The 55,335-nt window shown below is 66.0% G+C and carries 56 protein-coding genes (1 of these 56 only partly in view); 29 read left to right on the top strand and 27 right to left on the bottom strand.

All coding sequences use genetic code 11. The features are described 5' to 3' along the window. A protein-coding gene (locus AC1ROX_RS20930) for an FAD-dependent oxidoreductase (RefSeq protein ID WP_493128703.1) crosses the window boundary here: on the top strand, positions 1-724 show its end. 2,780 nt of this gene lie to the left of the window's left edge; 724 of the gene's 3,504 nt are visible here — the last part of the coding sequence; the start codon falls outside the window, past its left edge; it ends in the stop codon at positions 722-724. On the opposite strand, the gene AC1ROX_RS20925 is transcribed toward AC1ROX_RS20930, so the two are convergent. From AC1ROX_RS20925 to AC1ROX_RS20910, 4 genes are all read right to left on the bottom strand, one after another. Next, the gene (locus AC1ROX_RS20925) at positions 721-1,134 is read right to left on the bottom strand and encodes an MAPEG family protein (protein WP_493128701.1); all 414 of its coding nucleotides are present in this window, start codon (positions 1,132-1,134) and stop codon (positions 721-723) included. The two genes, AC1ROX_RS20930 and AC1ROX_RS20925, sit on opposite strands and share 4 nt — an antisense overlap. A gap of 55 nt (positions 1,135-1,189) precedes the next feature. Next, positions 1,190-2,005, bottom strand: a complete 816-nt coding sequence (locus AC1ROX_RS20920; protein WP_493128699.1) for a hypothetical protein — start codon at positions 2,003-2,005, stop codon at positions 1,190-1,192. A gap of 65 nt (positions 2,006-2,070) precedes the next feature. Continuing rightward, positions 2,071-2,754 (bottom strand): class I SAM-dependent methyltransferase, encoded by a 684-nt coding sequence (locus tag AC1ROX_RS20915; RefSeq protein WP_493128698.1) that lies wholly within the window; start codon positions 2,752-2,754, stop codon positions 2,071-2,073. 41 nt (positions 2,755-2,795) lie between these two features. Further along, complete coding sequence (locus AC1ROX_RS20910; protein ID WP_493128696.1) at positions 2,796-4,151, bottom strand: MATE family efflux transporter; 1,356 nt, start codon at positions 4,149-4,151, stop codon at positions 2,796-2,798. Between the two features lie 78 nt (positions 4,152-4,229). Here AC1ROX_RS20910 and AC1ROX_RS20905 point away from each other — a divergent pair, with 78 nt between their 5' ends. From AC1ROX_RS20905 to AC1ROX_RS20880, 6 genes are all read left to right on the top strand, one after another. Then, complete coding sequence (locus tag AC1ROX_RS20905) at positions 4,230-4,526, top strand: cupin domain-containing protein (protein WP_439613461.1); 297 nt, start codon at positions 4,230-4,232, stop codon at positions 4,524-4,526. Positions 4,527-4,677: 151 nt separating this feature from the next. Further along, positions 4,678-6,258 carry a DEAD/DEAH box helicase gene (locus AC1ROX_RS20900; protein ID WP_493128694.1) on the top strand — a complete coding sequence of 527 codons (1,581 nt, stop codon included), beginning with the start codon at positions 4,678-4,680 and terminating at the stop codon, positions 6,256-6,258. A 26-nt stretch (positions 6,259-6,284) separates the two neighbouring features. After that, a complete protein-coding gene (locus tag AC1ROX_RS20895; protein WP_493128692.1) occupies positions 6,285-6,524 on the top strand; it encodes an Lrp/AsnC family transcriptional regulator in 240 nt (79 codons plus the stop codon). Between the two features lie 110 nt (positions 6,525-6,634). Continuing rightward, positions 6,635-7,681 carry a serine hydrolase domain-containing protein gene (locus tag AC1ROX_RS20890; protein WP_493128690.1) on the top strand — a complete coding sequence of 349 codons (1,047 nt, stop codon included), beginning with the start codon at positions 6,635-6,637 and terminating at the stop codon, positions 7,679-7,681. Between the two features lies 1 nt (position 7,682). After that, positions 7,683-8,216, top strand: coding sequence for a TIGR00645 family protein (locus tag AC1ROX_RS20885; RefSeq protein WP_493128688.1), 534 nt, complete (start codon positions 7,683-7,685; stop codon positions 8,214-8,216). A 14-nt stretch (positions 8,217-8,230) separates the two neighbouring features. Then, complete coding sequence (locus tag AC1ROX_RS20880) at positions 8,231-8,845, top strand: hypothetical protein (RefSeq protein WP_493128686.1); 615 nt, start codon at positions 8,231-8,233, stop codon at positions 8,843-8,845. Here AC1ROX_RS20880 and AC1ROX_RS20875 read toward each other — a convergent pair. Beyond that, positions 8,842-9,984, bottom strand: coding sequence for an amidohydrolase family protein (locus tag AC1ROX_RS20875; protein WP_493128684.1), 1,143 nt, complete (start codon positions 9,982-9,984; stop codon positions 8,842-8,844). The genes AC1ROX_RS20880 and AC1ROX_RS20875 overlap by 4 nt on opposite strands. Positions 9,985-10,090: 106 nt before the next feature. Here AC1ROX_RS20875 and AC1ROX_RS20870 point away from each other — a divergent pair, with 106 nt between their 5' ends. Then, on the top strand, positions 10,091-11,722 hold the full coding sequence (locus tag AC1ROX_RS20870; RefSeq protein ID WP_493128682.1) for a GMC family oxidoreductase: 1,632 nt from the start codon (positions 10,091-10,093) through the stop codon (positions 11,720-11,722). Positions 11,723-11,732: 10 nt separating this feature from the next. After that, on the top strand, positions 11,733-13,301 hold the full coding sequence (locus AC1ROX_RS20865; RefSeq protein WP_493128680.1) for an ABC transporter substrate-binding protein: 1,569 nt from the start codon (positions 11,733-11,735) through the stop codon (positions 13,299-13,301). Positions 13,302-13,324: 23 nt separating this feature from the next. Here the strand turns inward: AC1ROX_RS20865 and AC1ROX_RS20860 are convergent, their stop codons facing one another. Next, positions 13,325-14,173: a TauD/TfdA dioxygenase family protein gene (locus tag AC1ROX_RS20860; RefSeq protein ID WP_493128678.1), complete on the bottom strand. Its 849-nt coding sequence runs from the start codon at positions 14,171-14,173 to the stop codon at positions 13,325-13,327. Between the two features lie 126 nt (positions 14,174-14,299). Here AC1ROX_RS20860 and AC1ROX_RS20855 point away from each other — a divergent pair, with 126 nt between their 5' ends. The 3 genes from AC1ROX_RS20855 (at position 14,300) to AC1ROX_RS20845 (ending at position 16,238) form a co-directional block, all read left to right on the top strand. Beyond that, on the top strand, positions 14,300-14,518 hold the full coding sequence (locus AC1ROX_RS20855; RefSeq protein ID WP_493128676.1) for a hypothetical protein: 219 nt from the start codon (positions 14,300-14,302) through the stop codon (positions 14,516-14,518). A gap of 147 nt (positions 14,519-14,665) precedes the next feature. Beyond that, positions 14,666-15,610: an OmpA family protein gene (locus tag AC1ROX_RS20850; RefSeq protein ID WP_493128674.1), complete on the top strand. Its 945-nt coding sequence runs from the start codon at positions 14,666-14,668 to the stop codon at positions 15,608-15,610. Positions 15,611-16,007: 397 nt separating this feature from the next. After that, positions 16,008-16,238: a YMGG-like glycine zipper-containing protein gene (locus AC1ROX_RS20845; RefSeq protein ID WP_493128672.1), complete on the top strand. Its 231-nt coding sequence runs from the start codon at positions 16,008-16,010 to the stop codon at positions 16,236-16,238. Positions 16,239-16,295: 57 nt separating this feature from the next. Here the strand turns inward: AC1ROX_RS20845 and AC1ROX_RS20840 are convergent, their stop codons facing one another. Then, on the bottom strand, positions 16,296-17,591 hold the full coding sequence (locus AC1ROX_RS20840; protein ID WP_493128670.1) for an amidohydrolase/deacetylase family metallohydrolase: 1,296 nt from the start codon (positions 17,589-17,591) through the stop codon (positions 16,296-16,298). Positions 17,592-17,656: 65 nt separating this feature from the next. Between AC1ROX_RS20840 and AC1ROX_RS20835 the strand changes: the two genes are divergently transcribed. Next, positions 17,657-17,965, top strand: coding sequence for an RNHCP domain-containing protein (locus tag AC1ROX_RS20835; RefSeq protein ID WP_493128668.1), 309 nt, complete (start codon positions 17,657-17,659; stop codon positions 17,963-17,965). Beyond that, entirely contained in the window at positions 17,962-19,023 is a 1,062-nt protein-coding gene (locus AC1ROX_RS20830; RefSeq protein WP_493128666.1) for a serine hydrolase domain-containing protein, read from the top strand. Before AC1ROX_RS20835 ends, AC1ROX_RS20830 begins: the two co-directional genes overlap by 4 nt. A 16-nt stretch (positions 19,024-19,039) precedes the next feature. Here AC1ROX_RS20830 and AC1ROX_RS20825 read toward each other — a convergent pair whose 3' ends face one another. The 3 genes from AC1ROX_RS20825 to AC1ROX_RS20815 are packed head-to-tail and all read right to left on the bottom strand — an operon-like array spanning position 19,040 to position 23,685. Beyond that, positions 19,040-20,224: an MFS transporter gene (locus AC1ROX_RS20825; protein ID WP_493128664.1), complete on the bottom strand. Its 1,185-nt coding sequence runs from the start codon at positions 20,222-20,224 to the stop codon at positions 19,040-19,042. Further along, positions 20,221-21,336, bottom strand: a complete 1,116-nt coding sequence (gene mtnA, locus AC1ROX_RS20820; RefSeq protein WP_493128662.1) for an S-methyl-5-thioribose-1-phosphate isomerase — start codon at positions 21,334-21,336, stop codon at positions 20,221-20,223. The genes AC1ROX_RS20825 and mtnA overlap by 4 nt, the downstream gene beginning before the upstream one ends. Before the next feature lie 9 nt (positions 21,337-21,345). Then, entirely contained in the window at positions 21,346-23,685 is a 2,340-nt protein-coding gene (locus AC1ROX_RS20815; protein ID WP_493128660.1) for a thiamine pyrophosphate-binding protein, read from the bottom strand. A 99-nt stretch (positions 23,686-23,784) separates the two neighbouring features. On the opposite strand from AC1ROX_RS20815, the gene AC1ROX_RS20810 reads away from it, so the two are divergent. Then, the gene (locus tag AC1ROX_RS20810; protein ID WP_493128658.1) at positions 23,785-24,279 is read left to right on the top strand and encodes an Lrp/AsnC family transcriptional regulator; all 495 of its coding nucleotides are present in this window, start codon (positions 23,785-23,787) and stop codon (positions 24,277-24,279) included. Between the two features lie 70 nt (positions 24,280-24,349). Here AC1ROX_RS20810 and AC1ROX_RS20805 read toward each other — a convergent pair whose 3' ends face one another. After that, a complete protein-coding gene (locus AC1ROX_RS20805) occupies positions 24,350-25,261 on the bottom strand; it encodes a PhzF family phenazine biosynthesis protein (RefSeq protein ID WP_493128656.1) in 912 nt (303 codons plus the stop codon). Between the two features lie 36 nt (positions 25,262-25,297). Between AC1ROX_RS20805 and AC1ROX_RS20800 the strand changes: the two genes are divergently transcribed. Together AC1ROX_RS20800 and AC1ROX_RS20795 are read left to right on the top strand one after the other, a co-directional pair. Continuing rightward, positions 25,298-26,971, top strand: coding sequence for an AMP-binding protein (locus AC1ROX_RS20800; RefSeq protein ID WP_493128654.1), 1,674 nt, complete (start codon positions 25,298-25,300; stop codon positions 26,969-26,971). Between the two features lie 129 nt (positions 26,972-27,100). Further along, entirely contained in the window at positions 27,101-28,312 is a 1,212-nt protein-coding gene (locus tag AC1ROX_RS20795; RefSeq protein WP_493128652.1) for an acyltransferase family protein, read from the top strand. 10 nt (positions 28,313-28,322) lie between these two features. On the opposite strand, the gene AC1ROX_RS20790 is transcribed toward AC1ROX_RS20795, so the two are convergent. Both AC1ROX_RS20790 and AC1ROX_RS20785 read right to left on the bottom strand, forming a co-directional pair. Further along, positions 28,323-29,069: an alpha/beta fold hydrolase gene (locus AC1ROX_RS20790; protein ID WP_493128650.1), complete on the bottom strand. Its 747-nt coding sequence runs from the start codon at positions 29,067-29,069 to the stop codon at positions 28,323-28,325. Positions 29,070-29,108: 39 nt separating this feature from the next. Then, positions 29,109-29,591 carry a PaaI family thioesterase gene (locus AC1ROX_RS20785; protein WP_493128648.1) on the bottom strand — a complete coding sequence of 161 codons (483 nt, stop codon included), beginning with the start codon at positions 29,589-29,591 and terminating at the stop codon, positions 29,109-29,111. Positions 29,592-29,786: 195 nt separating this feature from the next. On the opposite strand from AC1ROX_RS20785, the gene AC1ROX_RS20780 reads away from it, so the two are divergent. Together AC1ROX_RS20780 and AC1ROX_RS20775 are read left to right on the top strand one after the other, a co-directional pair. Further along, positions 29,787-30,317, top strand: coding sequence for a hypothetical protein (locus AC1ROX_RS20780; protein ID WP_493128646.1), 531 nt, complete (start codon positions 29,787-29,789; stop codon positions 30,315-30,317). Then, on the top strand, positions 30,314-30,844 hold the full coding sequence (locus tag AC1ROX_RS20775) for a hypothetical protein (RefSeq protein ID WP_493128645.1): 531 nt from the start codon (positions 30,314-30,316) through the stop codon (positions 30,842-30,844). Before AC1ROX_RS20780 ends, AC1ROX_RS20775 begins: the two co-directional genes overlap by 4 nt. Here the strand turns inward: AC1ROX_RS20775 and AC1ROX_RS20770 are convergent. Then, positions 30,841-31,995, bottom strand: a complete 1,155-nt coding sequence (locus AC1ROX_RS20770; RefSeq protein WP_493128643.1) for a M20 family metallopeptidase — start codon at positions 31,993-31,995, stop codon at positions 30,841-30,843. The two genes, AC1ROX_RS20775 and AC1ROX_RS20770, sit on opposite strands and share 4 nt — an antisense overlap. Positions 31,996-32,095: 100 nt before the next feature. Beyond that, positions 32,096-33,337 (bottom strand): Zn-dependent hydrolase, encoded by a 1,242-nt coding sequence (locus AC1ROX_RS20765; RefSeq protein ID WP_493128641.1) that lies wholly within the window; start codon positions 33,335-33,337, stop codon positions 32,096-32,098. Between the two features lie 93 nt (positions 33,338-33,430). Between AC1ROX_RS20765 and puuE the strand changes: the two genes are divergently transcribed. Continuing rightward, positions 33,431-34,342: an allantoinase PuuE gene (gene puuE / locus AC1ROX_RS20760; RefSeq protein WP_493128639.1), complete on the top strand. Its 912-nt coding sequence runs from the start codon at positions 33,431-33,433 to the stop codon at positions 34,340-34,342. Positions 34,343-34,353: 11 nt separating this feature from the next. On the opposite strand, the gene AC1ROX_RS20755 is transcribed toward puuE, so the two are convergent. Beyond that, entirely contained in the window at positions 34,354-35,535 is a 1,182-nt protein-coding gene (locus AC1ROX_RS20755; protein WP_493128636.1) for an MFS transporter, read from the bottom strand. A 260-nt stretch (positions 35,536-35,795) separates the two neighbouring features. Here AC1ROX_RS20755 and AC1ROX_RS20750 point away from each other — a divergent pair, with 260 nt between their 5' ends. Next, positions 35,796-36,248 carry a hypothetical protein gene (locus tag AC1ROX_RS20750; RefSeq protein ID WP_493128634.1) on the top strand — a complete coding sequence of 151 codons (453 nt, stop codon included), beginning with the start codon at positions 35,796-35,798 and terminating at the stop codon, positions 36,246-36,248. 84 nt (positions 36,249-36,332) lie between these two features. Here the strand turns inward: AC1ROX_RS20750 and AC1ROX_RS20745 are convergent, their stop codons facing one another. The 4 genes from AC1ROX_RS20745 to AC1ROX_RS20730 are packed head-to-tail and all read right to left on the bottom strand — an operon-like array spanning position 36,333 to position 40,588. Continuing rightward, the gene (locus AC1ROX_RS20745) at positions 36,333-37,535 is read right to left on the bottom strand and encodes a pyridoxal phosphate-dependent aminotransferase (protein WP_493128632.1); all 1,203 of its coding nucleotides are present in this window, start codon (positions 37,533-37,535) and stop codon (positions 36,333-36,335) included. A gap of 14 nt (positions 37,536-37,549) precedes the next feature. Continuing rightward, positions 37,550-38,389 carry a DMT family transporter gene (locus tag AC1ROX_RS20740; RefSeq protein WP_493128629.1) on the bottom strand — a complete coding sequence of 280 codons (840 nt, stop codon included), beginning with the start codon at positions 38,387-38,389 and terminating at the stop codon, positions 37,550-37,552. 5 nt (positions 38,390-38,394) lie between these two features. Next, positions 38,395-39,441 (bottom strand): Ldh family oxidoreductase, encoded by a 1,047-nt coding sequence (locus AC1ROX_RS20735; protein WP_493128627.1) that lies wholly within the window; start codon positions 39,439-39,441, stop codon positions 38,395-38,397. Positions 39,442-39,448: 7 nt separating this feature from the next. Next, a complete protein-coding gene (locus tag AC1ROX_RS20730) occupies positions 39,449-40,588 on the bottom strand; it encodes an amidohydrolase family protein (RefSeq protein WP_493128625.1) in 1,140 nt (379 codons plus the stop codon). Positions 40,589-40,674: 86 nt separating this feature from the next. Between AC1ROX_RS20730 and AC1ROX_RS20725 the strand changes: the two genes are divergently transcribed. Further along, positions 40,675-42,420, top strand: a complete 1,746-nt coding sequence (locus tag AC1ROX_RS20725) for an FAD-dependent oxidoreductase (RefSeq protein ID WP_493128623.1) — start codon at positions 40,675-40,677, stop codon at positions 42,418-42,420. 46 nt (positions 42,421-42,466) lie between these two features. Further along, positions 42,467-42,931, top strand: coding sequence for a CHRD domain-containing protein (locus AC1ROX_RS20720; RefSeq protein WP_493128621.1), 465 nt, complete (start codon positions 42,467-42,469; stop codon positions 42,929-42,931). A gap of 333 nt (positions 42,932-43,264) precedes the next feature. Here AC1ROX_RS20720 and AC1ROX_RS20715 read toward each other — a convergent pair whose 3' ends face one another. Further along, positions 43,265-44,092: an amidohydrolase family protein gene (locus AC1ROX_RS20715; RefSeq protein WP_493128619.1), complete on the bottom strand. Its 828-nt coding sequence runs from the start codon at positions 44,090-44,092 to the stop codon at positions 43,265-43,267. 10 nt (positions 44,093-44,102) lie between these two features. Beyond that, positions 44,103-45,131 carry an aldo/keto reductase gene (locus AC1ROX_RS20710; protein ID WP_493128617.1) on the bottom strand — a complete coding sequence of 343 codons (1,029 nt, stop codon included), beginning with the start codon at positions 45,129-45,131 and terminating at the stop codon, positions 44,103-44,105. Between the two features lie 64 nt (positions 45,132-45,195). Between AC1ROX_RS20710 and AC1ROX_RS20705 the strand changes: the two genes are divergently transcribed. From AC1ROX_RS20705 to AC1ROX_RS20695, 3 genes are read left to right on the top strand one after another with little or no spacing between them, the layout of a single operon-like run. Then, complete coding sequence (locus AC1ROX_RS20705; RefSeq protein ID WP_493128615.1) at positions 45,196-45,849, top strand: glutathione S-transferase family protein; 654 nt, start codon at positions 45,196-45,198, stop codon at positions 45,847-45,849. A 7-nt stretch (positions 45,850-45,856) separates the two neighbouring features. Continuing rightward, complete coding sequence (locus AC1ROX_RS20700; RefSeq protein WP_493128613.1) at positions 45,857-46,558, top strand: lysozyme inhibitor LprI family protein; 702 nt, start codon at positions 45,857-45,859, stop codon at positions 46,556-46,558. An 8-nt stretch (positions 46,559-46,566) separates the two neighbouring features. Next, complete coding sequence (locus AC1ROX_RS20695; RefSeq protein ID WP_493128610.1) at positions 46,567-46,893, top strand: hypothetical protein; 327 nt, start codon at positions 46,567-46,569, stop codon at positions 46,891-46,893. Positions 46,894-47,095: 202 nt separating this feature from the next. Here the strand turns inward: AC1ROX_RS20695 and AC1ROX_RS20690 are convergent, their stop codons facing one another. The 5 genes from AC1ROX_RS20690 to gpt all read right to left on the bottom strand — a co-directional run bounded on the left by AC1ROX_RS20690 (position 47,096) and on the right by gpt (position 52,709). Then, positions 47,096-47,992, bottom strand: coding sequence for a TauD/TfdA dioxygenase family protein (locus AC1ROX_RS20690; protein WP_493128608.1), 897 nt, complete (start codon positions 47,990-47,992; stop codon positions 47,096-47,098). Positions 47,993-48,017: 25 nt separating this feature from the next. Then, complete coding sequence (locus AC1ROX_RS20685; RefSeq protein ID WP_493128606.1) at positions 48,018-50,054, bottom strand: bifunctional aldolase/short-chain dehydrogenase; 2,037 nt, start codon at positions 50,052-50,054, stop codon at positions 48,018-48,020. Between the two features lie 8 nt (positions 50,055-50,062). Then, the gene (locus AC1ROX_RS20680) at positions 50,063-51,037 is read right to left on the bottom strand and encodes a Bug family tripartite tricarboxylate transporter substrate binding protein (RefSeq protein WP_493128604.1); all 975 of its coding nucleotides are present in this window, start codon (positions 51,035-51,037) and stop codon (positions 50,063-50,065) included. 15 nt (positions 51,038-51,052) lie between these two features. Then, a complete protein-coding gene (locus AC1ROX_RS20675) occupies positions 51,053-52,066 on the bottom strand; it encodes a zinc-dependent alcohol dehydrogenase family protein (RefSeq protein WP_493128601.1) in 1,014 nt (337 codons plus the stop codon). 139 nt (positions 52,067-52,205) lie between these two features. After that, complete coding sequence (gpt, locus tag AC1ROX_RS20670) at positions 52,206-52,709, bottom strand: xanthine phosphoribosyltransferase (protein ID WP_493128599.1); 504 nt, start codon at positions 52,707-52,709, stop codon at positions 52,206-52,208. 133 nt (positions 52,710-52,842) lie between these two features. Here gpt and AC1ROX_RS20665 point away from each other — a divergent pair, with 133 nt between their 5' ends. The 3 genes from AC1ROX_RS20665 (at position 52,843) to AC1ROX_RS20655 (ending at position 55,246) form a co-directional block, all read left to right on the top strand. Continuing rightward, positions 52,843-53,571 carry a TerC family protein gene (locus AC1ROX_RS20665; protein WP_493128597.1) on the top strand — a complete coding sequence of 243 codons (729 nt, stop codon included), beginning with the start codon at positions 52,843-52,845 and terminating at the stop codon, positions 53,569-53,571. A 5-nt stretch (positions 53,572-53,576) separates the two neighbouring features. Then, on the top strand, positions 53,577-54,008 hold the full coding sequence (locus tag AC1ROX_RS20660; RefSeq protein WP_493128595.1) for a universal stress protein: 432 nt from the start codon (positions 53,577-53,579) through the stop codon (positions 54,006-54,008). Between the two features lie 62 nt (positions 54,009-54,070). Beyond that, complete coding sequence (locus tag AC1ROX_RS20655; RefSeq protein WP_493128767.1) at positions 54,071-55,246, top strand: deoxyguanosinetriphosphate triphosphohydrolase; 1,176 nt, start codon at positions 54,071-54,073, stop codon at positions 55,244-55,246. Positions 55,247-55,335 lie beyond the last annotated feature (89 nt).

Raw genomic sequence — 55,335 nt, 5'->3', positions numbered from 1 at the left:
CCTCTGCGCGATGCTGAAACCCGGCGAGCCGGTGATCGTCATGGGGCCCACAGGTGCGCCGACCGAGATCGAACCCGGCGAGACCGTCGTGCTGGTGGGCGGCGGCCTCGGCAACGCGGTGCTCTTCTCGATCGGCCAGGCCTTCCGTCGGGCCGGCAGCAAGGTGCTCTACTTCGCGGGCTACAAGAAGATGATCGACCGCTACAAGGTCGAGGAGATCGAGGCCGCGGCCGACGTCGTCGTCTGGTGCTGCGACGAGGCGCCTGGTTTTGCGCCGGGCCGGCCGCAGGACAAGTCGGTCGTCACCAACATCGTCGAGGCGATGCGCCAATATGCGTCGGGCGAGCTGGGCGACCAGCCGATCCTCTACAGCGCCGCCGACCGCATCGTGGCCATCGGCTCCGACGGCATGATGAATGCCGTGCGCCTGGCGCGGCATGCGGCGCTGAAGTCGTACCTTAAGCCGGAACACGTGGCCTTCGGCTCCATCAACTCCCCCATGCAATGCATGATGAAGGAGATCTGCGCCCAGTGCCTGCAGCTCCACAGGGACCCTGAGACCGGCAAGGAGACGGTGGTCTTCTCCTGCTTCAACCAGGACCAGCGACTCGACCTGGTCGACTTCGCCAACCTGCGCCAGCGTCTGCGCCAGAACTCCGTCCAGGAAAAGATCGGCGCCCTCTGGATCGACAGATCGCTGCGTCAGCTCGGCGTGCGCGGCTAGACGAAGATCTTCCGCGCGACGATCACCAGCAGCGCGACCGACGTCACGAGAATGACGATAAGCGTCAGGAGGGAGCCGGCGGCCCGGCCGGGGTTGGCGTTCGCCGAGGTCGAGAGTCCGAAGGCATGGGCGATGCGACCGATGACGAAGGCGGCGCCCAGCACATGCACCAGGAGCCGCGAGCCGTGGCAGATTTCGAGCAGGGCCAGCAGGACCAGCACCAGCGCGGCATATTCGGCGAAGTTGCCGAAGGCGCGGGCGATGCGGCCCAACTCGGCGTCGCCGCCGTCGCCGATGCTGACGCGCTTGCTCCGGCGCTGAAGACTGACCCGCAGCGACAGCACCACGCAGAGAAGGCCGATCAGCGCGGCGTAGAAGGCGGTGACGAACGGCAGGGCCGGCATTGCCATGAAGATGTCTCCCAGGGAGGCAGGCTGCTTCAGTCGAAGTTAGCCCAATGAGATTCTATGTACCATCGGTCAAACATTCCCGCCGCAGTTGATGCTCCAGTGTGGCAATGAATTGGTCGCTGTGAGTTATGGCGTCCTGAGCGTTGGATATTTGGACAAAGTCATGCTGAACCCGAAGAGCACATTGGAAAAGCCGACGCACTTCCGGAAAGGCATCCGCGCTTTGTTCGTCTCCATATTTGCGGACGACATGAGTCCACAGTGGATTTCCGACGTGCTTGAGAAGGCCTGCCGCGAAGCAACCGATCGAGCGGGACTTGCGTGCTGCATCGACCAGAACAAAATCGAGAGGAGGCGCGTTTTCTCTCGGCAAGGTTGCCCAGTGGCAGATTGTGGGGCGCCCCTCTTCATCGTTCCATGGCAGTCCCCATCGCGTTATGGTCGTACCGGTGCGAGGAGGGGGCTGCCACAGCTGCCAGTGCTTGGCGCCAAAGATGTTGGATGGCCACGTGTTCCACATCCAGGCAACGAGCGTCGGTGGCGCTGTTGCCGATCGAGCAAAGGCGACGGGACTTGTGCTGCTGGCTTGCAGAGCTTCGATCAACTCCCAAGTCTCTCTCATGTCAGGTGTGTCTTTGCTTTCTTCGTCACTCCAGACTGGAAGAACCACGTAAGCAGTGTCGGCGGATTGCCGGCGTAAACCAAGGATACGCCTGGCCTGCTCGGCTGTATCGAACACCGGGCCCTCGTCGGAAAGTTGCGAATCATCGACGAAAGGCAATTGCTCGCGACGAACCTGTGCAACAGACAATTGGCATGCCAGCGCTACGAGCAAGAGCGGAGCAATGGCAAATCGTAAGCCGTAGTCCATGAGCTGAGAAGGGCCTGGTTTGCGGCGGTGGGAAGTAAGCTATTGGCCTTCAGAAGGTCATGAGACTAGGGAGCGCGGACGAAGCGGAACAGGACCTTGTCCTGACTGTAGTAGCGCAACTGGTCGACGATCTTGGGAAAATATTCGCTGCCCACCGTCACCGGCATGAAGGCGTCGAGGTCGAGCGGACGAACACCGACATGGAAGCCCGCGTCGCTGAACGCCTTGGCGACACCGTCGAGCGAATGGTCGTAGAGCGGGATCGACGAGGTCTCGGCCAGCACCTTGCGCCAGCGCGGCCAGACGGCGCTGTCCTTGTGGCAGCCCATGGCGGCGACATAGGTGCCGCCCGGCTTCAGCGCCGCCTTGATGTCGTCCGCATGCGCGGCGAGGTCGGGCAGGAGATAGAGCACCTCGTGGCTGAACGCGAGATCGAACGTTCGGCCGAGCGCCGCCGCACTGTCGCCCACTCGGTACTCGATGGGGCGGTAGCCCTTCAGCAGATCGGCGCGTGCCACCGACTCGCGCGCGATGTCGATGCCGACCGCCGCATGGAAGGGATGGCGATCGTGCAGCATGCGCAGGAAGCCGCCCTGGTTGCAGCCATAGTCGAGCACGGTCGACTGGCGCAGGTCCTCGTGGACCCCGACGTCGATCATGCGCCGCCAGATCGGCGCATGGGCGGCGCCCATCGCCTCCTCGTCGGCGGCGTTGCGGTTCCAGGTGCGGATGGTGGACGGTCGTTGCATCGCTTCCTCCGTCGGGAGGAAGCGAGCCTATCACGCCCGTGTTACGCCCGCGCGCGCCAGGGATGGACGAGCAGCGGTCCCGCGATCAGGCTGCCGAAGGTGACGATGCCGACGGCGATGGCTGTGAAGACGCCCGGCAGGCCCCAGCCGAGATGCTCGATCGCGAACCAGCCGCCCGTCGAGGCCACGAACAGGCGCGTCAGGCCGGCCGCGAAGGGCGCCTTCATGCGGCCCGCGCCCTGGCTGGCGAAGGACAGCGTCATGCCGATGCCGAACACGAAATAGAACGGCGCCACGCGCGTGACATAGGCCACGGTCGCCGCCACGACGTCGGGATCGTCGGTGAACAGCCGCGCCCAGCCTTCGGGGAACAGCGCCACGACCCAGCCGAAGGTGCCGATGCCCAAGCCGGCGACCAGGCTGCCGATCCAGGCGGCATGGACGGCACGGCGCCAGTCGTTGGCGCCGGCCGCGACGCCCACGATGGTCGTGAGGCCCGAGCCGATGCCGAAGGCCAGCGGTACCAGCATGAACTCAAGCCGCACGCCGATGCCGTAACCCGCCAGCGCGGCGATGCCGAAGCGACCGACCAGGCCGGTGACCAACATGGCGGTGAGGTTGGCCGTGAAGGCCGAGAAGGAGGCGATCAGGCCGACCCTCAGGATCTCCCAGAACAAGCGCCCCTGCAGCGGGATGCCGGTCGCCGCCGGCACGAAGCCCAATTTGCCGCTCCACAGGGCGCGCGCCTGCAGCGCCGCCGAGACCGCCGCGGTCAACAGCGCGGAGATCGCCGGCCCCGCCATGCCGATGCCCGGCCAGCCGCCGATGCCCAGCGCCAGTACGTAGGAGAGCGGCACTTGCGCGATCGAGGAGACCAGCATGTAGCGGCCGGGCGTCGCCGCATCGCCGCCGCCGCGCAGCAGGGCCGACAGGAAGAAGTTGGCCCAGATGAAGATCGAGCCGGTGAACAGGACGTGGGAATAGGTGAGCGCCTTGGCGAGCGCCGCCCCGTCGCCGCCCAGCAGCCGATACAGCGAGGGCGCGGCGGTCCAGGCGAGCAGGGTGAAGAGCAGCGCCAGCCCCGCACCGAGGACCAGCGCGTGCAGCACCAGCTTGCGGGCGTCCTCGGTGCGGCCGGCGCCCAGGGTTCGGGCCATGGCGGCCGCCACGCCGCCGCCCATGCCGCCCGCCGCCATCATGGTCATCATCATCATGAGCGGGAAGACGAGCGCGAAGCCCGCCAGCGCCTCGGTGCCCAGTCTGCCGAAGATGAAGGTCTCGGCGATGGCGACAAAGGTCTGGACGATCATCACGGCGGTCGTGGGCGCCGACAGCTTCCACAGGCTCTTGCCGATGGGCGCGGTGAGAAGGGGGTGGGCCAGGACGATCAACTCCAATTACGTGCATATGCACATTATCAGGGCGCGCCGTCCTGTCACCTTACAATGCCTGCGGTCCCCCATTAGCTTTTGCCCATGACAGACAAGGAACGCCCGCTCGCCAAGCCCTCGGTGCAGATCGACAACGATCGCGTCATCGTCACGGAATGGCGTTTCCCGCCGGGCAGCCACACCGGCTGGCACCGTCACAATCACGACTATGTCGTGGTCCCGGTCACGACCGGCGAATTGCACATTTTTGACGGCAAGGCGACGGTTCCGGCTCCGCTCCGGGCCGGGGTTTCCTATGCCCGCCAGACCGGGGTCGAGCACGACGTCATCAACCCGAACGATTTCGAGTTCGTGTTCGTGGAAATCGAGGTCAAGGCCTGACGAAGCCGCCGGGCAGCCCCGCGCCCGGTCGCATTGACTTGCACACCCGTAAGGATCATATGAGGTCCGCCCAGCGGTCCGGCCCGATCCACGAGCCTTATGAGACTGCTCCAAGTCCAGCGGAAAGAATGGACTAAACCACGGAAATTAAATGAGTTTTGAGAGTTTGGGGCTGAGCGCCCCGGTACTGCAGGCGGTGGCCGAGAAGGGCTACACGACGCCGACCCTCATCCAGGAAAAGGCCATCCCCATCTGCCTGATGGGTCGCGATGTCCTCGGATGCGCCCAGACGGGCACCGGAAAGACCGCCTCCTTCGTCCTCCCGATGATCGATATTCTGTCGGAAGGCCGCTCCAAGGCGCGCATGCCGCGCTCGCTGATCCTGGAGCCGACCCGCGAACTGGCCGCCCAGGTGGCCGAGAACTTCGAAATCTACGGCAAGTACCACAAGCTCAACATGGCGCTGCTGATCGGCGGCGTGAGCTTCCCCGACCAGGAACGCGCCCTCGAACGCGGCGCCGATGTCCTGATCGCCACGCCGGGCCGGCTGCTCGACCATTTCGAGCGCGGCGGCATCCTGCTGAACGACGTCAAGATCCTGGTGATCGACGAAGCCGATCGCATGCTCGACATGGGCTTCATCCCCGACGTCGAGCGCATCGTCGCCACCCTGCCGCCGCTGCGCCAGACCCTGTTCTTCTCCGCGACCATGCCGCCGGAGATCAAGCGCCTGGCCGACCGCTTCCTGAGCAATCCGAAGGAAGTCACGGTCTCGGCGCCGGCATCGGCCTCCAAGAACATCGTGCAGGGCCTTGTGGTCGTGCGGGAAGACGACAAGCGTGAGGCGCTGCGGGCCCTGATCAAGGAACAGGACATCAAGAACGCCATCGTGTTCTGCAATCGCAAGAAGGACGTGGCGATCCTGCAGGGCTCGCTGAAGAAGCACGGCTTCAATGCCGGCGCGCTGCATGGCGATATGAGCCAGCCCGCGCGCATGGAGACGCTGGAGAAGTTCAAGCAGGGCGAGATCCAGATCCTCGTCGCCTCGGACGTCGCCGCCCGCGGTCTCGACATCGTGGCGATGAGCCATGTGTTCAATTTCGACGTGCCGTTCTCGCCCGAGGACTATGTCCACCGTATCGGTCGTACCGGCCGCGCCGGCCTGACCGGCCATTCCTTCACCCTGGCTTCGCCCGACGAGGGCGCCCTGGTCGAGGCGATCGAGAAGCTGATCGGCACCACCATTCCGCGCGTCGAAGTAGCGGGCATGGAAGTGCTGGCTTTCGAGCCGTCCGACGGACGTCGTCGCGGTCGTGGCCGTGGACGTGGCGGTTCGAGCAGCAACAGCAGCAGCAGTCGTGGCCGCAGCGGCAGCAGCTCCGGCGGTCGTCCGCCGCGCGAGCCGCGTCCTGAGTCTGCGCCCCGTGTCGAACGGGAGCCGCGGCCGGAAATGGAAGCTCGTCCCGAGAGCGCGGCGCGTCCGCCGCGTGAAGCGCGTCCCGAGCGCGAAGCCCGTCCGCCGCGTGAGCCGCGGGCCGAGCGTCAGCCTCGTGAGGCACGTCCCGAGCGTGAGCAGCGTTCCGACCGTGACTCGCGGTCGTCGTCCTCCTCCTCCTCCTCGCGCAGCCGGTCCGACCGCCCGCGCAACGACCGTCGCGATCGCGACGATTCGCCGGCGCCGATGGGCCTCGGCGATCACGTCCCGGCTTTCCTCGCCCGTCCGACGCGCTAGAGTGCGCGCCGCGACGGAGGGAGTGCATGCAGACCATATTCGTCATGGTGAAGTGCGAGCTCGGCAAGGCCTATGAGGTCGCCGACGATGCCGTCGCCGTAGAGCAGGTCTCGGAGGTCTACTCGACCTCCGGCCAGTACGATCTTCTGATGAAGTGCTATCTCGACGAAAAGACCGACATCGGCCATTTCGTGACGAGCCGGATCCAGACGCTGCCGGGCGTGAAGGACACCTTCACCCTGATCACCTTCAAGGCGTTTTCCTGAGCACGGCCCTTCCGCAGAGGCATCTGCCAAGGGGCGAGGACTTCCTGCTCCTCCCGCCGTCCATCCAGCCCTACGCCTACCGCAACGTCGACAGGCTGTTCGCCCATCGCGTGATCGCCAGGGGGCCGAGCCCGCGCGAGCTGCCGCGCGGCACGGAGATCGCGCCGGTCTATTCGGCCGCCGGCCGCGAGCACGACGTCGCATCCTTCATGGATCGCAACGTGATCGTGGGCATCCTGGTGATCCATCGCGGCTTTGTCGTGCTGGAGCGCTACGGACTTGGCCTGCAGGAGCACGACCGCTGGTCGACCATGTCGACCGTCAAGTCGATGACCGCGATGCTTGTCGGTGCCGCCGTGCACGACGGCGCCATCGGGTCGATCGACGATCCGCTGACGGACTACCTGCCGGCGCTGCGCCAGTCCGCCTACGAAGGCGTGACCCTGCGCCATGTGATGACCATGTCGTCGGGCGTGCGCTGGACCGAGGTCTATCCCGACCGCAATTCCGACGTGAACCGCTACTCGAAGTCGCTGGCCGACAAGGTGCCCGACGGCGTGCTGAAGCTGATGGCCTCGCTGCCGCGTGCGCATCCGCCGGGCAGCACCTTCCTCTACAATTCCGGCGACACGTTCCTGCTGGGCGCCGCGCTCACGCGCGCGACCGGCAAGCCGCTGGCCGACTACATGTCGGAGAAGGTCTGGCAGCCGGCCGGCATGGAGTGCGACGCCTTCTACACGCTGGAGAGCGAGGGCGGGCAGGAGATCGGCGGCAGCCGCGCGGGCATGGTCCTGCGCGACTTCGGGCGTTTTGCCGAGTTCGTCCGCAATGACGGCGTCATCGACGGCACGCACGTGCTGTCCGAGGGCTGGGTCGAGGCAGCGGCGACGCCCGCCTTCAAGGTGCCGGCGCCGGTCGTCCCCGACATCACGCATTACGGCTACAGTTGGTGGCTGGGCGACGGGGTGATGGCCGCGATCGGCCATGCCGGCCAGCGCATCGACATCTACCGTAACGAAGATCTGTCAGTGGTGACGCTCGCGGCCCTGCCGCAACCGCCTTACGTGCCGCCGACCGATCACGATCGCCGTGCGGAGATCGTCACCTTCACGCAGGCCGTGAGGGCGGCCTGTTCGACAGCCAACGGGGAGAGCTGAGATGCCGACGACGCCCGCCAAGAAGCTCGAAGTCTTCGTCGAGCGCATCGTCATGGGCAGCCGCTGGCTGCAGGCGCCGCTCTATGTCGGCCTGGTGGTCGTGCTGGGTGTCGTGGTGGTCAAGTTCCCTTTCAAGATCTGGGACCTGATGAGCAAGGCGCTCACGGCGGAGGAGGCCGACCTCGTGCTGGCCGTGCTCTCGCTGGTCGACCTGATCATGGTCGCCAATCTCGTCGTGATGGTGATCATCTCCGGCTACGAGAATTTCGTCAGCCATATCGACGTGGACGAGACGCGCGACAGGCTGGCCTGGTTCGGCAAGCTCGACGCCGGCTCGCTCAAGATCAAGCTGGCCAGCTCGATCGTGGCGATCTCCTCGATCCACCTGCTGCAGCGCTTCCTCGAGGCCGGCGACTACGACAACGGCAAGCTCTACGCGCTGGTCGTCATGCACATGGCCTTCGTGGTATCGGCCCTTATGCTGACCTACATCGACAAGATCGGTTCCGACAAGAAAGCGGCCGGCGGCCATTGAGCCCGGATTCATTGATGAGAGGCGGCAAGGCAGCCCTCGCCATCTGGGTCGACATCGATCCGGCCGACCAGGCGTTCTTCGAGCACTGGCACAGCCGCGAGCATCTGGGGGAACGCGTCTCCTGCCCCGGCTGGCTGCGCGGCAGCCGCTTCAAGGGCGTCGCCCAACCCAACCGCTACCTGCTCTTCTACGACGCCGAGACCGCGGCCGCCTTCGAAAGCGAGACCTACTATGCCCGCCTGCGGGCGCCGAGCGAGATGAGCCGCGCCATCTTTCCGAAGTTCCGCGATACGTCCCGCACCGTCTGCGCGGTCGAGCAACGCTGGGGCGAGGGCATCGGTGCCGCGGTGCTCACCTTGCGCATGAAGGCGAGCAACGTGGCGCCCTTCGACAAGCTCGCCTCGCCGGAAACGGCGCGCGTCGACCTGCTGACCGGCCGCGCCAATATCGGCCAGGCGCAGACAGCCGAGAAGGACCTGCGCGGCGCACCCGATCGGCAGATCGAGCGCGCGCTGGTGGCGTTCTTCTGGTCGGTGGAAGCCGCCCAGGCGGCGCGTGCGCGTCACGCGCCGGAGGGCGAAGTCTTCGCTCTCCGACACACCGTGTCGAAGAGCGATCTCGTCGGTTAGTTGATCAGCCCGTAGAACTTTCCGGCGTTCGTGCAGGTGATCATCTTCACCTGGTCGGCCGGGACCTCGGCGAACTGTTCCTTGATGTACTTGTCGGAGTGCGGCCACACGCCGTCGCCGTGCGGGTAGTCGGAGCCCCACATCAGGCTCTCCGCGCCCATGTCGTCGATCAGCTTGGCGCCGATGCGGTCGAACTGGAACGTGGCCTTGCACTGGCGGCGCCAGTAGTCCGAGGGCTTCATCTTGAGGCCGAGGTCGGTGAAGCGGTCCTCCCACTCGAAGTCCATGCGGTCGAGCGCGTAGGGAATCCAGCCGCAGCCCGATTCGCCGAAGGCGATGCGGATGTTGGGGAAACGCTCCAGCACGTTGGCACCCATGATCGCGGCCAGGATGTTCACCAGGTTCATCTGGAAGCCCGAGACCACGGTGAAGAACACCGAGCGACCGACCCGGCCGCCATGCTTCTCGATGGTGCCCGGCGGGACGTTGGGGAAGGTATGGAAATGCAGCGGCAGCTGCACGTCGTTCACCGCCTTCCACAGCGGATCCCACATCGGGTGCCACATCGGCTCCATGTCCCACGAGCAGGAAAGCTCGAGGCCCTTGATGCCCATCTTGGCGACGCGATGGATCTCCTTCACCGCGGCGTCGATGTCGCCGTAGGGCAGGCAGGCCAGGCCGATGTGACGGTCGGGATAGTGGCTGCAGAAATCCTTCAGCCAGTCGTTGTAGATGCGCAGCATCTCGTTGCCGGCCTCGCGGTCGTTGAGGCGGCTGGCGGCGCCCAGGATGCCGTAGATCACCTCGGCGTCGACGCCATCGCGATCCAGGTCCTTGATGCGCAAATGCGGGTCTGAAATCCGGCGGATGTCCTTGGCGCCGTCGGCATAGAGGCCGGTCTCGGCCATGATGTCGACCCGGTGATGCTTGCCGGGGACGAACTTGGAGCCGGCCGGGCCGACGCCATTCTTGAAGCCGAACGAGGCGCCGTTCTTCGCGACCCACTTGGGCCCGTCGTCGGTGTCGGTGACGTAGGGCATGCGCTCCTTGAGATCGCGCGGGGCCATCGAGGTGAAGAGATCGGGCGGCATCCAGGGCAGGTCGAGGTGGCTATCGGCCGAGATGCGTTTGTACTGCATGGCGTTTGCTCCCTTGTATATCCTGGGCAAATTATGCGCGTCGTTCTGCAGCCTCTGCAATGCCCCTACTATTTCGCGGGTCGGCTTGTGTGCTAGGCATCGAAGGATGACTGACACAGCCGCATCCCGTCTCGACGGAGACTTCGACTACATCATCGTGGGCGCCGGCTCGGCCGGATGTGTGCTTGCGAACCGGCTCTCGGCCGATCCGAAGAACCGCGTGCTGGTGCTCGAAGCGGGCGGGCGCGACAACTGGATCTGGTTTCACATTCCGGCCGGTTACCTCTTCGCCATCGGCAATCCGCGCGCCGACTGGATGTTCCAGACCGAGAAGGAGCCGGGACTCAACGGCCGGGCGCTGAACTATCCGCGCGGCAAGGTGGTGGGCGGCTGTTCGGCCATCAACGGCATGATCTCCATGCGCGGCCAGTCGCAGGATTACGACCACTGGCGGCAGCTCGGCCTCACCGGCTGGGGGTGGGACGATGTCGCGCCGGTGTTCCGCAAGCTCGACAACCATTTCCTGGGCGACACCGAGCATCATGGCGCCGGCGGCGAATGGCGGGTCGAGGAATCTCGCGTGCGCTGGGAAGTGCTCGACGCGGTGATCAAGGCCGCCAACGAGATGGGCATCCCACAGACCGCGGACTTCAACACCGGCGACAATACCGGCGTGGGCTATTTCCACGTGAACCAGAAGCGCGGCATCCGCATGTCGGCGGCGCGCGCCTTCCTGAAGCCGGTGCTCAATCGGCCGAATCTGAGGCTCGAAACCGGCGTGCTGGTCGAGAGGCTGGCGTTTGAGGGCAAGCGTGCAACCGGCGTGGTCTTTCGCCAGGACGGCCGGTTGGTCGAGGCGCGGGCCAAGGGCGAGGTGATCCTCGCGGCCGGCGCGGTCGGCTCGCCGCAGATACTCCAGCTCTCAGGTGTCGGGCCGGCCGATTGGCTGGGCGAGACGGGCGTTCCGGTGCTGCACGACCTGCAGGGGGTCGGCCGCAACCTGCAGGACCATCTGCAACAGCGGGCAATCTACAAGGTGAACGGCGTCAAGACGCTGAACCTGGCCTACCATTCGCTGGTCGGGCGCGCGCTGATGGGCATGCAATATGCATTGCTGCAGAAAGGGCCGCTCACAATGTCGCCCTCGCAGCTCGGTATCTTCACGCGGTCGTCGTCGGATCAGGAGCGGTCAAACATCGAGTTCCATGTGCAGCCTCTGTCGCTCGACAAATTCGGCGAACCCCTGCATCGCTTCCCGGCGATCACGGTGAGCGCCTGCAACCTGCGCCCGACCTCGCGCGGCACGATCCGGCTGCGCTCGGCCGATCCCTCGGCCAAGCCTGTCATCGCGCCCAACTATCTCGCGACCTACGAGGACCGCACCGTTGCGGCCGACGCGATCCGCGTGACGCGGCGCCTGATGCGCCAGCCCGCGATGCAGCCCTACCATCCCGAGGAATACCTGCCCGGTCCGGGCGTCGGCGACGACGATGCCTCGCTGGCCAAGGCCGCGGGCGATATCGGCACCACGATCTTCCATCCGGTCGGCACGGCGAAGATGGGCCTGCCGTCCGATCCCCATGCGGTGGTCGATGAGCGTCTGAGGGTCATGGGGCTCCAGGGCCTGCGCGTGATCGACGCGTCGGTGATGCCGACCATCACCTCGGGCAACACCAATACACCGACAATCATGATCGCCGACAAGGCGGCTGGAATGGTCCTCGCGGATAACAGGTAAGGAAGCACACATGCGCAGGCAGGTTCTGGGATTGATCGCGGCGCTGGGCCTCTCGGTGCCGGCCGTCGCCGTGGCGCAGCAGCCGACCACCTTGAAGATCGTGGCGCACTCGGATCTGAAAATCCTCGACCCGATCTGGACCACGGCCTTCATCGTCCGCAACCACGCTTACATGATCTACGACACGCTGTTCGCGCTGGACGGCGAGCTCAAGATCAAGCCGCAGATGGTCGATACCTGGAAGATGAGCGACGATAAGCTCACCTGGACCTTCACCTTGCGCGACGGGCTCGAGTTCCACGACGGCCAGCCCGTCACCACCGAGGACGTGATCGCCTCGCTGAAGCGCTGGGCCTCGCGCGACAGCCTGGGCCACATCCTGTGGGGCAAGGTGGCCGAGCTGAAGGCGGTCGACGCCAAGACCTTCCAGATCGTGCTCAAGGCGCCGACCGGCGTCGTGCTGCAGGCGCTGTCCAAGCCCTCGGGCAATCCCTTCATCATGCCCAAGCGCATCGCCGAAACGCCGGGCACCGACCAGATCAAGGAGTTCGTCGGCTCCGGCCCCTTCATCTTCAAGGCCGACGAATGGAAGCCCGGCGACAAGACCGTCTACGTCAAGAATCCCAAGTACAAGCCGCGGCCCGAGCCGGCGTCGGGCCTGGCCGGCGGCAAGATCGCCAAGGTCGATCGGGTCGAATGGGTCGCCATTCCCGACCAGCAGACCGCGGTGAACGCGCTGCAGGCCGGCGAGATCGACATCATCGAGGCACCGCAGCACGACCTCTATCCGCTGCTGAAGAAGGACCGCAACGTCTCGATGGTGACCACCAACAAGTGGGGCAACCAGTACATCTACCGCTTCAATCAGCTCTTCAAGCCGTTCGACAATGCCAAGAACCGGCAGGCGATGCTCTATGCGCTGAACCAGAAGGATTTCCTGAACGGCGTCATCGGCGATCCCGAGTACTACACGGTCTGCAAGGCCATGTTCATGTGCGGCGGCCCCTACGAGACGACCGCGGGCTTCGCCGACAAATACGAGAGCGACTTCGCCAAGGCCAAACAGCTCCTGGCCGAGGGCGGCTACGACAACACGCCCGTCGTCCTGCTGCATTCGACCGATCTCTACGTGCTGACCAACATGGCGCCCATTGCCAAGTCGCTGATGGAGAAGGCCGGCATGAAGGTCGACATGCAGTCGATGGACTGGCAGACCCTGGTCGCGCGCCGCGCCAAGAAGGAAACGCCGGACAAGGGCGGCTGGAACGTGCTGATCACGTCAACGTCGGGCGTCGATTCGCTCGATCCGTTGACCTACAGCTTCATCAGCGCCGCCTGCGACAAGGCCTGGTTCGGCTGGCCGTGCGATGCGGAGATCACCCGCCTGCGCGACGAATTCGCCGACGAGGTCGATGAGGCCAAGCGCAAGCAGATCGTGGAGAAGCTCCAGCTCCGCGCCGCCGAGGTCCCGACGCACGCCTTCCTCGGCCAGTACAATAATGCGATGGCCATCCGAAAGAACATCGTCGGCAGCGTCGTCTCGCCCGTCCCGGTCTTCTGGAACATCGAGAAGAAGTAGCGGCGGCCTCGCGCCGCCGTCGATCAGACGACGGCGTCGCCCGCGATCTGGGTGCGCTGCATGCGGCGGTGGAACGGGCCGGCATCGTGGATCGCGAGATGCTTGGTGCAGCGATTGTCCCAGAAGGCGATCGAGCCCGCTTCCCAGCGGAAGCGGCAGGTGAATTCCGGCCGGTGGCCGTGATCCATCAGGAAGTCGAGCAGCGGCTTGCTCTCGCGGTCGGTCATGTTCTCGAACCGGCATGAGTAGGAGTGGTTCACGAACAGGCACTTGGCGCCGGTCTCGGGATGCGTGCGCACGACCGGATGCAGGCTCTCGGTCGGCCGCCAGTTCGAATCCTCGCGCACCCTGATCGAGCGGCGCGCATTCAGTCCGGCCTGCGGGCCGGCGACACGGATGTCGCTGTGCACGACACGCAGGCCCGCCAGCATCGACTTCATGCCCTCGGACAGGCTCTCGTAGGCGAGGTACTGATTGGCGAACAGCGTATCGCCGCCATAGGGCGGGACGTCGAGCGCGTAGAGGATGGCGCCCATCGGCGGCTCCGGCATCATCGTGGTGTCGGAATGCCACTCCTCGCCGACGATGCGCTCGTCGCCGGGCGCGCGCACGACGCGCACGATCTCGGGATCGCCGACGCCGGTGTTGAAGTTCGGGTGGATGAAGATCTGGCCGAAGCGGCGGGTGAAGGCCTTGTGGCTGGCATCATCGAGCGTCTGGCCGCGGAAGAAGATCACCAGGTGCTCGAGCAGCGCGCGGCGGATCTCGGCGATCGTCGTATCGTCGAGGCCGGCGGCGATGTCGACGCCGCCGATCTCCGCGCCCAGGGCGCCGGCGATGGGGGAGACGATGATGCGTTGGTAATCGGGCATGGCGGGATGATGCGGTCGGCCCGACGGCCGGGCAAGGTTGCGCCGACTGAACTTTTCGCCGGGCGGGACGTTAAGGCGGCGCAACCTTTGGTCGGAGGCGGAGATGGCGACACGAGAGGGCAGGGGATGGTGATCGCCGACCCGGGCGCCTGGACCAAGGCCGAGGTGCTGGCCCGCCGAATCTACCAGCTCGCGACAACCCCGATGCGCTCGGAGAATCATCCGACCTGGGATCCGACCTGGCGCAAGGCCATGGAGGCGGCTTTCGTGGCGATCGGATCGGGCGACGAAGAGCGGATGGACGACGCGCTGATACGCCTTGAACAGCTCGAACGCACCCTGTGATCGGGCGTTTCGGTCGATCCTGGACGGAATGTGTGGCTCAAATGTCTCAGGGGAGATTTTGCGTTGCCGCCGAGTGAGGCAGGAATGCAACCAAACCAAGGCGGAGGAGTTGTTCCTTGGTCGTTCCTTAAAAAGCGGGGAAATTAAATGAAGAAGATATTTGCAGCGGCGTTGATGGTATTGGCGCCGACCATTGCGCATGCCCAGACGATCAACGCGCAGGAAGGCTTTTACATCGGTGCCGGTGGCGGCGCCGCCTGGTTCATCGGGTCCAATTCCAACACCTCGAGCTGGACGGGTTGGGCGGTCGGCGGCAAGGCCGGTTACGACTTCGTCGGTCCGCGCGTCGAGCTGGAAGCCTCCTACGGCCAGATCCCGGTCTCGGCCAACATCCCGGGCACGGCGATCAACGGCAAGGTCGGCCAGCTCGCCGTGATGGCGAACCTGCTGTACGACTTCATGCCGACCTCGGTCATCACGCCCTACATCGGCGCCGGTGCCGGTATCGCCTTCGTCGACAGCAACTCCTCGCTGGGCAGCACGCAATTCGCCTATCAGGGCATCGTCGGCGTCGCCTACAATGTGAGCGAGCAGCTGCGGTTCATGATCGAAGGCCGCTATTTCGGCACGACGAACCCCAGCGTGAATACGCCGTTCGGCAACGTCAGCTTCCAGAACCAGAACATCTTGGCGCTGGCGGGCGTGCAGTACAAGTTCGTGGCGCCGCCGGCCGCTCCGCCGCCGCCGCCGCCGATGGTGGCCCCGCCGTCGTTCATGGTGTTCTTCGACTGGGATCGCTCGAACCTGTCGGCCCAGGCCCTGAACACGATCAAGCAGGCTGCGGGTGCCTACAAGCAGAAGGGCAATGCCCGCATCACGGCGACCGGCCACACCGACACGTCGGGCACCGAGGCCTACAACATGGCGCTGTCGCTGCGTCGCGCGAACGCCGTCAAGGACGCCCTGGTGCGCGAAGGCGTGCCGGCGACCGCGATCGCGGTGGTGGGCCGTGGCGAGCAGGGCCTGCTGGTGCAGACGGGCCCGAACGTCCGCGAGCCGCAGAACCGCCGCGTCGAAATCGTCATCCAGTAAGACGAACAGCCGTCAAAAGTTGACCGCCTCCGGCAACAAGCCGGAGGCGGTGCACGTTAGAGGGACGCCGGTCCGCAAGGTCCGGCCCTCCGGTTGCGGCTTCCCAACCCTCTCCCCGAGTGGCGGCGGCTGCGACCGGAGACCTTCTACCCCGACGATTCTCCCGTGAAAATCCGCCTTCCCGTGCTGGCCGCTCCTGCGATCGCCAGTGCCTTCGCTTGGGCACAAACCTTACGGCCAGCATTCATGGGCGGCATTCAAATGAGTGCCGGGCGTTGCAGAGCGGCAACACCTTGTGTCCGGGGCGTGATCAGCACACGCGCGCATTCTCGTGAACGCAACCCCCAGGCTTCCTCACCCGTTCTCTCGCCAACAGTTCACCTGTCAGGAGGCTCTCATGCTGAAGTTCACGAATATCGCCCTCGTTGCGGCTCTCGGCCTGGGCGTTGCGGCCTGCGGCAACAACCCGACGGACCGTGCCCTCACCGGCGGCGCGATCGGTGCCGGTACCGGCGCCGTGGTCGGCTCGACGATGGGCGCGCCGGTGGCCGGCGCGGTGGTCGGCGGCCTGGGTGGCGCCGCGATCGGTGCCGCGACGACGCCGCGCAACGACTACTACTATCGCTAACGTTCTCTTCGGAGACGGATCGGGCGGGTGCCATCGGCACCCGCTTTTTCTTTGCGACTAGGCCGCGACAGCCTGCGGCAACACCGGCGCGGTCGCGTCGAAACGCTTGCCGGCGCGCAAACAGAAGAGCGGCATCAGGAGCCGGTCGGCGATCACCTCGGTGCCCTCGTTGTCACCCAGCTTGAATCGGCCACGCTCGTCGGCCAGCACGGAGATGTCGGCCACCGCACCGGGCTTCAGCGTGCCGAGCGTGCCCTCCATGCCCAGCATGCGCGCGCAGTTGGTCGTCACCATCGGTACGATCTGCGGCAGGGTGAGGCCCAGCGCCAGCAGTTCGCTCATCGCATGTGACAGGCTGAAGCGTGCTGCGCCGGCGAAGGGATGCGCCTCCTCGGGATCGGAATGTGTCGACGGCGTGCCGGGCGGCGGCGGCATCGTTGTGTTGTAGCCATGCATGTCGGCACCCAGCGTATCGGGCATCACGCCGGCCTCGAGCGCCAGCCGCGCCATCTTGAAGGAGAAGTGGCTGCCGTGGCCGATGTCGATCCGGAGTCCGCGTGCCACCGCTTCGGCGACGATGGGATGCAGCTTGCCGTTCTGGTCGATGAAGCCGCCGGGATGGCGCGTGAACGGATGGGCGAGGATGTCGCCCGGTTTCATGAGATCCACGATCTGCGGCAGGATGCCGTCGGGATCGACGCCGTTGGAGCCGGTCGCGGGCAGTGGCCAGAGCTGGCCGAAATGGATGTAGACCGGCAGCGCCGTCTCGCGGCCGATCTCGGCGGCCTTGCGCATCACGTCCAGTCCCCAGCGCGCCATGCCGCCCACCTCGGCATGCGCCTTGATCCCGCGCACCAGGTCGGGGTTGGCGCGCGCGGCCTTGACCGTCGCCGCCACATCGACGCCGTCCGGTCCGTAGAGGTTGGGATAGTAATGGCCCTCGAGGCCGCCCACGACATAGGCCGAGATGAAGGCCAGCACCCGGCTGGCCGCCGGCTCGGCGATGAACTTCCGGAAGCCGGGGAAGGTCATGCAGGAGGACCCGCCCTGGTCGACCAGGGTGGTGACGCCGCTCTCGACGCCCACCAGGTCGGCCGGCAGGCCGAAGCGGCCCGAGACGTACGTGTAGATATGGGCATGGCTGTCGATCATGCCCGGCAGCACGATCCGGCCCCGCAGGTCGATCGTTTCGCGCGCCGCGGCGGCCGGCAGCGCCGCCTCGACCGCGGCGATTTTGCCGTCGCGGATCCCGATATCGGCCGGCCCGTCCCAGCCGGTCGAGGGATCGACCAGGTGGCCGCCGCGCAGCAGCAGGTCGAAGGGGGTGAGCGTGGCTGGGGTGGTTGGGGGCATGGGCGTTCTCCCGGGCTTTCGGGCCGGCATGGCGCAAGCACTGTGCCAATGCGAAAGTAGGGCCCATGGCGCGTCTGTTCACCCGCAACATCGAGAATTTCACCTGCGAACGCTGCGGCACCGAGGTCGAAGGCAATGGCTTCACCAACCACTGCCCGGCCTGCCTGTGCAGCAAGCATGTCGACGAGAATCCCGGCGATCGCGCGGCGGAGTGCGGCGGGCTGATGGAGCCCATTGCCGTCGAGCAGGCGCGCGGCCGCTACATCGTCGTGCACAGATGCCTGAAGTGCGGCCAGGTGAAACGCAACAAATCCGCACCGGAGGACAGTTCGCGCGCCCTGGTCGAGGTCGCCCGCCGGCGAGCGATGTCTTGAGGCTTTCCTTTCTTCTCGTCCTGTTCGTCGTCTTCATCGCCGGTCCGGCATCCGCCCAAGGGGTGGAGGATATCGAACAGGCGTGGCGCGCCTGGATGGAAAAGACCCAGCGCACGCGCGGCGGCCTCGTGGTGATGCATGCCGGCCGGCCGGTGCACGAGGTGACGATGGGCCGTCTCGCGGCCGGGGCTCCGGTATCCTATGCCAGCCTGTCGAAGGCCGTGACAGGCGTCTGCATCGCCACGCTGATCGAGCGCGGGACGCTTTCCTTCGAGACTCCGGTTTCGCAAGCGCTGGCGCGCACCATGACACGCACCGGACGGCCATCCGATCCGCGGCTCCTGCAGGTGACCGTCTCGGAACTGCTGGTCCATCGCAGCGGCCTCGGTCCGTCGATCGGCGGCGACGGCGACATGGCGAACTGGCTGCGCCGCAACTCGGGCGGCCGCACGGCCTTCGACGAGCAGCTCCGCTGGGTGTTTGCCCGAAAGCTGCAATACACGCCGGGCGAACGCTTCGAATACTCGAATGCCAACTACCTGCTGCTGGGCGCCATCATCGAGGAGGCGGCCGGCCAGCCCTACGAACGCTACTGCAAGGAGGCGGTGCTGACGCCGCTCGGCGCCCGCGACGCCCTGCTCGATCCGGCCTGGCGCATTCTGTCCAGCTACGGCGGCTGGCGCATGCCGCTGGCCGATTATGCACGCTTCTACCAGGCCTTCGCCCCGAACAATCCGGCGATCGGACCACGGGCGCGGCAATGGATGATGTCGCCGGACGGCAAGGAAGTGGGCGGCGGCGCCCATTACGGGCTCGGCACCTTCGTGCGGCCGACGCCGCGCGGGGGCGGCAATTTCTGGCATGCCGGCCGCTGGGTCTACGATCTGCGCAATGCCCACGACGGGCCACTGCATGTGTCCTATTCGACCTTCGCGGTGCGGCTGGGAGGCCTCGACGTCACCATGGTGAGCTATGCCGAGCCGGGGCGCGAGCAGGGGGACGGTGGCCTCGACGGGGCCTTGGGCAATGCGGCGCGCGGCGTGAAGCGGTGGCCGTGACGGTCAGCGCACCTGCCTAACGTACAGGGCCGCTGACGCGCACCAGCATGACGGTCGTGACGAGGGCGATCATGGCGACGACGAAGGTGACCCAGAGCACACCCTGTGCCCCGTAACTGGCCATCACCGCTGCCAGGACCGGCGGCGCGGAGGCCGACACGATCCCCTGGGGCAAAGCGAGACGGCCGAGATAGGTGCCGAACTGGGCGCGGCCGAACAGGGCCAGCGGCAGGGTGGCGCGCAGAACGGCCTTCATCCCGTTGGCGATGCCGTAGGCCATTATGCAGACCAGGGCGACGACGAAGTTGCCGCCGGCCAGCAACGCCAGGCCCAGGCCGAACGGCAGCACCGCGCTGGAAAACAGCGTCGAACTGGTGATCGTGTAGCGGTGGCCGAACGCCAGCTCGAACACCCGCACCGCCACCTGCGCCGGCCCGATCAGCGTGGCCAGCAGCAAGGCCGTCGCGGGATCGTGGCCGAGGCCGCGCAGCACGCCGATCGCGTGCACGATGAAACCGGTGAAGATGAAGGCGCCGCACGCGAAGGAGATCGACAGCAGCAGGAAGATCCGTTCGGTGTGGGCCGAGGGTGGCACCGGCGGCGCAGTACCCGCAGCGGCCTGAGTGCCGACCAGGGGCCGGCCGGGCAGCACCAGCAGATGGACCGGCGCGCAGATCGCGAGATGGATCGCGGCATAGATCAGCAGCACGCCGCGCCAGCCGAAGAGGAGTTCGAGCGCCTCCGAGACCGGCCAGAACACGCTCGAGGCGAAGCCGCCGATGATGGCCAGCACCGAGATGGCCTGCCGCGCCCGCGCTCCGGCGATCTGGGCGAGCGCGATGCTGGATGGCGTGTTCAGCGCCAGGGTCGAGGCGATGCCCATCGCGGCCCAACACAAAAGGTAGGTCACCATTCCCTGCGAGAGGGTGAGCGCGGCAAGCGACAGCGCGTACAGGACGGAGCCCACCGCCATGACGCTGCGCGCGCCGGTGCGGTCGAGCAGGCGGCCGACCCAGGGTGAGAAGAGCGCCCCCACGCCGAACATCACGGTGATACCGCCGTAGACGACCTCGCTCGGTAGACCAAGGTCGTGCTGGATATGGCGGCCCAGCACCGAGGGCATCAGGAAGGTCGTGCCCCAGCCCACGATCTGGGTGAGGCCAAGCCCGGCCGTGGCCTTGGCCGCTGGCGTGACCTTCACGCCGCCCGCGACTGCTCGGGATAGAGGGAAAGAAGTCCCGCTTCGCTGGCGGCGCAGACACCGCGCTCGGTGATCAGCGCCGTGACCAGCCGCGCCGGTGTCACGTCGAAGGCCGGATTGGCGCCAGCACTGCCTTCGGGAAGGATCTGCACCGTGGCCAGCTCGCCCGTCTCGGCCCCTTCTTTCACCAAACGCCCTGTCATGTGCGACAGCTCGCGGGCGCTGCGCTCCTCGATCGGGATGTTCCGCACGCCGTCGACGATGGTCCAGTCGATGGTCGGATAGGGCAGGCCGACATAGAAGGGCACGCCGTTGTCATGGGCGGCCAGCGCCTTCAGGTAGGTGCCGATCTTGTTGCAGACGTCGCCGCCGCGCGTCGTGCGGTCGGTGCCGGTGATGACGAAGTCGACCTGGTCGTGCTGCATCAGGTGGCCGCCGGCATTGTCGGCGATCACCGTGTGCGGCACGCCGTGCTTGCCCAGTTCCCACGCCGTCAGGCTGGCACCTTGATTTCTGGGCCGCGTCTCGTCGACCCAGACATGGATCGGGATGCCGGCATTGTGCGCCTGGTAGATCGGCGCCAGCGCCGTGCCCCAGTCGACGGTGGCCAGCCAGCCGGCGTTGCAATGGGTCAGGGCGTTGATGCGCCCACTCTTGTCTCGGGGCTTGAGCTTGCGGATGAGGCCCAGCCCGTTCTCGCCGATGCGGCGGCAGATCTCGGCATCCTCGTCGCAGATCTCGGCGGCGCGCCGGTAGGCGGCCTCGCGGCGCCTGGCGGGCGGTAGCGGCGCCAGCAGCGCCCGCAGATCGTCGAGCGCCCAGCGCAGGTTCACCGCCGTCGGCCGCGACTCCAGCAGCACCGTGTAGGCGCGGGCCAGCATTGCGTCGGACGGATCGGTCGCCATGGCCAGCGCCATGCCGTAGGCCGCGGCGGCGCCGATCAGCGGCGCGCCGCGCACGATCATGGTGCGGATCGCCACCTCGGCATCCTCCATCGTGCGGAAATCGCGCACGACGAAGCGATGGGGCAGCAGGGTCTGGTCGATCGCCTGGACGGTCGTGCCGTCGGCGCCCAGCCAGATGGTTCGGTAAGGTTTGCCGTCTACTTTCACGCCGCCACTTTAGACGGCGCGCGCCACCGCGTCGATTATCGCCGCCGTATCGAGCCCGTAGGTTCGATAGAGATCGGGAATGTCACCGGACTGACCAAATTTCTCGATGCCGAGCGGCACGACCCGCTGGCCGCGCACCGAGCCCAGCCACGACAGGGCCAGCGGATGGCCGTCCATCACCGTCACGATGCGTGCATCGCGCGACAAGGGCGCGAGCAGGCGCTCGATCGGACTGGCCGAGCGGTCGACCACGCCAGCCGTGCGGCCGCGATTCCGCTGCGCGGCCAGCCAGTCGGTGTGGAGCCGGTCGGGTGAGGTCAGCACCAGCAGGCCCGCACCGCCGAAGTCGCGCGCGACGCTCTCATGTGCGGCCACCGCTTCGGGCGTGACCGCACCCATGGCGACGATGGCCACGTCCGCGCCGTCTTCGGGCGGGGCGTACCAGTAGCCGCCGGACACGATGTCGTTGCGCTGCTCCGGTGTCAGCGTGCGCTCGGGCTGGGGCAGGCTGCGCGTCGACAGGCGCAGATAGACCGAGCCGCCATTCTCCTGCTGCATGTACTCGAAGCCGTGGCGCATCAGCACCGCCAGCTCGTCGACATAGGCCGGCTCGTACGAGACGAGGCCGGGCTGGCCGATGCCGATCAGCGGCGTGTGGATGCTCTGGTGCGCGCCGCCTTCCGGCGCCAGGGTCACGCCCGACGGTGTTGCCACCAGCATGAAGCGGGAGTCCTGGTAGCAGGCATAGTTCAGCGCATCGAGGCCGCGCGCGATGAACGGATCGTAGAGCGTGCCGATCGGCAGCAGGCGCGCGCCGAACAGTTGATGGCTGAGACCGAGTGCGGCGAGCTGGATGAACAGGTTGTTCTCGGCGATGCCCAGCTCGACATGCTGGCCCTTCGGCGTCTGCCGCCAGAGCTGCGCCGACACGACCTTGAGTTCGCGAAACACGTCCTCGGCCTCGGTGTGGCCGAACAGGCCACGCCGGTTCACCCAGGCGCCGAGATTGGTCGAGACCGTGACGTCGGGCGAGGTCGTGACGATGTGACGGGCGAGTTCGCCGTCCTCCGATGCAATCGCGTTCAGGATCTTGCCGAACCCTTCCTGCGTGCTCGACTTCCTGTCGGTCGGCTTCGTGAGCTGCGCAGGGATCGCGACGACCGGCGCCTCGGTGCGGCGGCGGCCTTCGGCGTTGAAGGGTGCTGCGTCGAGGAACGACTGCAACTCGGCCGGCGCGGAGGTGAGGCCCGCGAACTTCTCCCACTCCTGGCCATCCTCGATGCCCATGCCCTTCTTGAAGCCCGCCATCTGGTCGAGCGTCATCAGGCCGGAATGGTTGTCCTTGTGGCCGGCGAAGGGCAGGCCCTGGCCCTTGATCGTGTAGGCGATGAAGCAGGTCGGCGTGTCGTCGGTCACGTTCTCGAACGCGTCGATCACGGCCTGCATGTCGTTGCCGGCCAGGTTGGTCATCAGCCTGTGGAGTGCGGCATCGTCGTGCTGCTCGAGGATGCGTCGCACGCCGGGATACTGGTTGAGGTCGCGCGTCAGCGCCTCGCGCCAGCCGGCGCCGCCCTTGAACACCAGCGCCGAGTAGAGCGAGTTGGGGCAGGCGTCGATCCAGTCGCGCAGATGCGCGCCGTCGGGCTGCGTGAAGACCGTCTCCAGCAGCTTGCCGTATTTCAGCGTGACGACGCGCCAGCCGACCAACTCGAACATCTCGGCGACCCGGCCGAACAGCCGGTCGTTCACCACGCCGTCGAGGCTCTGGCGATTGTAGTCGATCACCCACCACAGGTTCCGGACATCGTGCTTCCAGCCTTCGAGCAGCGCCTCGAAGATGTTGCCCTCGTCGAGCTCGGCGTCGCCGACCAGCGCCACCATGCGGCCGGTCGGGCGCTTGCCGTCGCCGAGATTCTTGAGACGCACATAGTCCTGCACGATCGACGAGAACAGCGTCATGGCGACGCCGAGGCCGACCGAGCCGGTCGAGAAGTCGACGTCGTCCACGTCCTTGGTGCGCGACGGATAGGACTGCGCGCCGCCCAGCGCGCGGAAGCGTTCGAGCTTCTCGCGGGTCTGATGGCCGAACAGGTACTGGATCGCGTGGAACACCGGCGAGGCATGCGGCTTCACCGCGACGCGATCCTCGGGCCGCAGCACCGAGAAGTAGAGCGCCGACAGGACCGTCGCCAGCGAGGCACAGGAGGCCTGGTGGCCGCCGACCTTGAGCCCGTCGCGGTTGGGACGGAGGTGGTTGGCGTGATGGATCGTCCAGGCGCTGAGCCACAGCACCTTGCGTTCCAGTTCACGGAGGAGGCGGAGACGCTGGATGGGGGCTAGTGTGGTCATGTCCAACGGATACTCCTGACGGGCTGGAAGGTCCTTGCGTTCAGGTCGCCGAAAGCGCTGTATAGGGCAGGATTTACCTGGATTGTGGCAGATTGAGCAATGATCTCCCTGGACGCGATCGACCGGCGCATTCTCGAACGGCTGCAGCACGATGGCCGCCTCAGCAACGCCGACCTCGCCGAACAGGTCGGCCTGTCCTCCTCGCCGTGCTGGCGGCGGGTCAAGGCGCTGGAGGAGGCGGGCGTCATCAAGGGCTATGCCGCGCAGGTCGATGCCAAGTCGGTCGGCCTGTCGGTCAACGTCTTCGTCAGCGTGTCGCTCTCGACCCAGAACGAGAAGGCGCTGAAGGACTTCGAGCGCGCGGCGGCGGAGCGGCCCGAGGTGATGGAGTGCTACCTGATGACCGGCGACAGCGACTACCTGCTGCGCGTCGTGGTGCCCGACCTCGAAGCCTATGAGCGCTTCGTGATGGACTTCACCAAGATCCAGGGTATCGCGCAGATCAGGAGTTCGTTTGCGCTGCGTCCGGTGAAGCAGGGCGCGGCGCTGCCGTTGGGAGAGAAGAAGAAGGATCCTTCGCTGCGCTCAGGATGATACCATTTTCGTGATTGGCGCACTGCGCCGACTCCAACAACCGTGTCATCCCGAGCGCAGCGAGGGATCCTTAATCTTCCAACTCGATGACACCGCTCATCATCGGCTTGCAACGACCACCGATGTAAGTCGCGACAACCTTGCCATCCTTCTTCTCCGCGCAGGCCTGCAACACACTCGGCCGGCCCATGTCGAAGCCCTGGCCGATGGTTTTCGCCAGCGTGATATCGGCCTCGGGCCGGTGATGGGCCAGCACACCGATCAGCGCGACGTTGGCGGCGCCGGTCGCGGGATCCTCGGGGATGCCATGCTCGGGGGCGAACATGCGGGTGTGGACGTCGATCTCGCCGTCCTTCGCCTGGACGTAGAGATGGATTCCGACGAGGCGGTCGCGCGGCAGCTCGCGAGCGAAGACCTCGGCGCGTGGCGCGGCCCGGCGCAGCGCTTCGCGCGACTTCAGTTCGACGAACAGCAGTGGCGCGCCACATGAGGCGACGCGCGGCGGGTGGACATCGAGCTTCAGGTCCTCCGCCTGCAGCGAGCAGGCCCGCGCGACGAGGGCCGGATCGATCTCCTCGCCAAAGCTCAAGGGCACTGGGGCGGCGAGGCGGGTCGCCACGACGGCGCCGCCTTCGCGTACGATGTCCATCGCGACCAGCCCGGCCTTCTCTTCGAAGACCAGCCGGTCGCCTGCCACCGGCCGGCCGTAGCTGGTGCCGGCGCGGGCCAGGACGAAGGCGGTGCCGACATTGGGATGGCCGGCGAAGGGCATCTCGGCCTTGGGCGTGAAGATGCGGACCTCGGCCGTATGGGCCGGGTCCTTGGGCGGCAGCACGAAGGTCGTCTCGGCCAGGTTGAACTCGGCCGCGATGGCCTGCATCCGTTCGCCCGACAGGCCCTGTGCATCGGTGATGACGGCCAGCGGGTTGCCCCCGAACTGGCGGTCGGTGAAGACGTCGACGGTGACGAAGTGGAGTTTCATGATTCCAAATCTGCCATGGCGCGCTAATCTCGACGCATGACCAAAGCTCAGGCTGCTCCCAAAATCTCTTACGATCACGGCGTCTCGGACAAGAAGCTGATCGGCGAGACGATCGGCGCCTTCTTCGACCGCACCGTCGAGACCCATCGCGAGCGGGAGGCGCTGGTGGTCCGCCACCAGAAGGTGCGCTGGAGCTGGGGCGAGCTGGGCCGCCGGGTCGACGATCTCGCTGCTGGTCTGCTCACGCTGGGGTTGGAGCGCGGTGATCGGGTCGGTATCTGGTCGCCCAACACGTCGGAATGGACGCTGGCGCAGTTTGCGACCGCGAAGGCCGGCCTCGTGCTGGTGAACGTCAACCCGGCCTACCGGCGCGCCGAGCTCGAATACGCAATGAACAAGGTCGAGTGCAAAGCGCTGATCCTCGCCCCGGCGCTCAAGACCTCGAACTATCTCGAGATCGTCGACGATCTGGTGAAGGCCAGGAAGCTGCCGCACCTCAAGCATGTCATCCGGCTTGGGCCTGAGAAGACGCCGGGCATGCTGAACTTCGACGACGTCGCGACGGCCGGCGGCAATGAAGAGAAGGCGCGTATCGCCGAGCTGGGGCCGAAGCTGCAGTTCGACGACGCGATCAACATCCAGTTCACCTCGGGCACGACCGGCTTCCCCAAGGGTGCCACGCTCACCCACCACAATATCCTGAACAACGGCTACTTCGTGGGCGAGGGGCTGAAGCTCACGCCCGAGGACCGGCTGTGCATCCCCGTGCCGCTCTATCACTGCTTCGGCATGGTGATGGGCAATCTGGGCTGCCTGACGCACGGCTCGACCATGGTCTATCCATCCGACGCCTTCGACCCGCTGGCGACCCTGCAGGCCGTCGCTGAGGAGCGCTGCACGGCGCTCTACGGCGTGCCCACCATGTTCATCGCCCAGCTCGACCATCCCGAGTTCGCGAAGTTCGACCTCAGGAGCCTGCGCACCGGCATCATGGCGGGCTCGCCCTGCCCCATCGAGGTGATGAAGAAGGTGCAGAGCCACATGCACATGGGCGAGGTCACCATCGCCTACGGCATGACCGAGACCTCGCCGGTGTCGACGCAGTGCGCCACCGACGATCCGGTCGAGCGTCGCGTCTCGACCGTCGGCCAGGTGTTGCCGCACATCGAGATCAAGATCATCGATGCCGAGGGCAAGGCGGTGCCGCGCGGCGCGACCGGCGAGTTCTGCACCCGCGGCTATTCGGTGATGAAGGGCTACTGGAACGACGAGGCCAAAACGAAGGAGGCCGTCGACGAGGCCGGGTGGATGCACACCGGCGACCTCGCGACCATGGACGAGCAGGGCTACGTCAACATCGTCGGCCGCCTGAAGGACCTGATCATCCGCGGCGGCGAGAACGTCTATCCGCGCGAGATCGAGGAGTTCCTCTACCGGCACCCGAAGATCCAGGACGTGCAGGTGATCGGCGTCCCCGACTCGCGCTATGGCGAGGCGGTCTGCGCCTGGATCAAGCTGCATGCCGGCCAGACCGCGACCGACGAGGAGATCCGCGCCTTCTGCCAGGGCCAGATCGCCCACTACAAGATCCCGCGCTACATCGAGTTCGTGCCGGAATTCCCGATGACCATCACCGGCAAGATCCAGAAGTTCGTGATGCGCGAACAGACGATCGAGAAGCTCGGGCTCACGGCGCAGAAGACGGCCTGAGGCACGCCGCCCGCGAATTTATCTTCTGTGAAGCGGCACGGACGCGAATTGTGACCGTTTAAGGGAACGTGCAACGCATCTGTCGGCACTGCCGTTGTAGGCCGGTCCGAGATCAACCGGGTATTGCTCGTGAAGTCCGTCGCCGTTGCGTCCACCGATGCGTCCGCCCGTTCCCACAACCGATATCGAGCCCTCTATCAGGTACCGCTGGTCCGCATCGCGCAACCAGCCGCGCGCTTTCCCGCGTTCGATCATCTGCGTGTCTTCGTGATCGCACTGGTCGTGCTGCAGCATGTCGCGCTGGGCTACATGGTCGGCGCTCAGGCGGTGTCGGCCGGTTCCTACACCAACGGCAGCGCGCCGGTCGTCGACATGGCGCAGTGGTCCGGCTTCAACGCCATTGTCACCTGGACCAACGGCTTCTTCATGCCGCTGATGTTCCTGCTGTCGGGCCTGTTCGTGCGTCCCTCGCTCGCACGAAAGGGCCTGCGCCAGTATCTGATCGACCGCGCCCTGCGGCTGGGCGTGCCGCTCCTCGTCGGCATCGTGACGATCGTGCCGCTGTCCTATTACGCCGCCTATCTGCTGAGCGGGGGCGGCGACAGTTTCGCCGCGTTCTGGGCGCGCATGGTCACGGTCGGGCCGTGGCCGAGCGGGCCGCTCTGGTTCGTGGGCGCGCTGCTGGTGTTCGATGCCGTTCTGGCGATGCTGCTGGCGCAGGATCGCGTCTGGCAGTTCGCGCGGCGCTTCGGTCAGGCGTTGGATCGCATGCCGGCCGGCGCGTGGCTGATGCTGTTCATCGTGGCCAGCGCGGCGGCGTACCTGCCGTTCCATCTGGCCTTCGGCAAGCCGCACTGGCTGACGGCCGGACCCTTCGGCATCCAGACGAGCCGTGTCGGCCTCTATTTCCTGTCGTTCGCCGCGGGTGCATTCATCGGCCCGGAGCGCCTCGCGCGGGCCTTCGAGCGGCAGTGGATTCGCTGGCCGATGCTCGCCATCGTCGCGACGGCCGCCTTCTTCGCGCTGGACGGTCGGCAGGTGCCGTCGTGGGTCGATGGCGTGATGCTGGTGTTGTTCTCGACCATCACGGCGCTCGGCCTCCTGGCGCTCGCGGTCCGCTTCTCCAGCCAGTCAGGCCCGATGGGCAACAGCCTCTGCGCCAACGCCTATGGCATCTACCTCGTGCATTGGCCGATCGTGCTGTGGCTCCAGTTGCTCCTGCTGTGGACGCCGCTCGGCCCGCTGGCCAAGGGCGTCCTTGTGATGAGCCTGGGCTTCAGCCTGAGCTGGCTCGGCTCGAGCCTGCTGCGTCGCCTACCGGGAGTCTCGCGCGCGGTGTAGCGCGACCGGCCTACGGCCGGTGCGCCTCAAGGAACATCCTGATGTGGCGCACCGCCAGCGGAACGCGCTCCGGCGTGTCCTTCCACGGGTAGAGCGTGACCTGTGAATTGGGCGACAGCATCGCCACTTCCATCGCGACCTTGTAGGGGTGCGGCGGGCTGTCGTCGGGCGCGACCAGGATCGGCGTCTTGCAGTTCTTCACGAAGTCGCGCGGCACGGTGAACACGAAGTCGGCCTTCTTCGTGTACATGTTGGTGAGGAACTGGCTCACCTGGTCCATCGTGTACTCAGGCCGCTTCGCTGCGAAGTCGGGACCCCAGCCCTTCATGTTGTTGTCGTAGAACTGGTTCGGCAGTTCGGGGCGGAAGCCCGAAGGCTGCGTTAGCACGGCGGCGACGACGCGGTCGCCCACCCGCTTGATCAGGTTCCAGATCAGCGGCTGGCCGATGCAGTAGCCCAGCACCATGAACTGTTTGGCGCCGAGATGGTCCATCAGGCCGATATGGTCGTCGGTGAAGGCGTCCCAGGTGCGCTCAATGTCGAGCGGGCCGGTCGACTGGCCGCCATTGGCGTTGCGCAGGTCGGCGCAGATGCAGCGGAACCTGTTGCTGAACTCCTTCATCGCGCTGAACGGATGCGTCCGGTCGAGGCCGGCGATGGTCGAGTTGAGGCCGCCACCCGGAATGATCAGCAGCGGCAGGCCCGAGCCCACCTCTTCATAGTGAATGCGGACGTCACCTTTTTCGTAGAACGGCATGGTTGTTTTCTCCCTGCCGCCAAGGTGCCATGCGCCGGGTCAGGGTGCAAAGATGAGACAGGTAGTGGTGCCATGCGCCAACAGGCGTCCAAGCCGGTCCGCGATCCTTTCCTCTGCGGTGCCGACGCGGCGCCCGGCATTCAGCACGAGTCCCTCGGCGCGGATCAGCCCGGTCTCCGGTGTGATCGGCCGCATCAGCGAGATCTTGAACTCTACCGTCGTCTGCGCGAGCCCCTTCGCCAGTGTCGTCTGGATCGCGAGGCCCATGCAACTGTCGAGCAACGTCGCCGCCAGCCCGCCATGGACCGTGCCCGACGGATTGAGATGCTTATCGGTCGGCACGATCGCAACGACGACGCGGCCGCTCGCGGCCTCGACCACGTCATAGCCCAGGGTCTCAGCAATCGTGTTGAGCGGCAGCGTGCCGTCGGCCAGGCCTTGCACGAATTCGAGTCCGGTCATCCCGGCACGCGCTTCAGGCGTGACGGTTCCAAAGGTCTTGCGGGCGGCTGGGTTCGGCATCGAGACGACTCTCCGGGTTGGGTTTTCATTTACACACTTACTGTCGAGCGCCGTACGTGTCTGGCCGCATTCGGACCCGTCAGCGTCCTCCGATGCACAATCTTCGGTAGCACGGACGAAAAGATTCCTGCTACGGTGGCGTTCTTGGGGGAGAGATCAACGCAATGAAAAGTATGGGACGTCGCCAAGGCCCTGTTGGCGCTCGGTGTGACGCTTGGCGCGTGCACGTCCGAACAGAAAGTCGTCACGCAATCGAATGCGACAGCCGTATCGGGTCAGAAACTAAGCCGGGTGCTGATCGGCGTTCGGCTCCGTACCACGCGGCTGACGCCAGCCCAGTATGAATCGCTTCTCCAGCCTTCTGAACTGAGACAGGCCTTCGAAGCGAAATGGACACCGCTCGGGATTACCGTCGAAGTCGTCGATGGCGATAAATTTCCGGGAGACAGTCCCATGGCCTTTATTACGGACATCAATACGCGCTTCCAGGCCAGCCAGGTACTCCTGCTGCATACAAGCCACGCGCGGTGGCGTGGCGCATACGTCCAGGATTACGACATCGATGCAGACCTCTATGACAGCACGGCGGGAAAGCGCATCTGGCGCGGTTCGACTTCATTGCCGGACTTCTGGCGGGTTGTTGGCACACCGTCGAAGCGTCCGGAGGCGGCGGATCGCTATGTCGACGGCCTGACGGCGACGCTGCGAAAGGACGGGCTGATTTGAACCCGCTGCAATCCGTCTTGTCGCGCCGGCTGTTTCTTCTAACGGCAACCGGCGCCGCAAGTGGGTTGGCCGCGTGCGTGTCAACGGACACGGCGTTCGTCCATGAACCTCGGCCGGCCTCATCGCCACCGGTGAAGATGCAGCGGTTGTTGCTGTGGCTGACGCCGAATGACGAAAGACTTGATGGTGCGGGCATTGCCGCAAGATTCGAGAGCGCATTGGCGCCCTACGGCGTTGCCGTCGAAACCGGCCGATCGACAAAGCTGGAGGTCGACCGGAGTGGCGACCAGAAAGGCATCATCGAGAGGTTCAATCCGACGTACAGGCTCGAGATCGACGTGGGCGAAGGTCGTACGGCAAGCCAGGGCAGCACCGTCATCGGAATGTCGTTCCTGGTGCGCGGCGTGCTCTACCGCGGAGCCAACCGGACGCCCCTCGAACGATTCGATTACCACGCACGCTCCAAGAGCATCCCGCGCTTCGTGGACCAAGTCGTCGAGAGCCTGAAGGCCGGCGGCTACCTCTAGCCCAGCAGGCGCTTCACCACATCGAGCTGGATGTGCGCGGCATCAACCATCTCGGCGATCGGCACGCTCTCGTTGGCGGCATGGCCTTGCGCGCCGGAGCCGGGACCAAAGTTGATGATTTCGATGCCGTCGTCGGCATAGTAGCGGCCGTCGCTGACGCCGGTGGCGTTGAGGAACTTCACCTTGCGGCGGCTATGGGCCTTCACCGCGGCCTCGAAGGCGCCGACGGCTGCGCCGTTCTCGGGCGCGAAGAAGCCGTTGGTGCCGGTCAGGAACTCCACGCCGTACATCGCCTTCGGCTCGCCGACGCCATCGACCACCTTCTTCAGCTCCTTGAACGCGTCCTTCACCTTTTCATTCGGGAGCAGGCGGCGGTCGATCTCGACGGTGCAGGCCGAGGGCACGACGTTGGTGTTGTGGCCGCCATGGAACATGCCGATGTTCACCGTCGATTTCATCGCGCCCGAGACGCGCGTCGCCAGCGCCTTGTCGTAATAGGAGCTGAGCGCACCCACGAGGCGCATCATGCGCAGGATGGCGTTGTCGCCGGCTGCCGGATTGCCGGCATGCGCGGCGCGGCCCTTGGTGGTGAGGCGCGCCCACATGACGCCGCGCTCGGCCACGATCAGGTTGTTCTCGGTCTGCGCGCCCAGGATCAGCGCGTCGGGCCTCACCTTGCCGCTCTTGCGGAGATACTCCATGCCCTCGGGCCCGAGATTCTCCTCGTCGGCCACGAAGGTGAAGATCAGCTCGCCCGACGCCGGGCCGCCGCGCCGCGCGATCTCCTCGGCGATCCATATCTGCACCGCTATGCTGCCCTTGCAGTTGCCGGCGCCCAGCCCGTAGACGAGGCCGCCCTTGACCAGCGCCTTGTAGGGATCGCTCTTCCAGTTCGAACGCTCGCCGACGCCCACCGTGTCGACATGGGCGTTGAAGGCGATCACGGGTCCTTTCGCCTTGCCCTTCATGCGGGCGACGACATTGTCGACGCCTTTCTTGTGGGTCGCGATCTCGACCTTGTAGCCGGCCTTCTTCAGGCGCTTGGCCGTATAGGCGCAGATCTCGACCGAGGTGCCGGGCGGGTAGGGGCTCGGCAGCGCGATCAGGTCGGACAGGATCGAGACGAGTTCGGACTGCATCTTCTTCGACATGAATTCGAAATCCTTATTCAAGCAATTGTGTCATCCCGAGCGCAGCGAGGGATCCTTGCTGATCGGTAAGGATCCCTCGCTGCGCTCGGGATGACACGAATCAACGATTGGCCAGTTCGGCCAGCACTTCGACCAGGACGCGGGCGCCGGCGGCGAGGTCCTGTGGGGTGGCGTTCTCGATCTCGTTGTGGCTGATGCCGCGCTCGCAGGGAACGAAGATCATGCCGGTGGGGCAGAGGCGGGCGATGTGCATGGCGTCGTGGCCGGCACCCGAGGGCATGTCCATGTTGGAGAGCCTGAGCGCATTGGTCTTGGCGCGCACCAGGTCGATCACCATCGGATCGAAGTTGGTCGGCGGCACGGCCGTCACTCGCTCGATGCCACTGGTGCAGGGCGCGGCCTTCGAAGCGACGATCTCCTTCAGCTTCTGCTCATGCGCCTCCAGCACGGCATCGTCGGGATGGCGCATGTCGATGGTGAAGGTCGTGCGGCCCGGCACCGTGTTGGGTGAGCCCGGCGCCACGTCGACCCTGCCGATGGTGAAGCGCAGCATGTCGTCGGCATCGGTCGTCGCCTCGTACATCGCCTGCGCGATGCGAAGGGCGGCGGCGAACGCATCCTTGCGGGCGGCGCGCGGCGTCGTGCCGGCATGGGCTTCCTCGCCGTGCGTCGTGACGATGTAGCGGCGGCTGCCCTGGATGGCGGTCACGACGCCGATGGTGGTCGTCGCGTTCTCCAGCCGCGGCCCCTGCTCGATATGGGCCTCGACATAACCAGCGAGCGGGAAGCCGGGCTTGCCGTCGCGCATCGGCGCCGGTGCGGCCTCCAGCGTCTCGGCGAGCGCGTCCTTCAGCACGACGCCCTTCCAGTCCTTCACCTGGAGCATCTCGTCGAGGTCGTTGTGGCCCGCGAACACGGCCGAGCCCATGGCGCCGGGCTGGAAGCGCGAGCCTTCCTCGTTGGTCCAGGCGACCGCCACGACGGGACGGCGCGTCTTCACGCCGGCGTCTTCCAAGGCTTCAAGCGCCTCGAAGGCGGCGAGCACGCCGTACATGCCATCGAAACGGCCGCCGGTCGGCTGGCTGTCCATATGCGAGCCGCTCATCACCGGCAGCGCCTTCGGGTCGGAACCCTCGCGGCGCACGAAGAGATTGCCGATCGCGTCGGTCGAGATCGAGAAGCCGCGGGCCTTGGCCCAGGAGCCCAGCAGGTTGCGCGCCGCCGCGTCCTCGGCCGACAGCGCCTGCCGGTTGACGCCGCCCTTCGGCGTGCCGCCCAGCTTCGCCATGTCGGCGTGTCGTCGCCACAGACGCTCTTCCCTGATCGCTTCGGCCGCGCCCATCTCGCCTCCACAAGCTTGTCGCGCGAGCTATAGCCGCGCCATAGTCGGGCTTCAATCGCCCGCCCATTCGACGTCTGTGTTTCCGGGGACCTCATGCACAATCATCTCGACCGCAACCTGATCGGCTACGGCCCCAATCCGCCGGACGCGCAGTGGCCGGGCGACGCCCGCATCGCGGTGAGCTTCGTGCTGAATTACGAGGAGGGCGGGGAGAATACGATCCTGAACGGCGATCCCGCCTCCGAGGTCTTCCTGACCGAGACGCCGGGCGGCACGCCGATCGTGGGCGGCCGCGATCTCTCGACCGAGTCGATGTACGAATATGGCAGCCGCGCCGGCTTCTGGCGCATCCTGCGGCTCTTCCAGGAGCGCAACATGCGCTTCACGTCGTGGGCGGTGGGACGTGCGCTGGAGCTCAATCCCGCCGCCGGCAAGGCGATGGCCGAGGCCGGCCACGAGGTGGCGAGCCATGGCTGGCGCTGGATCAACTACAAGGATTTCACGCTCGAGCAGGAGCTCGACCATATGCGGAAGACGGTGAAGGTGATCGAGCAGACTGCCGGCAAGGCCCCGGTCGGCTGGTACACCGGCCGCTTCGGCATGCACACGCTCGAAGCCGTCCTCAAGCATGGCGGCTTCCTCTATTCGAGCGATTCCTATTCCGACGACCTGCCTTACTGGGTGAAGGTCGGTTCCGAGCCGCATTTGATCATTCCCTACACGCTCGAAGTGAACGACATGAAGTTCGGCGTGGCGCCGGGCTACACCGCGGGCGACGGCTGGCTGCAGGCGATGAAGGACAGCTTCGATGTCCTTTATGCCGAGGGCAGCCGCACGCCGAAGATGATGTCGATCGGCCTGCATTGCCGTCTCGCCGGCCGCCCGAGCCGCGCCGCGACCCTGGCGCGCTTCCTCGATTACGTGGCGTCGAAGCCCAAGGTCTGGGTGGCGACGCGCGAGGAGATCGCGCGCCACTGGATCAAGGTGCACCCCGCAAAGGGTTGATCAAATCCTGATCATGCCGGCGCGGTCGCGCGCTGGGCGATGCGGAAGGCCATGTTCGCCACGACGGTGAGCACGAACAGGGCGATGGCGAACAGGATCGGCACGAAGGCATCGCCGGTCCTGTCGAACAGCCAGCCGGCGATTGCCGGAGCCGGCGCGCTCACCAGGAAGTAGAAGGCGGAGTAGACGCCCATACCGAAGGCGCGCTTGTTCGGCGCCATCGCGGCACCCGTGAGCGCGACGATGAGGCCCGCGGGCGCCATGCCGAGCAGGCCGAAGGCGAGGCTGAGCGGCACCGCCCATCCGGTGTTCGGCAGCAGGGCCAGCGAGGCCATCGCGCAGACCAGGCATATGTAGAGCACGAGGTCGGAGCGGCCGGTGCGATCGGCGATCTGTCCGCACAGCGCGCCGGAGAAGATCATCACCCAGCTTGCCAGGCTGATGATGGAAGCCGCCTGCAAGGGGCCGATGCCGGCGGTGATCAGCATGCGCGGCGCAAAACTCAGATAGACGACGTAGGCCGCGTTGAAGAATGCCCAGACCGCCGACGCGAGCAGGATCAGCGTCCATTCGCGACGGGTGAGCCGCGACGACTGGACGATCGGCGCGGCGCCGTCGCGCACCGGCGGCGGGCGATAGGCCACGAAGACGAGGAGCGCGGCGGCCAGACAATAGACCGCCGCGACCATGAACGGCGCCGGCCATCCATGAAAGACCGCGAGCTGGCCGTGGACGATCTGGCCGAGTGCTATGCCGAACGGCCAGCTCATGACGAGGATCGCCATGGCGGTTGCCAGTTCGCGGCCGGCGAACCAGTCGACGACCATCTTCGTGAAATAGATCGAGGTGACCACGAAGCCGACGCCGCACAGCAGCCGCCCCAGCGCCAGGACGCCGAACCCGTCGGCGAGCGACGCGACGGCGCCACCGACGGCCAGGGTGAGCAGGCCCGAGGCCACGAGCTTGCGATCGGAGACGTAGCGTCCGGCAAGGCCAGCGGGGATCGCGAGCACGAGGCCCGGCATCATGAACAGGCCGATCAGCGTACCGATCTCGGCGAAGCTGAGATGGAGTTTTTCCGCCACCGGATCGGCAACCGAGCCCATGGTCTGGAACTGGAAACCGAGTCCGACACGGGCCGCGAACAGCAGAGCGAGCATCGTCCAGCGCGAGGGAGAAGGGGTCGTCGACACGTCGTCTCGGCTCCTGTTGGTCGCGAAGATCTCCCGTGGAGTTTCGCGCGCCGACTTTGTCAGTGTCCCTGCGTTAAGGCGAAATAATTACAAATGATACACGAAGGGCGATGTGGTTCCCGATGGGCGCGAGCTGCCGAAGGGCACTCAATCGCTGGCGGGCAAGGCTTTCCGGCGTGTCTGGTTCACGACGCGTTCCCTCTGCCGCCGCGCCGGCTGGGGTTTACCCTGCCTGTGGATCATGTGAACAATAACGAGTTGTGATCGTATCTCGCCCCGCCACTCTGTCGATCCTGCTCGCCACGCTCTGCGTCGGCCCAGGATGCGCCAAGAAGCCAGCAGAGACAGCCGCGGCCCCGATGGGGCCGACGGAGCATGAACTCTTCGTCAAGTCGCGCAAGGACGAGGTCGTGCAGTCGCTGGCGGTTTGCGAGAGCGGAAGCTGGGGCCCGCATGCGCAGCGCATCGTCGCCGGGCGCGGCGCGTATCACGGCCGCTTCCAGTATACCGTGCGCACCTACATCACCTTCCAGCAGCGTCGCGACGGCACGGTCCTGACGACCCAGGAAGCGATCGAGGCGGCGCAGGACTATGAGAAGGCTGCATCCCTCACCGAGTGGGTGATGTTCGAGCAGGGCGAGACCTGGCACTGGCCGCTCTGCAACCGCAAGCTCGGCCTCGCCAACAAGGTCCGGGAAATCAACGCGCTGTAGTCGGGGTCTTTCCTCGGAGCGCGCCACTAAAGGGCGGAGTAACCTCCGCCCTTTAGTGGCGCGCTCCAATGAGATACCGTCGCTTTACCGCAGCTCGGCGCAGAATTCCTGGATGCGGCTGCAGCCTTCGCGCAGGCTGGCCATGTCGGTGGCGTAGGAGATGCGGAAGTAGGGGCTCATGCCGTAGGCCGCGCCCTGCACCGTGGCGACATGCTTCTCTTCCAGCAGTGCCGTGACGAAGTCGGTGTCGTTGGCGATCTTGCGCCCGCCCTTCGTCGTCTTGCCGATACAGCCCGCGACGTTGGGGAACACGTAGAACGCGCCCTCGGGCATGTGGCAGGTCAGGCCCTTGGCGGCGCGCAGCATGCCGACGACCTCGTCGCGACGCTTCTGGTAGTCGGCGGCCCGTTCCTTCAGCAGCTCTTGCGGCCCGTTTAGGGCCGCGACGGCGGCGGCCTGTCCGATCGTCGAGATGCCCGAGCCGATCTGGCCCTGCATGTTGGTCATGGCCGCGATCATCGCGCGCGGGCCGCCGGCGAAGCCGACCCGCCAGCCGGTCATGGCATAGGCCTTCGAGGCGCCGTTGACCGTCAAGGTGCGGTCCTTCAGCGCCGGCTCGACCTCGGCCACGGTGCTGAACTTCGCGTCGCCGTAGACCAGGTGCTCGTAGACGTCGTCGGCCATCACCAGCACATGGGGATGCTTCAGCAGCACGTCGCAGATCTGGCGCATCTCGGCCGGCGAGCAGACCGCGCCCGTCGGATTGTTGGGGAAATTCAGCACCACCCACTTGGTCTTGGCCGTGATGACCTCGTCGAGATCGGCGGCGCGCAGCTTGAACTGGTTGTTCTCCGGACACGACACCGGCACCGGCTTCGCGCCGGCGATGACGGCCTGGTCGGCATAGGAAATCCAGCCCGGCGCCGGGATGATCACCTCGTCGCCCGGGTTCACGCTGGCCATCAGCGCATCGTACATGATCTGCTTACTGCCGTTGGAGACCATGATCTCGTCCAGCGCATAGTCGAGATTGTTGTCGCGCTTGAATTTGCGCTGGATCGCTTCCTTGAGCGGCCTGATGCCGTCCTGCGGCGGATACTTGGTCTCGCCGGCCAGCGCCGCCTGGTGCGCGGCTTCGATCGCGTGCGCCGGGGTGGGAAAGTCGGGTTCGCCCGAGGAGAGGCCCACGATCTTCACGCCCTGCGCACGCAGGTCGCGCACCTTGCGGGTCATGGCGGCCGAGGCCGACACCTTCACGTTCTTCAGACGATCGGCAACCTCGAACATATTTCCCCTAGCTTTCACTTCTTCTTGGCGATGGTGAGCGCGATGCCGCCCAGGATGGCCGCCGACGCCAGCAGCAGCCGCGCGGTGATGGGCTCGGCGAGTAGCACCACGCCCCCCAGCGCGGCAATGGCCGGGACGCAAAGCTGTATTGTCGCCGCCGAGGTGGCGGAAAGCGCCGGAAGCGCGGCGTACCACAGGACATAGCCCAGGCCCGAGGTCACGGCGCCCGAGAGTACGGCGTAGATCAGGCCCGTTTGGTCGGGACTGGACTGCGTCGCTGCAGCCAGACTGAGGACGGCGGCAAAAGGCACGGCGCGGATGAAGTTGCCGCCCGTCGCGGCGGTCGGATCGCCGGCTCCGCGGCCCAGCAGCGAATAAACGCCCCAGGCGATGCCGGACACCAGCATGAGGCCTGCTGCAAAAGCTGGCGGCGCCGAGAGGCCGGGCAGCAGGAGCCAGACGAGGCCCGCGACCGCGACCAGCACGCCGACCAGCCGCAACCCGCCCAGCCGCTCGCCTTTGAACAGGCCGTAGCCGGTCATGGTGAGCTGCACCGCGCCGAACAGCAGCAGCGCGCCGGTCGCGGCCGTGAGGTCGCGATAGGCGAAGGAGAAGCAGACCGCGTAGGCGAACAGCATGGCAGCCATCGGCCAGCTTCCAGCCGCCAAGGGTTGCCGGCGGCGCGAGCGCAGCAGGATCCAGAGGATGAGCGCGCCGGAGGCCAGTCGGATCGAAGTGAAGCTCGCGGCGTCGATCGAGGTGTCGCGCAAGGCCACGCGGCAGAGCAAGGAGTTGCCGGCAAAGGCCAGCATCGCGAAGACGATCAGGAAGGGCAGGCGCAGCGTCGGGCTCATGTCGCTCAGAACGGCGCCTTCAATCCGCTCTCGCGCGCGACCTTCTCGAGATCGGCCAGCGTATCCTGGGGCAGCGATAGCCCGTCCCGGCGATTGGCCGCCTCGTTACGCGCCTCGATCTCGCCGGGATAGAAGACTTCCTGGTGACCCTGTGCCAGCGGCACGGCTTTCAACTCGCCGATCATCTCTTCCATACGCGCGTTGAACGATGCCAGCGGTTGGAACGCCGCGATGTCGAGCACGATCATGAGCTGGCCGGCGCCGCTCTTGCGTTCGGTCTGGTAAGGACCGGCGACGCCGGTGCCGAAGGCACTGCCGGTCAGCACGCCCGACAGCATGTCCATGGTGGCGGCGATCGCATAGCCCTTGTGGCCCGCCATCGGCAGGATGATGCCGTCGATCGCGGCCGCTGCGTCGATGGTCGGCGCGCCTTCGGCATCAATCGCCCAGCCTTCGGGAATCGTCTCGCCGCGCTGCTTGGCGAGGTAGATCTTGCCGCGCGCCACGCCGGTATTGGCGATGTCGAGCACCATCGGCGCCAAGCGGCCGGCCGGCGCCGCCCACGACCAGGGATTGGTACCGACCGTCTTCTTGCGGCCGCCCCATGGCGCCATCGCCGGGCTGGCGTTGGTCGACAGGAAGGCGACGCAGCCTTCGCGCGCGGCGATCAGCGTGTAGTAGAGCGCCGTGCCGAAATGGTTGGAGTTGCGCAAGGCGACGGCGGCGATGCCGAAGTCGCGCGCCCGCCGCACCGCCTCGCGCATGGCGAACACGTTCAGCACCTGGCCCATCGCGTCGCCGCCATCGATCACCGCAACGGCCTTGGCGTCGACAGCGAATGTCGGTTTTGCGACCGGCGCACAGACTCCGGCCTTCAGACGCGCGAGATACCAGGGCAGCCGCAGCACGCCGTGAGACTGGTGTCCCCAGAGATCGGCCTGCACCAGCGTGTCCGCGACGATGCGGGCATCGGCTTCCGGCATCCCCGCCGAGGCATAGACCTCGGTGGCGAAGTCGAGCAGCCGTTCTGGTGACAGGCGCTCGGCGGTCATGCGGCGCCTAGGCGCCGAGCCCGTAGAGCTTCATCGCATTGTCGCGCGTGATCTTCTGCTTGATCGCGGGCGTGACCTCGGTGAGTTCCTTGGACAGGAACTCCTGGCTGTCCGGCCAGATGCCGTCGGGGTGGGGATAGTCCGAGCCCCACATGACATTGTCCTCGCCGAGATGGCGCAGCAGCTCGATGCCGACCGGATCGGTCTGGTAGGTCGCATAGAATTGCCGGTGCCAGTATTCCGACGGCTTCATCTTGAGGTCGAGGTCCTGGAACTGGTCCTCCCATTCGAGGTCCATGTGCTGCAGCACATAGGGGATCCAGCCGAGGCCGGCCTCGCCGATCACGATCTTGAGGTTGGGATAGCGCGCCGGGGCGCCGGAGTAGATCAGGCCCATCAGCATCGTGCTCATGTGCATCTGGAAGCCTGTGATGTGCACGGCGAAGATGCGGCGCTGCACCTCGGGCGTGAACTTGGTGACGTCGGGCGAGCGACCACCGATCGTATGGAAGTGAAGGGGAATGCCGGTCTCGTGACCGAACTTCCACAGCGGCTCCCAGAACGGATCCCAGAGCGGCGTCATGTCGGGACGGTTGGCGATGTCGAGGCCCTTCACGCCGCGCTTGGCGCAGCGCATCGCCTCGGTGACCGACTCTTCCATGTCGTAGTTGGGGATGTTGGCCAGGCCGACCAGACGGTCGGGCGCGGCCTTGCAGAAATCGTGGAGCCAGTCGTTGTAGATGCGCAGCATCTCGATGGCGGCTTCCGGATCGTTCAGGCGGCCGCTCGATCCCAGGACGCCGTACAGCACCTCGGCCTGCACGCCGTCGCGATCCTGGTCCTTCAGGCGATGATCAACTTCGGTCAGGCGGCGAATGCCCTTCTTGCCGTCGCTATAGAGGCCGGTCGAGGCCATGCGATCGGAGCGATGGATGATGCCCGGCACATATTCGCGGCCGGCCGAACCCATGCCGTTCACAAGGCCGAACTTCGCGCCCTTGGCGCTGACCCATTCCGGCCCCTTGGGACCGTCGACCACATGCGGCATGCGGTCCTTCATCGAGGCGGGGGCGTTGCTGGTGAAGAGATCCGGCGGCAGCCAGATCAGGTCGATATGCCCATCCGCCGAAATCACGTCGTATTTCATAGCGCCATCCTCCTGGTGCCCCATTCCTCTGGAGTCGTCCATCTTCTAGAGTGCGCCGCCTGTCCGACCGTCGCAATGGGAAGAGAATGAACGACACCGAGTGGCTTGCCAGCTTTGCGTCCGCGTTGAAGCGTTCCGACATCGATGCTGCGTCCGCGTTGTTCGCCGACGAGTGCTATTGGCGCGATCTCGTTGCCTTCACTTGGAACATCGTGACGCTCGAGAGCCGCTCTGCGATTGCGGACATGCTCAAAGCGCGCCTTGGCGATGTGAAACCCGATTCCTTCGAACTCTCGGGCCGGCCCGGCTGGTTCACCTTCGAGACGGCGCAGGGTCGCGGCAAGGGTCACCTCCGCCTGAAGGACGGCAAGGCCTGGACCTTCTTCACCGCCCTGATGGAGCTGAAGGGTTTCGAGGAGAAGAAGGGACCGTCGCGCGAGCACGGCACGCAGCATGGCGCCTTCAAGGATCGCGTGACCTGGACCGACCGCCGCCGCGCCGATGCGACGGAGCTGGGCTACGACCGCCAGCCCTATGTGCTGATCATCGGCGGCGGGCAGGGCGGTATCGGCCTCGGCGCGCGCCTCAAGCGGCTCGGCATCCCGACCTTGATCGTCGACGCCAATCCGCGGCCGGGCGATGCCTGGCGCAACCGCTACAAGTCGCTCTGCCTGCACGATCCGGTCTGGTACGACCATCTGCCGTACCTGCCGTTCCCCGATCACTGGCCGATCTACACGCCCAAGGACAAGATGGGCGACTGGCTCGAGTCCTATACGAAGATCATGGAACTCGATTACTGGCCCTCGACCACGTGCAAGAGCTCGTCGTTCGACGAGGCGAAGGGAGAGTGGACCGTCGTCGTCGAGCGCGACGGCAAGGACGTCACGCTGACGCCGAAGCAGCTCGTGATCGCGACGGGCATGTCGGGCTTTCCCGAGATTCCGACGTTCCCCGGCGCCGAGCGCTTCAAGGGCAAGCAGCATCATTCCAGCCAGCATCGCGGCGGCGAGGGTTGGGCCGGCAAGACGTGCGTCGTCGTGGGCTCGAACAATTCGGCGCACGACATCGCCGCCGACCTGTGGGAGCACGGCGCCGACGTGACCCTGCTGCAGCGTTCGCCGACGCTGGTCGTGCGCGCCGAGACCTTGGCGCGCAACCGGCCGCTCTATTCGGAGGAGGCGGTGGCCTCGGGCATCACCACCGAGATCGCCGATCTCACGACCGCGTCGATGCCCTACGGCGCGCTGCCCGAGGTGTTGAAGCCGGTGGTCGACAAGATCCGCGAAGAGGATGCGGACTTCTATGCCCGTCTCGAAAAGGCCGGCTTCAAGCTGACTTTCGGTGAGGATGGCACCGGCATCGGCCCGATGTATCTGCGCCGCGGCTCGGGCTACTACATCGAGGTCGGCGCATCCGAGCTGATCGCCGACGGCAGCATCAAGCTCAAGTCCGGTGTCGAGATCGAGCGCCTGACCGAGGACTCGGTCGTGCTGAACGACGGCACCGAGTTGAAGGCCGACCTCGTCGTCTATGCCACCGGCTACGGCTCGATGAACCAGTGGGCGGCCGTGCTGATCTCGCCCGAGGTCGCCGACAAGGTCGGCAAGTGCTGGGGCCTGGGCTCCGGCACCGCCAAGGACCCCGGCCCCTGGGAGGGCGAGCTGCGCAACATGTGGAAGCCGACGGCGCAGGAGAACCTGTGGTTCCACGGCGGCAACCTGATGCAGTCCCGGCTCTACTCGATCTTCCTGTCGCTGCAGCTCAAGGCGCGCATGGAGGGGCTGCCGACCCCGGTCTATGGCCGGGCGGCCGTGCACCACAAGGCGTGACGGAAGCGGGGGACGCCTGAGCCGGTGACAACGTAGACTAGGAAGCATGAACCTCCCGGCCCGCCGCCATCTCCTGTCCCTCGGCCTCCTGCTCACCGCGTCGAGCTGCTCGTTCAACATGGGCGAGCCCAACCTGCCGAAGACCGACCTGCGTGCGGACCTGAGTGGCGCGCGCGAGGTGCCGCCGATCGACAGCAAGGGCGAGGGCTATTTCGCGGCCACCTACCGGCCCTCGACCAAGGTGCTGGAATACAAGATCAACCTGGTGCGCCTGAGCGGCCCGGTCCGCCAGGTCGGCCTCTACGGCCCCGCGGCGCCCGACCAGAACGCCGTTCAGGTCGTGCCCATCGACGTGCCGTTCTACGCCGACCGCTCGACCGTGAACGACGGCGTGACGCTTACCGAGCAGCAGGCCCGGGAAGTCCTGGCCGGCCTCTGGTACGTGAACGTGCTGACCGAGAAATGTCCCGACGGCGAAATCCGCGGCCAGATCCTTCCGTTGAAGAAGTAGCACCACGTCGTCTCGACCGGAGCCGAGCGTAGCGAGGCGCAGTGGAGAGACCTTTTTTCTTCCATTCAGCGCTTATTGGCAGAAAAAAGGTCTCTCCACTGCGCGCCTGCGGCGCTTCGGTCGAGACGACAGAGTAGTTGGTGGGGTCTATACGGTCCTGTCGTGAGCGACCTTATTGAGCCAGCCTCCTGTAAAGATCTGCGTACTTTGCATGGCTGCGCTGATAGGCGTCCATGACATGTGGGCGCGGTCGGCCTTCTTTTTCAGCCAGACGTCGTGCGTGCGTCTTGGCGTCGACGTCAGTTATGGATTTCTCGCGCTCGTTGTCCATGCTCAGTCGAACTTCAGCTTCCAGTCGATCCATTCGCACAGACCACGGCCCATCACGTCCTGGAGGTCGTCTCCCTTCAGCCAGGGCAGCTCCTCGGTGAAGAAGGTCACGCACTGGCGGTAGGTGCACTGCATGCGGGTGATGTCGGTGCCCCAGAAGAAGCGCTTGGGACCGAAGGCGTCGAAGATGCGGTGCAGCCCGTCCTGGATGTTCGTGAACGGATAGCCCTTGGTCGAATAATGCGGCGCGCCGGTCGCCTTCACGGCGACGTTGGGCAGCTTCGCCATCGCCACCAGCTTGTCGAGATGGATGAAGGCCTCCTCGTCCTGGCCGTGACGGTTCAGGCCGCAATGATCGACGATCATCCTGAGGTTCGGGTGCTTCTCGGCGATCTCGCGGAACTTGTCGGGGAAGATGCCGCCCATGGTCGCGACCGGGATGCCTTCCTTCTCGGCCGCCGGCCATACCCAGTCGAGCAGGCCGTCGTTCAGCCACTTCTGCTCGGCCGGCTGCAGCAGCGCCCAGCGCAGGCCCATCATGCCGGGCTGGTTGCGCCAGCCCTTGATGCGATTGCGGCTCTCGGGATCCTCCAGAGGAAACTGGCCCATCACGGCGAAGCGGTCGGGATGCTTCTTCGCGGCATCGAGGGCGAGCTGGTTGGACGTCGGGTCCCAGCTATAGGGCGGGTGGATCAGCGCGGCATCGACGCCGGCCTCGTCCATCTCCTTCAGCGCCTCTTCGGCCGTGAACTTCGCGACCTTGCGATGCAGGCCCGAGGGCGGCGTGACGGTTTGCGACCAGATGTGGATCTGCGCGTCGACGATCTTCATTGCGTTTTCCTCAGTTGGGGGTCGGGGCCGCGGCGTCGAGCAGCTTTTCGCGCTTCAGCTCGCTCCACAGCTCGACCGGAATCTTGACGCTCATATGGGCGATGTTCTGCTTCACCTCGGCGACGCTGAGCGCGCCGGGAATGACCGCGCAGAAAGCGGGATGGAACAGCGGGAACTGCATCGCCGCAGCGCCGAGCGGCACGTCGTGCCGCTGGCACACCGCCTCGATCTTCTGCGCCTTCTCGACGAGATGCTGGGGCGCGGCGACATAGTCGTGCGTCGCGCCCGTCTTCACGTTGCCGGTCAGGATGCCGGAATTGTACGGCCCGCCCAGGATCACCGAGACGTTCCGTTTGGTGCATTCCGGCAGGAACTCCTCCAGCGCACCCTGTTCGAGCAAGGTGTAGCGCCCGGCCAGCAGCATGCAGTCGAAGTCGCCGGCCTTGATGAAGCGCGTGCTGGTGTCGCTCTCGTTGATGCCGACGCCAATGGCGGAGATGATTCCGGCCTTGCGCAGCTCGTCGAGCGCGCGGAAGCCCGAATCCATCACCGTCTTGAAACGCTCGTCGAGGATCGCGCGGTCCTTGATGGTCCAGAAATCGACATCGTGGATCAGGGCGATGTCGATCCTGTCGAGGCCCAGCCGGAAATGCGAGTGCTCCAGCGAGCGCATCACGCCGTCATAGGTATAGTCGAACTGCGGCACGAAGCCCGGCAGGCCGTTCTCGCGGAAGTCCTTGGGCAGGACCTCGCCCGGCTTCCGCACGTGCAGGATGCGGCCGATCTTGGTCGAGAGCACGTAGCTGTCGCGTGGCTTCTCGCGCAACGCCGCGCCCATGCGCAGTTCGCTGCGGCCATAGCCGTAGAAGGGCGAGGTGTCGAAGTAGCGGATGCCCGCGTCGTAGCCGTCGTTGGTGAGCTGCACCGCTTCTGCATCGGGAATGGTGGCGCGAAAGCCGCCCATCGGCGCGCCGCCCAGCCCGATCTCGGTGACTTCGAGTTTCGTTTTTCCGACCTTGCGGCGCTGGAGCGCTGTCATGTTCGTTTCCTCCGAGGACGGGGGAGAGTACGAATTGCCTCCGGCCCGCGCCACAGGAGAGACAATGCCATCGGAGACAATGAGCGAACGCCTCGTTCTGCACGGCAGTTTCACGTCGAGCTCGAGCTACAAGCCGATGCTCTTCCTGGCGCTCTCGGGCCTGCCGTTCTCGTTCCGCACGGTCAACCTGAAGAACGGCGTGCAGAAGGAAGCCGCCCACCTCGCGATCAATCGCTACGGCCAGGTGCCGGTGCTGCAGCATCGCGGGCTCACGATCGTGATGTCGAACGTCGTCCTCGACTATCTCGCGCGCACCACCGGGCACTTCGAGCCCAAGACCGAGCAGCATCGCTGGCAGGCGCGCGAATGGTTGTCGTGGGAGAACGACGCCATCACCAACGTGGCGCGCGTTCGCCACTTCGCGCGCTTTCGTCCCGATGTGTCGCAGGACATCGTGAACTACTTCCGGCCCGGCGCCGAAGCCGCGCTCGACTTCGCCGACAAATCGCTGGCCGGCCGCGAGTGGCTTGTGGGCGATGCCTGCTCGATCGCCGACATTGGCTGCTGGGGCCGCATGGTCTTCGCCCACGAAGGCGGCCTGTCGATCGACAGCCGACCGAACCTCTCGGCGTGGCGCGACCGGATCAAGGCGATGCCGGGCTTCGCGCTGCCCTACGACCTGATCCCGAAGAAGGATACGGAGATTGAGGGTCGCTAGATCCGTCATGATGGTTTGGGCTGCCGCGATGGTGGCCTGTGGCGCTTTGGTGATGCTCGATGCCAAGGCCTGGGCCATCGACTGCACCATCAGTCGCAAGGACTACAGGGCGATTTGTGGGAACCCCGACCTCAAGTCGGCGGATGAGCGTCGGGAATCCGAAGTTGCGCGCATCACGGCGGCCCTTCCGAAGGAGGAACGAGAAGCGTTCACCCTGTACGAAGATCGCTGGGCGCAGAGCCGGAACAGTGTGTGCTCGACTCGTATCAATCCTCCCTATGCCATCGATATCCAGTGCCTGCGGCGCCTCATCGACAATCACGTGAAGGATCTTCAATCGATCGAGGGTGGCGGTGGGCTCGAAGGCCGACTCCGATTTGGCCTCCTGAGAGGGCCGAACCGGGAGCCCAACATCGCCGTGGTGGCGGAGATCGTGGAGTTCGACCAACCGCGAACGTCCGGCGAGCGCCTGTTCAATCGACTGGTCGCGGAGTCCGCCGCGAAACTGCCGCTCACGGAAACATTCGATGCTTCGCAAGTAGGCAAGCTCGAGCAAATGCTGTTGCTCTACTCATTGTATCGTTCCGCCACCTTCATTTCTGCCGGCTACGAACAATGGGTCTGTTGCGGTTCGCACGGAATGTCCTATGCGCGGCCATCAACGTCGACCTGCGGAAAGGCGAAATCTTCGCGCCGCGCGAAACGCTGAGATTGGGGTTGCTGGCGAACGCCTGCCGACTCCAGTTCGAACTGGCAGAAGAAGTCCCTCTCCTGAACGGTCCGCAGTATCCGGCGTATTTTTCGCTCAAGAGGAATTTCCGCGACGATGATTTCGAAGCAGGCACTATCGTCCCCGAAGAAGAAGGGACGGTGCGGACATTCTCCCAAATTCTGAACGAGTCGGAGAATTGGGCCTTTAGCCGGTCGGGGGTCGAGATCTCGTTCGGCTCCCTGCAGGGCTACGCGAGCGGCCGTTACTTGTGCCTGTTGACGAATGCCGAGCTCAACAAGATGGCAAGAACGGGCATCAAGTTCCCGCTTTGATTTTCCGATCCGGTACGGCACGATTTGGAAAGGAATCGAAAGAGATGCTCTTTGCTCCACATAAAGGAGCGCGAACGAAACAAACGAAATATGCGAAACCAACGAATCGAAAGAGGCAGCCCCCTGAATTGAGGTGTCGTGATACCGCTGGCGGGTCAATGTCGCTCGCCGGTACCTCTCAAAAGCCTGTTTCAACAGCCAGCTAGGCCGACTGCTGCCCCGCGACCGTCGGGCCTTCGCTCATCGTCGTGGTGCGGCGCATGTCGCGGACGATGTTGAGATCGTCGAAGCGGCGGACGCGGTGCATGGTGGTGCGGTTGTCCCAGATCACGAAGTCGTTCTTCGTCCAGCGGTGGACGTAGACGAACTGCGGCTGGGTCGCGTGTTCCATCAGGTCGCGGATGAAGGCCATCGCCTCGGGCCGCGGCCAGCCGACGATGGCGCCGATATGCGCCGACATCAGCAGCGACTTCCGTCCCGTCACCGGATGCGTGCGCACGAGCTTGTGCAGCACCGGCTTCATGCTGTGGCGCTCCTCGTCGGTGAAGTTGGAGAAGCCCAGCTGCGCGCGCGAGTAGATCAGCGAGTGCTCGCACACCAGGTCCTCGATCTCGGCCTTGGTGGCGTCGTCGAGCGCGTCGTAGGCGGCGCGCATGTCGGCGAACTCGGTATTGCCGCCGTCGCGCGTCACGATGCGGCCGCTCAGCAGCGAGTAGCGCGCCGGCACGATGCGGAAGGTGGCGTCGGAGTGCCAAAGACGGTTGCCGAGCGAGGCCATGCGGCGGCGGTCGTCGCGCTCCAGCTTCTTGTTCTGCTTGTCGAGGTTGGAGACGTCGGCGAAGGCGTTGTGCAGGCGCATCTCGGCCGCTGGAATGGCGGTGTTGGCGCCCACCTGCAGCGGACCGAAGTTGCGCGTGAAGTCGAGCTGCTGCTCGTCGGTCATGTCCTGGCCGGGCAGGACCAGCACGGCATACTTGTCCATGCCGGCCTCGAAGGCCGCGATATCGGCCGGCGTCAGCGGCCGCGTCGCATCGAGGCCGGTCATCTCGGCGGCGAAGAGGGGCTGCTGAGGCTGAAGCGGACGTGTCTCGATCGACAACGGGACCTCCCTTGGGAAAGGAACCCTAGCGCAGGGCGGCCGCGATATTACCACCGTCCACGGTCGTGACAGCGCCCGTCGTCTTCGCCGCTTTGGCCAGCGAAACGAAAGCCTGCGCCACGTCGTCGGCCGTCACTTCAAGGCCGAGCAGGTTGCCACCCATATAGTCGGCTTCGCTCAGTCCACGCGCCTTCGATCGCTGTGCGATCATTTCGTCCGTCAGGAGACCCGAGCGGATGCGATCGGCATTCACGGAATTGGCGCGGATGCCATCACCGCCATGGTCGAGCGCGTACTGGCGCATCAGGAACAGGGTCGCGGCCTTGGGCAGGCCGTAGGGCCCGAAATCCGGCCCTGGATTCACCGCCTGCTTGGAAGTGTTGAACAGCAGACAGCCGCCAAGGTTCTGGGTGCGCATGATGCGGACCGCATTCTGCGCCACGCTCTGGTGCGCCCAGAAATTGAGCTCGAAGCTCTGGCGCAGCACGGCCTCGTCGACATCGCCGATGCGGCCCTGCCAGGCCGCACCCGCGTTGGAGACCACGATATCGACGCCGCCGAAGGTTGCCGCGACCTTGTCGAAGGCGGCGCGCACCGACTTCGGATCGGTCACGTCGCAGGCGACCGCGAAGCTCTTCACCTTGGAGACGTCGCGGTCGAGCACCGCCACCTCGGCGCCCTCGCGCGCGAAGGCGGCGGCCGTTGCGGCGCCGATGCCCGAGGCACCGCCGGTCACGGCCACGATGCGCCGCGCCAGCGGCTTCTCGGCCGCGCTGCTGAGCTTTGCCTGTTCCAGCGACCAGTATTCGATGTCGAAGATGTCGGGTTCGGGGATGCACTCGTAGGTGCCGAGCCGCTCGGCATCGGCGATCACCGCGACCGTCGTCTCGGCGAGGTCGGCCGCGATCTTGGCGTCCTTCGAGCTGTTGCCGATGCCGAACAGGCCGACGCCCGGCACCAGCGCGACGCGCGGGACCGGATCGAGTTCCTTCTTCGCCGTGATCTGGCGGCCGTTGTAGCGCGTGAAATAGGCGTGATAGTCGGCCGCGAATTTTTCGAGCGCGGCCTGGGTCTCGCTCTTGAACGCGTCGAGCTTGCCGGCCTCCGGCGCGGGCGCAATGAACGCCACGTTCTTGGTCCGGATCGCATGGTCGGGCGTCACCGGACCCTGCTGGCTGTAGCGCGCGATCTCCTTGCCGTTCACATAGGCCAGGATTTCGGGCGAGCTGCGGAATTCGAACACGAAACGCTGCGCGGCTTCGCGGCCACCGGCCTTGGCGGGCAGCGAGAACAGGCCGCGCAGGATCGGCGCGATCTCCGCCGCCGTCGCGGGCGTCGCCGGCAATGTGGCACCCGGAAAGATCTTGCGCGTGGCCTTGGCGAGTCGATCCTCGGCCATGGTCACGAGCTCGATCATGCGGACATAGGCTTCCTCCGCCGTCGCGCCCATCGAGAAGATGCCGTGCTTCAGCAGGATCAAGCCTTCGACGTCGGGATTGGCCTTCGCGACCTCGGCGGTCTTCTTGGCCAGCGCAAAGCCCGGCATGACATAGGGCACCAGCGCCGCGCGTTTGCCGTAGAGGTCGGCGGCCAGCTCGGCGCCGTCGGGCTGGTCGGTCAATGCCAGCACGGCGTTCGAATGCGTATGGTCGATGAACTTGTGCGGCAGGAACGCGTGTAGCAGCGTTTCGACCGACGGGTTCGGCGCCTTGCTGTCGAGCAGGTTGGCACGCTGCACGTTCACCATGTCCTCGTCGCTGAGCGCCTGCAGCCCCTGCAGCTCGCGCAGCGGCGCGAGACGGACGGCGGACAGGCCGGGCGCCTCGATCGTGCCCATGTCCCAGCCGCTGCCCTTCACGCAGAGCACGTCGAGCGGCTGGCCGGTGACGTCGGCCATGCGCGTCTTCACCGAGGTGTTGCCGCCGCCGTGCAACACCAGCTTCGGCTCTCCGCCCAGCAGGCGCGTCGTGTAGACGCGCAACGCGAGGTCCTCGTTGATGCCCTTCGCGGCATGGCTCGCGATGGCTTGCTTGGCGTCGCTGTCGGTCCAGAGGTTCTTCATGGTTCTCTCTATTCGTCGGGCTGGATGCCGGCGTCCTTGGCGATCTTCACCCAGGTCGCGATCTCCTGCTCCTGATAGGGCTTGAACTGCGCGGGGTCGCGCGGCTCCACCGTGAAGCCGAGCTTGTCGATCTTCTCGACGACCTCGGGCTTCTGCAGGCTCTTCATGATCTCGCCGGAGAGCCGGTCGAGCGCGGGCTGTGGCGTTGCCGCCGGCGCGAAGAAGGCGGCCCACGAAGAGGCATTGGCGCCGGTCACGCCCTGCTCCTCGAGCGTCGGGACGTCGGGAAGCTGCGGATTGCGCTTGGCGCTGCCGATCGCGATGGCGCGGATGGTGCCGGCCTTGATCTGCGCCAGCACGCTGGGCAGCGTCGAGTTGGAGATGTCGATGCGGCCGCCCACCAGGTCCTGCACCAGCGGCGGCGCGCCGCGATAGGGTACGTGGGTCATCCTGGTGCCGGTGCGCGCCATGAACAGCTCGGTCGAAAGGTGCGAGCCCGAACCGATGCCGGTGGAGCCGTAGTTCAATTCACCCGGCTTGGCCTTCGCCAGTGCGATCAGCTCCTGGATGTTCTTGGCCGGCAGGTCGTTGCGCACGACGAAGACATGCTCGAAGGCGCCGGCGCCCGCGAGCGGCGCGAAGTCCTTCACTGCGTCGTAGCCCGGCTCCTTCAGCATGAACATGTTGTTGCCGTGCGTCTGGTTGTTGCCGAACGTGATCGTCTGCCCGTCGGGCTTGGCCTTGGCGACGGCGCGCGTGCCGATCGCACCGGCACCGCCCGAGACGTTCTCGACCACGACCTGCTGGCCGAGCGGGCCCGAAATGTCGGCGGCGACCATGCGCGCGATCACGTCGGTTGGACCGCCGGCCGGGTAGGCCACGACCATCTTGATCGGTCCCGAAGGTTGCCAGGCTTGCGCGAAAGCGGGCTTCACGAAGGGCGCGGCCAGCAGGCCGGCGCTGAAGAGACGGCGCTTGATCATGATGAGATGTGCTTCCTAGGCGTGTGAAATGACGATCTTGCCGAAATGCTTCTGGCTCTTCAGGTGCTGGTAGGCCGCTTTCGCCTCGGCAAAAGCAAACACCTTGTCGATGACAGGTTTGAGACCGGCGACCTCGATGGCGCGGTTCATCGCCTCGAACATCTGCGTGCTGCCGACATAGAGGCCCTGGACCTTGAGGTTGCGGCGCAGGATCGGCATCGGATCGACCGTCGCCATGCCCGACAGCAGGCCGATCACCGCGATCGAGCCGCCCAGCCGCGTCGCGATGAAGGAGCGGGGGAGGGTGCCGGCGCCGCCGACCTCGACGGTGATGTCGGCGCCGCGGCCGCCGGTCAGCTTCAGCGCTTCCTGGTCCCAGTCCGGCGTTGCCTTGTAATCGATGACCGCCTCGGCCCCCATCTGCTTCAGGCGCTCGGCCTTGGCGGCGGAACTGGAGGTGCCGATCACCCGGGCGCCGAACATCTTCGCGAACTGCAGTGCGAAGATGGAGACACCGCCGGTGCCCTGGATCTGCACGACGTCGCCGGCCTTGAGGTGGCCGATCTCGACCAGCGCGTTCCACGCGGTGACGGCGGCGCAGGGGAGGGTGGCGCCCTCCTCGTAGCTGAGATGCGCCGGCAGCTTCACGACACCTTCTTCTTCCAGCACCGCCAGCTCGGTCAGCATGCCGTCGATCGCGCCGCCCATCGCCGAGGGCATGGCGCTGTCGCTGATCGCGCCGCCGAACCAGCGCTGCATGAAGCAGCCCGCGACCCGGTCGCCGACCTTAACGCGGCTGACGCCCGGCCCGACCGCGACCACTTCGCCCGCGCCGTCCGACAGCGGGATCAGGTCGGGCTTGGGCGCCGACCGCGCGTATTGTGCCTCGATCGTGAGCAGGTCGCGGTAGTTCAGCGAGGTCGCCTTGACCCGCACCAGCACCTGCCGCGGTCCGGGCGTCGGGTCCGGCCGCTCGACCAGGGTCAGCGAGTCGATGCCCTTGGGGGCGGGGATGACGTAGCACTTCATTGATTGGCTCCTGATCCGGCGCACGGCGTAATGTCCCGCACACTGTCATCCCGAGCGCAGCGAGGGACCCTTCGTTGGCAGCAGGAAAGGTCCCTCGCTGCGCTCGGGATGACAATGGAGGTGGGGTTGGCGGCGTGCCTCATTTGGCGTCGCCCTTCAGTTCGATGATGGTTTTGGCCATTACGGCCTCCTGGTCCCAAGGGAACAGGATCCAGGTGTCCTGGCTCACTTCGGTGACGTAACTGTCCACGACCGGCCGGCCCGCGGGCTTTGCATAGACCGTGGCGAAATGGGCCTCGGGCAGCATGGCGCGCACGGCGCGGGCGGTGACGCCTGTGTCAACCAGGTCGTCGACGATCAGCCAGCCGGCCCCCTTGTCCTGCTCGGCGGACGTGCCTTTCAGAAATTCGACCTTGGCGCCGCGCTCCATGCGGTCGTAGGTCGAGCAGCAGACCGTGTCGATCAGACGAAGATTCAGTTCGCGTGCCACGATGGCCGCCGGGACAAGCCCGCCGCGGGTGATGGCGACCAGCCCCTTGAACGGCCCCAGGTCGGCCAGCCGCCAGGCGAGCGCCCGCGCGTCGCGATGCAATTCCGTCCATGAGACGGGAAACATCCTGTTGTAGCCCGCGCTGCCCGCCATGCGATTTCGCCCCTGGTCCCGTCCGGTTTGGCTTGCCCCTTAGGAAGGGCTGCACTAACACCTTCGGCCGAAGCTTAGAAGCACGGGCCAACGGGAAACTGGCCCCAGGAATTCGGTACGGGGACCGCCGCATATGGGATTTGAGCTGACGCCCGCTTTCTGGAGCGGCCTGACCCAGATCATTCTGGTGAACATCATCCTGTCGGGCGACAACGCGCTCGTCATCGCCCTGGCCTGTCGGAACCTGGAGAAGAAGCACCAGCGGCCGGCCATCATCATCGGCAGCGGCGGCGCCATCCTGCTGCGAATCGTCTTCGTCCTGATCGTCGACTACCTCCTGTCGGTCCCCTTCCTGAAGCTCATCGGCGGCATGCTGCTGCTGTGGATCGGCGTCAAGCTGGTGCAGGGCGAGGAAGAGGGCGAGGACGGCGTCAAGGCGGCCAGCTCGCTGGGTTCGGCCATCCGCACCATCATCATCGCCGACGCCGTGATGAGCCTCGACAATGCCATCGCCATCGCTGCCGCCGCCAAGGGCGACACGACGCTCATGGTGCTGGGCCTCATCATCTCGATCCCGCTGATCGTGTTCGGCGCGACGCTGATCATGGCGCTGCTCAACCGCTTCCCGATCATCGTCATCGCCGGCGGCGCGCTGCTGGGCTGGATCGCCGGTGAGGTGCTGGCCACCGATCCGGGCTACGCCGCCAAGCTCACCGCCATCACCCCGCACGCCAAGACGATCCTCGAGATCGGCTGCGCGGTCCTGGTCGTCGCCGTCGGCTACTTCCTGCAGCACCGGGCGAAGCAGAAGCACAAGGAACACGATCCGGTGGATCTCGCGACCGACAAGGGCAAGGAGTAGCGCTCATGCACAAGATCAACGCTATCCTCGTCGCGGTCGACGGTTCGGCCACCTCCGATCGCGCCGTCGAGCACGCGCTCGACATGATCGCCACCGGCTGCGCGGCCGAGCTGCACCTGCTGAACGTCCAGCCGAGCGTCGGCGGCGCCGTCTCGACCTTCGTGTCGCGCGACCAGATCGACTCGTATCACCGGGAAGAGGGCGAGAAGGCGCTCGCCTCGTCGGTGGCGCTGGCCCAGAAGGCCTCGGTCACGGCCAAGACGCATGTCGGCGTCGGCCGCCAGGGCGAGATCGTCGCCGACTTCGTGAAGAAGCTGGGTGCCGGCCTCGTCGTGATGGGCACGCGCGGCCATACCGGCCTCACGGGCGTCCTGCTGGGCTCGGTGGCGCAGGACGTGATCGCCTACTCGAAGGTCCCTGTTACCCTCGTCAAGTAGCCATCCCGCCCGGGACGGCGTAGAACGCGGACCCTGCAGGAGGACCGCGTTTGGCCGAGGAGATGTGGCGACACGAGGCGCTGGCGCCCTATGCGACGCTGCCGTGGCAGAGCAAGGGGCGCTATCATCGCGAGGCTGAATCGCCGAGCCGCAGCCCGTTCCAGCGCGACCGCGACCGCATCATCCATTCGACGGCGTTTCGGCGGCTGAAGCACAAGACCCAGGTCTTCGTGTTCCACGAGGGGGACCACTACCGCACGCGCCTCACCCATTCGCTGGAAGTCGCCCAGATCACGCGCACGATCTGCCGCGTGCTGCGCCTCGACGAGGATCTCGGCGAGGCCGTGGCGCTGGCCCACGATCTCGGCCACACGCCGTTCGGCCATGCGGGCGAGGAGGCCCTGCACGGCGTCATGGGGCCCTATGCCGGCTTCGACCACAATGCCCAGACCCTGCGCATCCTCACCAAGCTCGAGGACCGCTATGCCGAGTTCAACGGGCTGAACCTCACCTGGGAGACGCTCGAGGGCGCGGTGAAGCACAACGGCCCGCTGCTGAAGCCCGGCCGCGCGCTGGCCGAGCTGCCCGCCGCCATCGTCGAATACTGCCAGGACCATGACCTCGAACTCGACGGCCATGCCGGGCCGGAGGCGCAGGTCGCGGCGCTGAGCGACGACATCGCCTACAACAACCACGACATCGACGACGGTCTGCGCGCCGGCCTGTTCGAGATCGGGGACCTGCTCGACCTGCCGCTGGTCGGCGAGATGTTTGCGTTCGTGACGAACAAGTATCCCGGCATCGAGCAGACGCGGCTGATCCACGAAGCGGTGCGCCGCGTGATCAATGCCATGGTCGAGGACGTGGTGAGCGAGAGCCGCCGGCGGCTGAAGGAGGCCGCACCGAAGTCGGTGGCCGACATCCGGGCGCTGGGCCGCCCCGTGGTGGCTTTCTCGCCAGCGATGGCCGAGACCGAGAAGACGGTGAAGCGCTTCCTCTACACGCGCATGTACGAGCACTGGAAGCTCAACCGCTCGCACTCCAAGGCGCGCCGCGTCGTGGTCGACCTGTTCGAACTGCTGTTCGCCGAGCCCAACTGCCTGCCCTCGCCGTGGCGCGAGAAGGCCGAGCAGGCCGGCACCCACGCCCGCGCCCGCGTCGTCGCCGACTACATCGCCGGCATGACCGACCGCTTCGCCCTCGATGAACACCGGCGGCTGTTCGACCTATATTCGTGAGGCACGAGCGTCGCCATGGAGCGCGCCACTCCAGTGGCGCATCAGCTCCCGTCTCTTATCCACACCTCCCAGCCCACAAAACTGCCGGT

This window comes from Reyranella sp. GW821-FHT14A01, from assembly GCF_058803965.1.
The sequence above is the reverse complement of the archived record's forward strand: the minus strand, read 5'-3'. Positions and strand labels throughout refer to the sequence as shown.

Bases quoted from the DNA above. Each gene is read 5' to 3' on its own strand.
- AC1ROX_RS20925 (WP_493128701.1), bottom strand. From the start codon at position 1,134: ATGGCAATGCCGGCCCTGCCGTTCGTCACCGCCTTCTACGCCGCGCTG.
- AC1ROX_RS20920 (WP_493128699.1), bottom strand. From the start codon at position 2,005: ATGGACTACGGCTTACGATTTGCCATTGCTCCGCTCTTGCTCGTAGCG.
- AC1ROX_RS20915 (WP_493128698.1), bottom strand. From the start codon at position 2,754: ATGCAACGACCGTCCACCATCCGCACCTGGAACCGCAACGCCGCCGAC.
- AC1ROX_RS20905 (WP_439613461.1), top strand. From the start codon at position 4,230: ATGACAGACAAGGAACGCCCGCTCGCCAAGCCCTCGGTGCAGATCGAC.
- AC1ROX_RS20900 (WP_493128694.1), top strand. From the start codon at position 4,678: ATGAGTTTTGAGAGTTTGGGGCTGAGCGCCCCGGTACTGCAGGCGGTG.
- AC1ROX_RS20895 (WP_493128692.1), top strand. From the start codon at position 6,285: ATGCAGACCATATTCGTCATGGTGAAGTGCGAGCTCGGCAAGGCCTAT.
- AC1ROX_RS20885 (WP_493128688.1), top strand. From the start codon at position 7,683: ATGCCGACGACGCCCGCCAAGAAGCTCGAAGTCTTCGTCGAGCGCATC.
- AC1ROX_RS20880 (WP_493128686.1), top strand. From the start codon at position 8,231: ATGAGAGGCGGCAAGGCAGCCCTCGCCATCTGGGTCGACATCGATCCG.
- AC1ROX_RS20875 (WP_493128684.1), bottom strand. From the start codon at position 9,984: ATGCAGTACAAACGCATCTCGGCCGATAGCCACCTCGACCTGCCCTGG.
- AC1ROX_RS20870 (WP_493128682.1), top strand. From the start codon at position 10,091: ATGACTGACACAGCCGCATCCCGTCTCGACGGAGACTTCGACTACATC.
- AC1ROX_RS20865 (WP_493128680.1), top strand. From the start codon at position 11,733: ATGCGCAGGCAGGTTCTGGGATTGATCGCGGCGCTGGGCCTCTCGGTG.
- AC1ROX_RS20860 (WP_493128678.1), bottom strand. From the start codon at position 14,173: ATGCCCGATTACCAACGCATCATCGTCTCCCCCATCGCCGGCGCCCTG.
- AC1ROX_RS20855 (WP_493128676.1), top strand. From the start codon at position 14,300: ATGGTGATCGCCGACCCGGGCGCCTGGACCAAGGCCGAGGTGCTGGCC.
- AC1ROX_RS20850 (WP_493128674.1), top strand. From the start codon at position 14,666: ATGAAGAAGATATTTGCAGCGGCGTTGATGGTATTGGCGCCGACCATT.
- AC1ROX_RS20845 (WP_493128672.1), top strand. From the start codon at position 16,008: ATGCTGAAGTTCACGAATATCGCCCTCGTTGCGGCTCTCGGCCTGGGC.
- AC1ROX_RS20840 (WP_493128670.1), bottom strand. From the start codon at position 17,591: ATGCCCCCAACCACCCCAGCCACGCTCACCCCCTTCGACCTGCTGCTG.
- AC1ROX_RS20835 (WP_493128668.1), top strand. From the start codon at position 17,657: ATGGCGCGTCTGTTCACCCGCAACATCGAGAATTTCACCTGCGAACGC.
- AC1ROX_RS20815 (WP_493128660.1), bottom strand. From the start codon at position 23,685: ATGACCACACTAGCCCCCATCCAGCGTCTCCGCCTCCTCCGTGAACTG.
- AC1ROX_RS20810 (WP_493128658.1), top strand. From the start codon at position 23,785: ATGATCTCCCTGGACGCGATCGACCGGCGCATTCTCGAACGGCTGCAG.
- AC1ROX_RS20805 (WP_493128656.1), bottom strand. From the start codon at position 25,261: ATGAAACTCCACTTCGTCACCGTCGACGTCTTCACCGACCGCCAGTTC.
- AC1ROX_RS20800 (WP_493128654.1), top strand. From the start codon at position 25,298: ATGACCAAAGCTCAGGCTGCTCCCAAAATCTCTTACGATCACGGCGTC.
- AC1ROX_RS20790 (WP_493128650.1), bottom strand. From the start codon at position 29,069: ATGCCGTTCTACGAAAAAGGTGACGTCCGCATTCACTATGAAGAGGTG.
- AC1ROX_RS20785 (WP_493128648.1), bottom strand. From the start codon at position 29,591: ATGCCGAACCCAGCCGCCCGCAAGACCTTTGGAACCGTCACGCCTGAA.
- AC1ROX_RS20770 (WP_493128643.1), bottom strand. From the start codon at position 31,995: ATGTCGAAGAAGATGCAGTCCGAACTCGTCTCGATCCTGTCCGACCTG.
- AC1ROX_RS20765 (WP_493128641.1), bottom strand. From the start codon at position 33,337: ATGGGCGCGGCCGAAGCGATCAGGGAAGAGCGTCTGTGGCGACGACAC.
- puuE (WP_493128639.1), top strand. From the start codon at position 33,431: ATGCACAATCATCTCGACCGCAACCTGATCGGCTACGGCCCCAATCCG.
- AC1ROX_RS20745 (WP_493128632.1), bottom strand. From the start codon at position 37,535: ATGTTCGAGGTTGCCGATCGTCTGAAGAACGTGAAGGTGTCGGCCTCG.
- AC1ROX_RS20740 (WP_493128629.1), bottom strand. From the start codon at position 38,389: ATGAGCCCGACGCTGCGCCTGCCCTTCCTGATCGTCTTCGCGATGCTG.
- AC1ROX_RS20735 (WP_493128627.1), bottom strand. From the start codon at position 39,441: ATGACCGCCGAGCGCCTGTCACCAGAACGGCTGCTCGACTTCGCCACC.
- AC1ROX_RS20730 (WP_493128625.1), bottom strand. From the start codon at position 40,588: ATGAAATACGACGTGATTTCGGCGGATGGGCATATCGACCTGATCTGG.
- AC1ROX_RS20725 (WP_493128623.1), top strand. From the start codon at position 40,675: ATGAACGACACCGAGTGGCTTGCCAGCTTTGCGTCCGCGTTGAAGCGT.
- AC1ROX_RS20720 (WP_493128621.1), top strand. From the start codon at position 42,467: ATGAACCTCCCGGCCCGCCGCCATCTCCTGTCCCTCGGCCTCCTGCTC.
- AC1ROX_RS20715 (WP_493128619.1), bottom strand. From the start codon at position 44,092: ATGAAGATCGTCGACGCGCAGATCCACATCTGGTCGCAAACCGTCACG.
- AC1ROX_RS20710 (WP_493128617.1), bottom strand. From the start codon at position 45,131: ATGACAGCGCTCCAGCGCCGCAAGGTCGGAAAAACGAAACTCGAAGTC.
- AC1ROX_RS20705 (WP_493128615.1), top strand. From the start codon at position 45,196: ATGCCATCGGAGACAATGAGCGAACGCCTCGTTCTGCACGGCAGTTTC.
- AC1ROX_RS20700 (WP_493128613.1), top strand. From the start codon at position 45,857: ATGATGGTTTGGGCTGCCGCGATGGTGGCCTGTGGCGCTTTGGTGATG.
- AC1ROX_RS20685 (WP_493128606.1), bottom strand. From the start codon at position 50,054: ATGAAGAACCTCTGGACCGACAGCGACGCCAAGCAAGCCATCGCGAGC.
- AC1ROX_RS20680 (WP_493128604.1), bottom strand. From the start codon at position 51,037: ATGATCAAGCGCCGTCTCTTCAGCGCCGGCCTGCTGGCCGCGCCCTTC.
- AC1ROX_RS20675 (WP_493128601.1), bottom strand. From the start codon at position 52,066: ATGAAGTGCTACGTCATCCCCGCCCCCAAGGGCATCGACTCGCTGACC.
- gpt (WP_493128599.1), bottom strand. From the start codon at position 52,709: ATGGCGGGCAGCGCGGGCTACAACAGGATGTTTCCCGTCTCATGGACG.
- AC1ROX_RS20665 (WP_493128597.1), top strand. From the start codon at position 52,843: ATGGGATTTGAGCTGACGCCCGCTTTCTGGAGCGGCCTGACCCAGATC.
- AC1ROX_RS20660 (WP_493128595.1), top strand. From the start codon at position 53,577: ATGCACAAGATCAACGCTATCCTCGTCGCGGTCGACGGTTCGGCCACC.
- AC1ROX_RS20655 (WP_493128767.1), top strand. From the start codon at position 54,071: ATGTGGCGACACGAGGCGCTGGCGCCCTATGCGACGCTGCCGTGGCAG.